This is a genomic window from Lysinibacillus sp. AR18-8 (genome assembly GCF_001705465.1).
Lineage (GTDB): Bacteria > Bacillota > Bacilli > Bacillales_A > Planococcaceae > Lysinibacillus > Lysinibacillus capsici.
In genome coordinates, this window is sequence record NZ_MDGU01000005.1 from 173,014 (window position 1) to 230,061 (window position 57,048).

Below are 57,048 nucleotides of genomic sequence, written 5' to 3' on the forward strand. Positions count from 1 at the left end.
TTATTTGCTCATTAAAGCAGGTGAGCATCTACCAGTTGGGACCGTTTATGCAATCTTTGTCGGATTAGGAACAGCTGGTACTGTATGTGCGGATAGCTTGCTATTTGGAGAGCCGTGGAAATTAGCAAAAATCATATGTATTGTTGTGTTACTTGCAGGAGTTGTAGGCTTAAAGCTAGTAACTGGAGAGCCTAAGGAACAAGAGGTGAGTGAATAATGGCATGGATGGCATTAGTTGTTGCAGGGTTATGTGAAATGTTGGGCGTATATATGATTAGTAAATATAATAAGACAAAGAGTATGAAAAATTTAGGACTGTTGATTGGTGCATTCACCTTAAGTTTTGCAGGCCTTGCCTATGCGATGGAAACATTACCAATGGGTACTGCCTATGCGATCTGGACAGGGATTGGTGCAGCTGGAGGAGCGCTGCTAGGTATGCTGTTTTTTAATGAATCTAAGGACTGGCGACGCATCATTTGTATTGTCCTTGTATTAGGAGCAGCAATCATGTTGAAATTGCTATCATAATTAATCAGGCACTCCTCTTATGCAGGAGTGCCTGTTTTTATATTATTTTTTTACGTCTTTTGTCCATTCAGCCACTTTATCTGGATTAGCATCAACCCATTCTTTCGCAGCATCTTTTGGATCTTTACCATCCATTACTTCTAACATAACACTTTCTAAATCTTCTGCTGTCCAGTGGAAGTTATCGAGTACTGAATATACATCTGGTAAATCTTCTTTTAAGCCTTTACGTACGAATGTATTAATCGTTTCTTCTCCACCATATACACCCTTTGGATCTTCTAAGTATTTAAGATCATATTTCGCAAATTTCCAGTGTGGTGACCAGCCTGTGACAATAATCTCTTCCTTATCTTTCAGCGCTTTTGATAATGCAGTTGTCATCGCACCAGAAGAAGAAGTAATAAAGTTCCAATCTGCTAAATTATCATATTCTTCTAATGCTTTTTCTGTAGCAGCAGTAATGCCCGCACCTGGCTCAATACCAGTGATTGTATGATCTGCTTCATTAGATAAATCTTCAATAGAATTGACATCCATATAGCTTGGTACAACTAAACCGATTTTTGCACCAGCAAGGTTTTCACCTAGCTCATCTAAATCAGCTTTATATTTTTCATATTGTGAAGCATGTGTATGTGGTAGCCAAGCAGCAACCATTCCATCAGCCTCTCCTTTCGAGACAGCCTCCCACATGATCGCATTATCCAAAGGAGTTAATGTTACATCATAACCTAAATCTTCGAGTACCTGCCCAACAACATTCGTTGAGGCAATTTCTGTATCCCACTCAACATAGGCTAGGTTTACCTCCTTAGAATCACTGTTTTTTCCAGAACTTGAGCCTGAGTCGCCTCCACTACATGCAGCAAGCATGAAGCCTAGACCTAGAGCCATTCCTAACTTTGATAGTGTTTTCAGTTTCATCGAATCTCCCTTTCTCTTCATCATTTTGTATCCAAACTGCCGACATCCACCGGAGGATGGATGGTAGCAAGAAAGATGACATTTTTATAATGCTTTCTTTTTATTGAGGCTTTGTGTTAAACGGTCAATAATGATCGCGAAAATAACTAAGCCTAATCCTGCAACGAAGCCATTCCCAACTTGAGTACGTTGAAGGGCTGTTAATACTTCACGTCCTAGACCAGGAGCCCCAATCATAGAGGCAATAACTACCATAGAAAGTGACAGCATAACGGTTTGGTTAATCCCTGCCATAATGGTTGATTTAGCAAGGGGGATTTCTACTTTAAATAATTTTTGGCTAGCTGTACTACCATAGGAGTCTGCAGCTTCCACTAATTCTTTTGGTACTTGACGAATACCGAGGTTTGTCATACGTACAGTTGGGGGTAAAGCAAAGATAACGGATGCAAAGACACCAGGTACAATACCAATACCAAAAAAGGCAACGGCTGGAATTAAATAGACAAAGCCAGGCATTGTTTGCATGAAATCTAGTATTGGTTTAATAATGTTTTCAGCTACCGTTGATTTTGACATTAAGATACCTAGTGGAATACCGATGATGATGGATATAATACTGGAAAAGATCACAAGCGTGGTTGTTTCCATAAGATGAGTCCATAATCCTTGGTTATAGATAAACAACAAGCCAATTAATGAGAATGCAGCAAGCCCTAACTTTTTGCCTGAAACGAAGAAGGCAAATATCACGACAAGAAGTATAAGAATAATGGCTGGGATACTAATTAATAAATCAGTGACCTGATTCATGAGTAGTTTTCCGAATTGCTGAATAGAGTTAAAGAACGCTGAAAAATTACTCGTCAACCAGTCCATAGCTGATTCTACCCACGGAGCTAGTGGTAATGTTGGAATATTATCTAAAAAGTTATTCATGTGATTCGGCCTCCTCATCGCTAGTTGACAGTGCTTGGATGACAACGCCTCTAATTAGTACACCAAGCAAGCGACCATCTTTCACAACGGCAATAGGAGTAGGAGAATTATAAATCATCCCTAAAATATCCTGTAGTAGCATATCTGGTGGAACAGTTAATACTTCTGATTGCACAATAGAATGGACGGTTTGCTCTTGTTTCTTCGCTGCAGCTAGTGCATCGTCTGCAGTGATATAGCCTTTTAAATGTCTATTTTTATCAACAGCCATTAATAAACTTACAGCCTCTTGACGCATACGCTTTAGTGCCACTTTAGGGCCATCTAGGTCTGTATTGACATAAACTGGACGTACCATGACATTTTCAGCTGTCAATACTTTAGAACGATCCACATCTTCCACGAATGTTTTGACATAATCATTTGCTGGGTTGGTTAATATTTCTTCACCCGTACCAATCTGAATGATAGAGCCATCCTTCATAATGGCAATGCGATCCCCAATGCGTAATGCTTCATTTAAATCATGTGTGATAAATAAAATAGTTTTTTTCAATGTTTGTTGTAGATCGAGTAGCTCATCTTGCATTTCCTTGCGAATCAATGGATCAAGTGCTGAAAATGCTTCATCCATTAGTAATATTTCAGGATCATTAGCAAGGGCTCGTGCTAAACCAACACGCTGCTGCATACCACCTGATAACTGATTTGGATACTGGTCTTTATAAGCGAGTAATCCAGCATTTTCTAAAGCCTGTTCAGCTTTTGCTTGCCGTTCTTCTTTTGAAATACCTCGAATTTCAAGGCCATATTCGGTATTTTGAAGTAATGTACGATGGGGGAATAAACCGAAGTTTTGGAAAACCATGCTCATTTTGTTTCTTCGTACAGACCGTAGACTTTCTTTTCCCATGGTAGAAATATTTTCTCCATCGATATATATATTTCCGCTCGTTGGTTCAATTAGGCGGTTTAAAAGCCTTATAAGCGTAGATTTGCCACTTCCTGACAATCCCATAATAACAAAGATTTCTCCTTCGTTGACAGTAAAGCTTGCATCGTATACTCCAACAGTTGCACCTGTTTCTTTTAAGATATCAGTCTTACTTTTTTGTTGCTTAACGAGTTCTAGTGCTTGGGGAATATGTTTGCCAAACACTTTCGATACGTGTTCTATTTTAATTTTTTCCATAGAAGCACTCCTTTCGTAGATTATTACTATGTGAGGATAATGATACCCAAAAATAAACAAGTAACAACCTTACTGTAGCAAAGGGTTGTTACTTTTGTCAAATCGACAAATAAGAAAAAACCCGCTTAAACGCTGTTATATCAGCGCTTAAACGGATTTTAATTTGGGTATAAAAAGCTTTGAACTCTAGCGAAACTTTCATCATTTCCAACAAAATAAATAATGTCCCCTTCTTCAAATGAGACATAAGGACCAGGGGATAGTAATAATTTATTGCCACGTCGAATACCAACGATAGTACTAGAAGTATTTTGCCAAAAATTTAAAGCTTGTACAGTTTGATGAATGCATGGACTATCAGCTGTCATTTCTAATTGATAGGGGATGAACGGATTGACTGACCGGTAATGCTCTGTGCGGCTAATTAGTTGCTTTGCCTTGTCTTGTAAATTAATCAATTCATGATGTTGCTTTTGAATACTTGTCAAAAGCTCATTTTGTATTTCATGAATCGATTGTACATCATGAAACTGTCTGACGAATTGAGCCGCTTTTTCATACGATTTTATAATTACGCCACTACCTTTTGAAGCTTCAACAATTTCTAAGTCTTGCAAAACGGCAATAGCTCTTCTTGCCGTCTCAGCAGAAACATTATATTGACTGGCAAGAGAGGATCTTGCATATATTTTATCGCCAATGCTGTATTTTCTTTCAACAATCTTGGAGGCGAGATCAATGGCTATTTGTTGATATTTTGGTTGCTTTAGTTGAACATTTTTTTCTAAGTTCATGTTAAACTTCCTTTCGTCATTACAGTACCACAGCTTATTATAGACTAGCCTGCACAGAAAAAATAGCATCTCCATAAGCTAGTAGTATATGATGAAAAAGTAATAATAAAATTATCATCGCTAATAATTATAATTAAAGAGTAATAGCTGTCGATTGACACTTTTTAGTTATTATTATAAACTAAGTTACGTTATGTAAGTGATGTGAAAATACATGTGCTCAGTTGGTGAATTTAGCCAACTGTTTCTATAGAAGGTTGGAGATTAATATGACAATTACAACTAAAGTGATGGACTTAGTAAAAGATAAAATGACGTTAGTAAAGCATACAAATACAGAGAATATTTGCCTAGTTGGACCAGTGAAATTACCTGTAAAACAAGGCGATTTTTCTGCAACTTTTCAATGGTATAACTGGCTTAAAATTGATGCGAATTTAACTAAAGAAGAAATCATTGATGGATTAGCCGCTGCTAATTTAGCATTTTTACAACAATCCTCTGTGCTTGTATATGGTGATTTTACCCATTCAGAAGATGCTTTAATCCGAATGCATAGTATTTGTCACACAGGCGACATATTTGGCAGCCAGCGTTGTGATTGTGGATACCAGTTGCATGAGTCTATGAAAATGATAGTTGAGCATGGCTGTGGTGCGATATTTTATTTAGCTGATCATGAAGGTCGTGGTATTGGACTATTCTCTAAATCTCTTGCTTATTTATTGCAAGAGGAAGGGCTCGATACAGTTGAAGCAAACCATGCACTTGGCTTCCCAGATGATACACGTTCTTATGACGAAGCACTTGCGGTATTAGCTACACTGCGTACCAAACCAGTAACACTTATTACAAATAATCCGAAGAAATTGGCTGCATTACAGGCTCGTGGCATGGCTGCGGAAGGGCATGTTCCTTTATGGGGCGGTTTGACAGAGACGAATCGTTTTTATTTAGAAACGAAAGTTGAAAAATCTGGACATATACGTGAAAAGCAATAGGTGGAGGTTGCGATGATGATGAATGTAGATGAAAAGTATATGCAACTGGCTTTGGATTTAGCAGCTAGTGCTAAAGGAAATACGAACCCTAATCCACTTGTTGGGGCTGTAATCGTGAAGAACGGTGTGATTGTAGGTACAGGTTTACACAGAAAAGCAGGGGAACCACATGCTGAAGTGCATGCTTTTCGAATGGCTGGAGAGCATGCACTGGGTGCTACGTTATATGTAACGTTAGAGCCTTGTTCACATTATGGTAAGACACCTCCTTGTGCCAATTTAGTGAAGGAATCTGGTGTCAGTCGAGTGGTAATTGCTATGCAAGATCCAAATCCAGCAGTAGCAGGTCGTGGCATCCAATTGCTACAAGATGCTGGAATAATGGTGGAAGTGGGGGTTTTAGAGCAACAAGCGCGCCGTTTAAATGAGCGTTTTATTCACAATATGCTTACGCATCGTCCTTTTGTTATTTCAAAATTTGCTATGACTCTAGATGGGAAAATTGCTACGCATACAGGACATTCAAAATGGGTAACTGGAGAGGGTGCACGTGAGGATGTTCACCATATTCGTCATGAAGTAGATGGAATTTTAGTTGGCGTGGGTACAGTCATTGCTGATAATCCTTCTTTAACAACAAGACTAAAAGAAGGATATGGAAAAAATCCAACACGTATTATTATGGATAGTTCTCTACGTACACCTGACAATGCAAATGTCTTGAATACAGAGGATGCACCAACGATTCTTGTTTGTAGTGACGACGTAAGCCAAGAAAAAATTCATTTATTTACAGAAAAAGGTGTTACAGTTTTACCCGTACAAAAAAATGAATATGGATTACAGATTGATGAGATGCTTGAAAAGCTTTATATACACGGCATAACAGATATTTTGCTAGAAGGTGGAAGTAAAATGAATGCTTCCTTTTTACAGCAAGGTGCAATCGATAAATATGTAGTATATATAGCACCTAAAGTTTTGGGTGGAAATCTATCGTTAACGCCGTTTGCTGGCTATAATCCCTCTCTCATGCATGAGGCATGGAATGTTGAGTTTGCATCATTTGATAAAATAGGCGAGGATTTGCGTATTATTGCCTATCCAAAGCAGGGTGAAGAAAAGTGAACTATCAAGCAGATGTCTGTATAGTAGGGGCAGGTCCTGCTGGTGCATTGTTATCCTACCTACTTGCTAAAAAAGGGCTGTCAGTGATTTTATTAGAGCAAAATGTAGCACTTGGTCAGGCATTTCGTGGCGAGCATTTAAATGAGGAAGGGGAGGCTGTTTTAAAAAGCCACCATCTTTTCGAAGCAGTCGAGGCACTCGGTATATTACGAATGGAGAAACTTGAGTATTATGCTGGTGGCAGAGCATTTAAAACAATTCTTCCAGATGAAGCAATAGGACATTTAGGCATTCATGTACCACAGGCAAATTTATTAAAAGGAATTTTACAAAAAGCACAGCTGTTCCCTAACTTTACATGCTTGCTACATACAAAGGTAACAAAGCTGATCGCGGATGCTACTGGTCATTATAGAGGCGTTATGGCGATAAAAAACGGAGACCCTATACAAATCGATAGTCAGTTAATTATCGGTGCAGATGGTCGTTATTCTACTATTCGTAAGCAAGCACATATTGATGTTCAGAAACAGAAGCATGGCTTTGATTTACTGTGGGCTAAAATTCCTGCGCCAGCTGATTGGGAACCATCCATAAAAATGGCACTCATCGATAATAAGCAGCTGTCATTGTTTACACAAGTTGGTGGTTATCTTCAAATAGGCTGGAATATTGAGCAAGGTAGTTTCCCTCAGCTTCGAAAACTAGCATTTACACCCTTTATCCAGCAGCTTGTGGAGGCATTTCCAGAATTAACGAAGACAGTGCAGGCACAGATAACTTCCTGGCAGGATTTTGTTTTGCTTGATGTCTTTAGTAGCCATTGTAATAGTTGGGGGACAAAGGGCCTTGTCTTGCTAGGGGACGCTGTTCATACAATGACACCAACAGGCGCTTTTGGGCTGAATAGTGCACTAAAAGATGCAGATTGTCTTGCATCATTGCTAAATAAAGACACACTAGCACAATTTAACGTACAATATTTTCAACAAATGCGTAAGCAAGCCATTGAGGAAGTATTAGCAAAACAAATTGAAAAAGAACAGACATTTGCTTCTAACTTTATAAACAAGGCTTCGTGAAAGGACGAACAACTAGATGAAGTTTGGCTTTGATATAGATGACACATTAATTGATTTACGAGCACATGCCTTTTCACTTTATAATAAAAAGCTTGGCAAAAAGGTTTCCTTTGAAACCTTTCAAGCGATACAACGAGTAGAAATTCATGAACCATTTGGATTAACAGATGAGGAAGGAACTGCCTTGTGGAATAGCGCATTGGAAGAGATCTATTTTACGGACTGTCCATCTTTTGATGGTGCTTTAAAAGCCCTCCAAGCTTTAGCAGAGCAGGGACATGACATTTACTATATTACATCTCGTCCAAAGCAATATTGTGCGCAAACAAAAGCTTGGATGGAGGCACAGGGCTTTCCAATAACAGACGGTCATTTTTTTTGTGGCATGCAAGATGCAGAAAAGGTAGCCATTATAAAAGAGCTTGCTTTAGATATTTATGTAGATGATAAACCAGCAGTACTTGAGACACTTCATGATGTGACAACTAAGGTAATCTTAAAGAATCAATCTTATAACCAGCATGTAAATCTTCCACGTTTATATGATTGGCAAGAGTTTCAAACTATGTTAACAAAATAAAGGATTGGTGCAACGACTAACCGTTGTACCAATCCTTTTTTGCTAAAATCGACTAAGTTTAAAGGTAGATAAATCTTGTTTACTTTTGCCTTCTATAATTAAATCTGCAAGAGCTTCTCCAACGGCACTACTAAATTTAAAGCCATGACCAGAAAAACCTGCAGCAATCACAATATTCTGATGTTCAGGTAAAAAGTCGATGATGAAATCTTCATCTGGTGTCATCGAATACTTACATGTTTTTCCGTATTTAAGCGTTCCATGCTGAGGCATAAACTGATCAATGAAGTTTTGTAAGTCAACAGCATCAGACGCATCAAACGGACGTAGAGGGTCGTTTGGATTAACCACATCACCACCATCGTGTCGTCCAAGTTTTAACCCCGCTCCATCAATACTTGGAAAGCCGTAGTAGGTTGAATCGGCAAATTCAAAGCAATAGGCAGGAAAAACTTCATCACGATACAGCTGCTCATCTGCCTCAAACCATGCAAAGGTTTTCCGCGTTGGTGTGACGGGTATGCTCACATCTACTGTTTGTAATAATTCTGTTGCCCATGCACCCGCCGTTACTATTAATTGCTTTGCTTTATAGCTATTATGTACTGTTTGTACCTGTACAATATCACCAGCTTGGATAGCCAATACTTTTTCATTTGTTCGGAGGCTTGCACCCGCCTCCAAGGCTAATTTTTTATAGGCGTGAATACATGCTTCAACACGAAGGACACCAGCTGTAGGTTCAAAGCAAGCAACTAAATTTTTTGGCAAGAATAACCCTGGCCATTTGTTCATTGCTTCAGCAGGTGAATAGTGTTCAATTGCTAAATTATAGAGCGCAGCACTAGCTTTCACATTTTGAATGAAGGCACATGTTGGCTCTCCAATATTAACTACACCAGTTTGCAAAAATAAGCTTTCATTTGCTAAAGACTCTAGCTCTAGCCAAAGCTCGCCAGCTCTTTTTACAAAAGGTACATAGCTAGCTCCTTCACCATAGGCAAAGCGAATGATTCTTGTATCCCCATGATGACTACCTTCTTCATGGGGTGGAGTAAAGGCATCTAGCATAAGTACATTTTTTCCTTCCTTTGCTAAAAAGTAACCAGCCGCCATCCCCATGGAGCCAGCACCAACTATTATGACATCATAGTCCATTTTAATCCCTACTTTTTTACTCTAGTATAACAGATTTATAGGGAAGGAAACAGAAATTTTAGAAAATAAATAGACACAGCACCTGCAATCCGAATGGACTAGAGATGCTGTGCGTTGTAGATAGCTACTATTTTGAGCTTGGTAAAATTTTATTAAGGAAAATCGCTACGAGCGCAGCGGTTGCAATAGGCGAACCAAATAAATACTGCACGGTTGTAGGTAAGGAATACAGGAAATCATCAGGCAATAATGTCAATGCTAACGTTAAAATAACAGGAATCGCGATGACATACATTTCCTTTTCACCAATATGTTCATTTTTCATGACCTGTAAACCACTAATGGCTATTATGCCGCAGACGATCACAAATACACCACCAATAACAGCTGAAGGAATTGCTGAGATGAGTGCTGCTAATTTACCAGAGAAGCCGAAGACGATAAACCAAATACCTGCTGCTATAAAGACACGACGGCTCGCAATCCCAGTAATAGAGATAACACCTGCATTTGTTGAATAACCTGTCACAGGAGTGGAGCCAAGTAAAGAAGCAATAAAGCAGCCAATTCCTTCACCAATAACACCACGGTTAATTTGTTTATTTGTTAAAGGTTGGTCGATGACATTGCTAATGGCAAACCATGTTCCTGTTGTTTCAGCCATTAAGACAATATATATAATGACCATTGTGATAATAGCAGAAAAATTAAAGCTAAAACTAAAATCTGCAAATGGAATTTGTGGCATGCTAAACCATTTGGCTTGCGATACAGGAGATAAATCTAAAACACCCATGATATTTGCTGCAATACTACCAGCAATTAAGGCGATGATAACAGAAGCAATTCGGAATAGACGTCCTTTTTGATGGAAGACTGTGCCTAACATGACACAAATAATTAATACGAATGCTGAGATAAGTGCTAAATAAATGTTTTGATTTATGGATGCGCCTGCACCATTAAAAATATTATCACTTAAACCAACAGGCATTAAGGACAATCCAACCACAAAGATAATCGTTCCACCAACAATTGGTGGAATAAATGTTTGGACAATTTTATTGAAGATACCTGTATAGCCTAAAATAATAACCAAAATGGCTCCAATTAAACTAGCACCTAGCACAGTACTCCAACCTAAATCACCACTACCACTTGCTGCATAGATCCCAACAATAGCACCAAGTGGAACATAGGATGGACCTTGTGCCATCGGTAATTTCATACAAAAATGTGTTTGCACAATCGTCGCGACCCCAGCTGCAATAAAGGTTGATTGAATCAAGGCGCTTGCCTGACCAGTTTGTAGACCGATTAGCATGGCAATTAAAAAGGGCACCACATAAACATCCATAGCCATAACATGCTGTAAACCGAGTAGAGCAGACTGACCGAACGAAATTTTTTCATCTGGTAACACGGTTAATTGTGTTTGTTTTGTTTGATTAGTTAGTTTTCTATGTTGTGTTTCCACGAAGTTGTACACCTCAAAATGATAGATTTTTATTAGAGAATAAGAGAATGATTAGCCTCTCGTATGAACTTTATTTCCTTGCACCCATACCTCGCGGATATTTTCTGGGCGTACAAGATACATGATTTTTTGGAATATATCGTGTAAATCTTCATTTGGATCAAAAATCGGAAGCCTAGCAGTAGGAATTTTTGTATCGATAATTTGTACATCCCATGTATAGTTTTCCTGTAAACGGCCAATTGGAAGACTTAAGCTTTCTCCACCACCAGCTGTCGCTAGATAGAAGGCCTCATTTATTGTAATGCGTGAATTTGGGACACCACGCTTTTCGGCGGAAATGGTTGTATCTACACCATCCTCTAGCATTCTCGATGACATAACAGCTTGTCTTGCATTATCAAAAAGACTTGGAGAAAATCCGCCTGAAACATCTGAACCTAGTCCAATATCAACGCCCATTGCATGAAAGCGGGCGATTGGAATCACGCTGTTAGCAAAATAGGCATTAGAGATTGGACAATGACCTATGGCAGTGCCAGTTTCAGCAAATAATCTGGCATCCTCATCGCTTAAGAAATTACAATGAGCCATGACAGATTTTTCACCTAACAAACCAAAATTATGTAAGGCGACGGCATCATTTTTGTTGAATCGTTCTTTGACGTAGCTGTGCTCCCAGTCACTTTCACTACAGTGTGATTGGATATGTGTATCATATTTCGCAGCTAATTCACCTAAGCCCTTTAAGGCACCGTCTGTACAGCTTGGAATAAAGCGAGGAGTGACAACGGGGTAAACACCCTGTTTAGTCGTTTTGGCTAAATTTTTTACAGCTAAAATAAATTCCTCCGTATCCTCTAATGCGGTTTTTGTGTTTTCATCTCGATAAAAATCAGGATTCTGTTCAGGATCGTCCATGACCACTTTTCCGACTAATCCTCGTTGTCCCTTTTCAGCACAGATTTTCGCTAAAAGTACACTGGCCTCCTTATGGACCGTCGCAAAATATAATGATGTAGTTGTACCATTGGCAAGTAGTGTGCTTACTAAATCCTCATAAACTTCTTGAGCAAATACTAAATCGGAGAATTTTGATTCGATAGGGAAAGTATATGTGTTTAACCAATCGTAAAGAGGAATGTCTAAAGCTGTCCCAGATTGTGCCCATTGAGGTGCATGTACATGCAAATCGACAAATCCCGGTAGGAAATATTGGCCTTCAGCTAATGCATGGAAGTTATTTTGATCTTGATATGTAATTAATAGTTGTTGGTAATCAGGTTGTTCGGGAGCGATAGTTTTAACAATCATACCGTCAGCATTAATGAAAAATAAATAATCCTTTAAAATGTGAACGTCAGTAGCAGATTTACTAGTAAAAGCTGTTCCTTTGAAAATATACGTATATTCAGACATAAAAACCACCTTAATGTTCGTTTATTGATAATAACACGGATTATTATAGGCTATAAAAACTATTAAGTCTACAAAAAAACGAATATTAATATAATGACTAAAGAAATGCATGCACCTTTTTAACTACATTTTTACAGCTTTGACAAGCGTTGATAGATAATAAAAGAAGGCATCTATTTGAGAGTGCCTTCTTTCTATATGATCGATTCATTGATGATGTGAAGAAAATTATTAAAGGATGTGGAGTGATGCAATTCATTTTTTCTTGTACAAAGGTAAATCGGTCGTTGGATATCAATGTCCTTAATAAAAACGCGGGCAACTTGCTGCTGTAGAATAAAGCTAGAAGCTGCTATGGATGGTGCTAGCATTGTACCAAAACCTGCCGCAATGGCATGTATGGATTCATTAATCCCGTCTAGTTGTAAACCTACTTTCGGTGGAGGAATTTTATGCACTTTACATAGGGCATTTAAGTATTCTTTTGTGGAACTACCATCCTCCCTTGTGACGAAGGGCTGCTGCATAAGTTCTGCAAGCGATACTGTTTGACCTGCCAGATGATGATTGTACGGCACAATAAACCAATAATCCAAATTCATTAGAAATTGATAATTAATATCAGCATGATGTCCATCTTCTTTGACGATAAAAGCTAAATCAGCTTTATAATGGAGTAAATCCTCAATCACTTGCTGGGAATTGGCGGTCTTTAAATGAATATGTGTTGCTGGATAAACTTGTTTAAATTGAGCTAACCATTTAGGTAGTAAAAAATGGGAGGGAACATGCGTGGAGGCAATTTGCAGTTCTTCATTGCCCGTATTTTTAAGCTGTTCAACTTTATTTTCAATATCAGTTTCTAGATCAAATAAGCGCTGTGCCTGTTTGTATAAAAAAGTACCATTTTGTGTTAGCGAAATGCCCCTACCTTTGGCTTCTAGCAGTGTCAAGCCTAGTTCTTTCTCTAAATTTCGAATTTGAATGGTTACAGCAGGCTGACTTATCATAAGTGTCTGTGCCGCTTTGGAAACACTATTGAGTTCAGCCACCTTTGTAAATAAACGTAGAGCATGTAAATTCATGTCGTTACACCTTTCATAAATTTTTTTTATGCTTTTATATACATTATATATTAGATTTATTAATTTGCGCTCTGTATCCTTTTAATTACAGTAGAATATATGAGAGGGGGGTTCATCATGAATCGACAACATGTAGGAATTGTCTTTGGAGGAATTTTATTATTAGTTGTTGCTATGGGGATTAGTCGATTTGCCTTCACACCGATTCTACCCTTTATGCGTCATGATGTAGGGTTTTCATTGGAAGTGGCTGGTTTTTTAGCTTCAAGCAATTATATTGGTTATTTCATTGGCGCATTATGGGCAGGGTTCATTTATCGTCAACGTAAAAATGTTTTAATGGCAAGTGTTGTTACCAATGTCCTATCTGTTATATTAATGGGCTTAATAGAAGTGTATAGTGTTTGGCTAGTTCTGCGTTTAATTGCGGGCATTACAGGGGGCCTTATTTTTGTGTTAACATCGAGTATTATTATGGATTACTTGGCGAAGCATTCATTATCACGATGGTCTGGCTATGTATTTAGTGGTATAGGCTTAGGGATTGCTATTTCAGGTTTATGTGTACCTGCTATAGAAGCAAGATTTGCTTGGCAGGGTGCATGGTTAGGCTTAGGAATTTTTTCAGCGATTTTTTTATTTATTACCTCTTATTTATGGAGAAGTTTAGTGGTGCAGGACAGCACAAAAGTTACGAAATCTCTTGATACAAAAATGACAAAGGGTTTTATGCCATGGCTGATTTTATCCTATGGTTTAGAGGGGTTAGGCTATATTATTACAGGTACTTTTTTAGTCGATATTATTCATAATATTCCTTCTCTTCAAGCTTACTCTTCCTATAGCTGGGTCATTGTGGGGCTCGCGGCTATTCCATCAGCTCCTGTTTGGACGGTCTTATTAGAGAAGTTTTCAGCTATAAAAATTTTGTTTGTGGCATACATACTACAAGTGGTTGGTATCCTGTTACCTGTTTTTGCACAAACGGTATGGAGCGTTTTACTAGCATCTTTTTTATTCGGTCTAACCTTTGTAGGAATTGTCACGCTAACTACTTCCTATGCACGACAGCTATTCCCGACAAAGAGCGGATTCGTTGTTTCTTTATTAACAACCTTTTATGCTTTTGGACAAATTATCGGACCGATTATCGCAGGAAAACTGGTTGAAGTTTATAGTAGCTATAAAGCAGCACTTATATTTGCTGGTGTCATAGTGTTTCTTGCATTGCTCGTTATGGTAATTGGTAGATGGCTAACTGTAAAAAAAGAAGCTGTTGCTGAACATACAATTTCTATATAACGCATAAAAGCCAGAAATCCTATTTGAATTTCTGGCTTTATCATTTACTTAAAGAAGCCGTGCCTCTATCTACATGATATTAAAAAATAAAATAAAAGTCTATATATTTTTTTCTTTATATGGAAAAATAGACAAGTGCACACAGGACGTAACGTTACGATTTTACTTTGAAATGGGGACTGTAAATGAACACAGAACAAGCTATTCAACGCTGGAATCGATATGCGGAAAGGTATACAGCAAACTACGATGAGCAGGGGGATATTCATCGTGTCGTATTGTTAAATCCCACTATCTTTTCTTTGCTAGGTGAGGTAGATGGAAACCATCTATTAGATGCAGGATGTGGAGAAGGCTATTTAAGCAGATTATTGGTAAAGAAGGGTGCAAGAGTAACAGCTGTTGATTTTTCACAAAAAATGCTAGACATTGCTATGGAAAGAACACCACAGCAGGAAGCTATTCAATTTTTACACGGGAATTGTGAAAATTTATCCTTTTTAGCAGATGAACAATTTGATGGTATTGTTTCAAATATGGTTCTCCAAGATTTAGAGGATTATCAGGCTGCTTTATGTGAGATGTTTCGATTATTAAAACCTAATCGCACTTTTATTTTTTCGATTTTACACCCATGCTTTGTGACACCAAATAGTGGATGGATGAGACATGAGCAGCTAGATCAACAGTATTGGAAAGTCCAACGTTATTTTTATGAAGGGGAGTATCACCAGCTAGATGCTGACCCACCAATAGTTCTATACCACCGAACATTAACAAGCTATGTGCAAGCAATTAGGCAAGTTGGATTTACTATTGAGACTATTGTAGAGCCCAAGCCATCACAAGACATGCTAAGGAAGTACCCTCAATTTGCGGAAGATTTGCATTGTGCAGATTTTATTGTTTTTAAATTAAAGAAATAAAGGAGAAGTACCGATGCGTTTATTTCATGTCAGTGAAGACCCTACTATTATGATTTTTCATCCTCGACTGCCTGAGCGACCAGATTTAGATGCCAAAAAAGGGCTAGTATGGGCAATCAACGAAAGATGCCTGCCAAACTATTTAACGCCAAGAGATTGTCCGCGTGTCTGCTTTCATGCAGGGGATCAAACAACAGAGCAGGACAGACAGCAATATCTACATCAAGCTTCACATGTAGTAGTCATAGAAAACAAGTGGTGGGAAGTATTGAAAACTACAAGTCTTTACCTATATGAGTTTGATAGTAATGGATTCACTTTACAGGATGATATTGCGGGCTATTATACGAGTGAATTAACACAAATGCCCATCCATGTCTCAGAGATCAATGATATAGCTAAAGCATTATTGGAGCGCAATGTTGAATTGCGAATCGTGGATAGCTTATGGGAAATACATGATGACATCCAAAATACAAGCTTAAATTGGTCAATATGCAGAATGCGCTTTGCACAACCAAGATTCTAAAAACAAGCCTCGTTATGCACCTATTGCATGGACGAGGCTTATTTATTATTAGACAGTCGATGTTTGTTCAATTGGTGCTGAAGAGATATTGACTAATTTCTTGTCTTGATATGTAAAAATATAATCATAGTTAGTTGTTTCATTGAGCATCTTAGGTAAATAATATTTTAAGTCCGCAATACCTACATTTTCAGGGTGTAAAATCCAAGTAAGCTCCTTCCAATCAAGAATGCCCTCAGCAACCTTTATCGGTGTTACATATGGAAAAGATTCAGGTAGTTCCGCTATAAACGCATACATACAGCCATAGTTAACAACGCCATCTGTCCAGGTAATCTTACCCTTATAGGTAATATCCTCAACCGTAATGCCTGTTTCTTCTTTAATTTCTCGTAAGGCACCAGCTAATGGTGTTTCATCCTGTTCAATTTTGCCACCAACACCATTCCATGCGCCCATCCACTGAGGCTTATCTCTATTCAATAAAAGGATATAATCACCTTTCTTCAGAAAACAAATTGTAAATTCAGCCAAGTTTGTTCCTCCCTTTTCTTTAGTTATCTGAATTGGCAGGAGACCAGCCAGTCTGCTGACTCCAATGATTTGCTTGTTTTAAAATTTCCCATATGATCGATTCTTTAGATTTTGTATAAAGTTGACGATTATATTGGTATTTCTTAGCCAATTCATATTTTACCTGCTCATAGCGACGACAGTAATCTGGATGACGGCGCAAAAAATCTCGAAATAATAAGGCTAGCTGCTCTGCCCAACTACCAGCCTGTCGAACATGAATATGTACTCGTCTATCTCCAGGAGCCTCTCGAAAATAGCGTTTAGACTTGTCTGGATTTTCTGCTCGATAACTTAAACCTAGAGATTCTAATGGAGCTTTAAATGCTGCCAATGGTGTAAACGATGTGACGGATATTTGTATATCAATTACAGGCTTTGCTGCTAGCCCTGTTACAGCAGTTGAGCCAATATGATCAATTCTCAGCGCTATGTTTCCTAAGGCCTCCCTTAATTGACAGCCTATGCTATGAAATTCCTTAGCCCATTCATCTGTATAAGGTAAAATCAAAATAGGATCAGGCATTTTATCTCCTCCCTTGGTCTTCATAATTATTGTAGCATGCGTGTTATAGTGGAATAAAGATAGTAGAGGGAGTGAGAAAACGATGATTTTAATAAGTGCTTGCTTAGCAGGTTTAAATGTTCGTTATAATGGCACAAACAGTCTAGATGAAAAAATACAAAAGCTTGTGTTAGAAAATAAAGCTGTCACGGTTTGCCCAGAGCTGATGGGAGGCTTTTCAACGCCCCGCGAACCGGCTGAAATTGTAGGTGGCAATGGACAAGATGTACTTGATGGCAACGCAACAGTGGTTGAAAGTTCTGGACGAGATGTCACAGATTTATATCTGAAGGGAGCCTATGCAACTTTACAAAAAGCACTTGAGGTAGGGGCAACTCATGTCATTTTAAAGGAATATAGCCCATCCTGTGGCAGTGCAAAGATTTATAACGGTGCGTTTAATGGAACAAAATTAGCTGGCGAAGGAGTAACTACGGCATTGCTTCGAAGAAACAATATTGTCGTGCTATCTGAAGAGAATTTTTTTGAATGATTAAAGAGAGGCCCCTAAACTAGTAGGGGCCAAATTTATTTATTCAACAATTAATATGCGAGGCGACGTTTTAGCAATTATTTTGGTCGAAATCCAGCCGCCAAAAATGCAGCTATATGTGAATCGAACTGATTAACACTTAAGTAGTCCCTTATAATATTAGCTATATCATTTTCGTCTTCAACAATTAGTACTTTGATGTTCCCGTTGCTCATACATACTATCTCTCCTTAGTAAGATGTCTAAATCATTTTCTTCGGTTGACTAGGAAAAAAAACAAAACAATGATAAGGAATGCATAAATTATAATCCATGTGTATTGCCAATAAAAAACGTTGGGTATAACTTCAATTTGATCGCCCACACTCATCATTTCTAATGAAAAATGAAGAGGAGGAAGTAACCAAAGAAGTCCAGTTAGAATAGAATCTTTTAAAGTAGCGATCACGACAGAAATAATAAGGATGCCTATTACACCCCACCACGTATTTCGCCTATTTTTCACGAGTTCCCTAGTAAATAAAGCAGTGAGTGCAATGGCAAGTAACGATAAACTAAAATGAGACAAGAAACCTAGTAAAATATGTAATAGTTTGGGCTTCTCAAAAAATGCCTCTATTAGGATTGGATAGATGACAGAAACACAGCTTAGGCTAAAGGCAAGCAGCCCACAAATGATGAATATCCCTAAATTGTAGTCTATTGTTTTTCTCGTATGAAGGGTAGTAATCATTTTTTGTCCTTCATCTTCAGCATGAAATAATGTAACAGTAAACCAGCCCATTAAAAAAAAGAGCACAAGAGATGTAAATGAATAACTATCTAATATTGGATTAGGGACAAAAGTATAATTAACGATAAGACATAGAATGAAGATTGTAAAAGGTGGAACGTATTGATAGGTTCTTAAATAATTTATCAATTGATAACGTACTAAACTGCTCATCTTTTTCGATTCCTCCTTTCAAAAATGAGAAGAGAATTGTTCTTTTTTGTAGTGGACAGTAGCTAAATATTTAATTGAAGCATTGTGTTGTAATAATTTCAGTAAAATTTGATCTGAATCCTTTGCTGGAACAATCGTCACTATTTCATAATGTCCATTCACTAAAAGTTGTTGTTGTTGAATCTCTATCGAAGGTATGATTTCATCGAGTAATGATAGGCTAGCAATCTCAAAAATTAATCGATGCGTTGGATTGCGATCGAAACCCTCTATCTGAATGATCGTATTCTCTTGAATAAGTAAAACGGAGTCTACAAGGTTTTCGAGTAATTTGGTTTCATGACAGGTTAAGAGGATACTGAGTCCTTTGCTTCTTACTCTAGCTAAGATTTGTTCGAAATCATTTTGTGCCTTGGCATCAAGTCCTGACAATGGTTCATCCATTATCAGTAGATCAGTTTCTTCTAGCATCGCCTGCATAATCATCACCTTTTGCTTCATCCCTTTAGAGAAATGGACAATCCTTGTATCTTTTTCCTCTTTTAGTTGAAACATCTCAAGTAATTCTTCTATCTTCTGCAAAAGTTGCTTTTTAGCCATACCTCGTATACAGCCCATGTGATAAAGATATTCTTGAGGTGTAAATAAAATATGAGAAGGAGTTGTTTCTGGTACATAGCCAACTTTTAAAGACGTTTTATGCTTCACAATAGAACCACTGTCTGGTTTAATGAATGCTGCAATAATCTTGAGTAAAGTGCTTTTTCCAGAACCATTTTTCCCCACTAGAGCAATGATTTGATTGGACGCAATTGAAAACGATACATTCTCTAAAATTTTTTTCTCATTGTATTGTTTACAGATGTTTTGTACTTCCAAAATAGTAGTCATCTTCACACACCTTTATTTTTGGATAATTCTTCTCCATAAAATAATTATAATGAAAATCGACCATTCACTTCAATTAAATTGGTTATATTTCCTGTTTTTAGTTATTTCAGTTACATAAAAAAGCACTGCTTTTTAAATAGCAGAACTTTTAAGGATTGATTACAACGAACGATATTTTTTTAAACTGATAATATTTAACGTAATGAAAACAATGGCAAAACAAGCAAGAATGCTAAGATTCACTATAATATCAGAAAGTGAATAACCTTTATACATCACACCATTCAATGCGTCCGCAGCATAGTATAGAGGCATGATACGCCCAATGTTTTGAAGCCATTCCGCCATACTATCCAGCGGGAAAATACCCGAAAAGAACACTTGAGGAACAATAACAAGCGGAATAAATTGCATCATTTGAAATTCTGAAGCGGCAAAGCTAGATAGCAACGCACCTAAGGATAACGAGACAAGAGCAACCATCATATTGATGAGTAGGACAAGCCAGATGGAGCCTACATGGACAATATCGAGCACATAAATACCAAACAGGACGATAATAATTGTTTGTAGGAACGCAAATAAACCATAGCCAACCATATAGCCTGCTACAATTTCTGAACGTTTAATCGGTGTCGCTAGTAAACGCTCCAATGTTCCAGAAGTACGCTCCTTTAATAAGGCAATGCCCGTAATTAAAAAAACAAAGAAAAAAACAAAGAAGCCAATGAGCATAGGACTAAATATATCAAAAATAGCCGTATCCTGATCACCATAAACATAGTCCGTTTTCATACTGCCTATAGAGGCTTGTGTAGGCTGTAAGATTTGAGCAAGTTGCATCGTTAAAGCCTTTGCCAGAGAAGGATCATCATTTAATAAAGTTAACTTACTAACATTTTGCTCTACTGCTAGCCAACCATTATACTCTTTATCTTGTAGCTGTTTTTTTGAAAAATCATTGTCCACGATAATGGTAAAATCAGTCTCTTTTAATTTGTCGATCAATGGGGCGGGCGCATTAGAGACCACAAGTGTGACGGAAGCCTCATTACTATTGAAAATAAAATACATTAAGGACAAGACAAGAAGTGGGGCTAAAAATAATAAAGCAAGTGTCCGTCTATCTCTTTTCATTTGTTGGATGATTCTTGTGATGATAGCACTTATTCTCATTGAACGTCACCTCCAGCTTTTACAAACACCTCATCAAAGTCTTTTGCTTGATAATGTTCTTTTAACTCTTGTGGGGTACCCTGTGCAATAATATGTCCACTTCTCAGCATGGCCAATTGATCACATCTTTCCGCTTCATCCATCGCATGCGTCGTCACTAAAATGGTTTTTTGTTCTTGATCTTTTAAACGAATCAGTTCTTGCCAAATTTCCTTTTTTAAGACAGGATCTATCCCCACCGTTGGTTCATCCAAAATGAGTAGTTTAGGATTTTGAATAAGGGCAATAGCAAGAGATAATCGACGTTTCATTCCCCCCGAATAATTTTCTACTTTTAGTCGTAAGTCATCTGTTAAACGAACGAGGCTTGCCGCATAGGCTACTCTTTCTATTCGTTCCGCTTTAGATAGTGAATAAAGCTTTGCAAAAAAATGTAGATTTTCTTCTCCAGTTAAATCTGTATAAAGTGCATCTGATTGTGCCATATAGCCAATGTCATTTAATAATTGTTTATGAGGAACATTCAAATCTAATACTTGAATAGTACCACTATCAGGTTTCAGCATGCCCATAATCATTTTGATTAGTGTTGTTTTACCACAGCCTGACGGACCGAGTAAGCCCATTAACTGTCCCTTAGGAACATCCAAAGAAAGGGGGGCAATAACTTGCTTATGTTGAAATCGTTTTTCGAGAGACTTAATAGAGATTGCCTGGTTGCCCATATGGTCCTCACTCCTTCACTGAACACAATGTTGATTTGATAAAAATTTTACGGTAGCATGTGAGCAAATACAATCAACAGTTTATCAGCAAGTGTTAAGTAAAGGGAGGGAAATATGTGTCTGTACATGAAAAAATGAATTTTGAAACGAAGCAAGCCATTAAAAATGCTTTTATCCAACAAGTAGAGGAGGTAGGCTTTGAGCGTGTGACTGTAAAGAATTTAGCGTTAGTAGCTGAAATTAATCGTGGCACGTTTTATTTACATTATTCAGATAAATATGATGTGATGGAGGATTTGCAGCAAGAGCTATTAAAGGAGTTAGAGCGCTATGTCAAACATGTTCAGCCGTTGGATGCTTTTCAAACGTTAAAAATGGGGCAACTCTATCAGCCATTTATCAAGGTGATAACGTGTATAAAAGAGCATGCACCAGCTTTTCGTATGTTATTAGGAGAGCAGGGGAGCCCTAGCTTTACACAAAAGGTGAAAATGATCTTTGGGAGTCATATTTTAGACAGATTATCGCTTATACGCAAGGAAGCACAAGATCCAGAGTTTCAACAATACTTACAAGCCTTTATAGCATCTGCCATTTTAGGGGTCATTCAGGAGTGGTTGGACAAGGGGAACGAGAACTTAACAGTAGAAGAAATGGTCGCTCTACATTTTCGATTAATACGGTTTTTAGGAAATGTAGTAGGTACTATTTAATGAAAACCGCTACAGCACTGGATCTGTAGCGGCTAGAAATTTAGAGATGTAAATCTCGTTTTACAAAAAAACGAATTGCTAGACTATAGCAAAGCAAGCCAATGAGGAAAAGTGTACCTAGCATCCACCAGCAAGAGCTATTTTGTTGAATTAATTGAACGGAATCGAACAATGAATAGATTGTAATGTATTGTAATTTGTCTAGTGAACCACCCATATTGCTCAGTGCCTCAATCAGATAAAAGGCAATGGGAATGCCAGCACTATAGGCATAGGATGTTCTTAAATCTTTCGTGCTGCAAGACATAAGAAAACAGAATCCACTAATGGCAAAGTGCAATAAAAATAGCCCGAAATTTAACAGCAGTAGGGCCGTTATGTCCAGCTCATTAGGGAATAATATTTCTGCAAAGACAATCATGACCAACGTAGTAACAGCAAGGAGTGTAAAAAGGCTGATGATCAAAAATAGTGCTTGTGTAAAGACAATTTTAAAACGTGTATTGGGTGTAGCGATTAAGTATGCCATCGAGCCATTATCAATATAGCCCATGATGAGCTTATTGGCTAACATGATAGAAAATACCAAAGGAAGAATCATTAATAAAAATCCATATAAATAGGTGGAGAGAAATTCTATCAAGGTATCGCCAATGCTGGTCATACCAAAGGCTGCCATCATCTCAGGCATAGTTTCTGTTAATTTTTTTAGTGTATCCGTCATTTCTGGGTTATACATATAAATTACACTGACAATATATAGCATTAGTACACCGATAATAATGGTGAATAGTTTAAGAGAGGCAAATAACTCATGCTTGAATAAGGTAAAATTCATGATTAAGCACCTCCACTTTCGTAATAATGCATAAAAATATCTTCTAGTGACTGGGAAATAACGTCTAAGTCTATAATTTTATAGTTAGATAGCGTATGGAGAAATGCTTGAAGGTCTCCCATTATAGTAATCATAACTTTTGTAGAAGAGATACGTTCAAGTACATATTCCTCATCAAGGAAGCGAGTGAGCTCTTGCTCATCTTGAAACTCAAGCATGTATTTTTTAGATTTACGTTTCTTTAAATCTGTAATGGTTTCAGTCGCCACGATTTTACCTGCATTAATAATCGCTACACGATCACAAGTTTTCTCTACTTCTTCAATCATATGAGAGGACATGAAAATGGTCGTTCCTTTTTCCTTTTCAGCTAAAATGAATTCAATAAATTTGGTTTGCATGAGCGGGTCTAAACCACTAGTAGGTTCATCTAGAATGACAATTTCGGGATGATGCATGAAGGCACAAACTAAACCAACCTTCTGCTTCATACCTTTCGACATTTTTTTTATGAGCCCAGAAGCATCTAATTCAAAGAAATGCATTAATTCCTCGGCATGGGTGTAATCATTCATCCCTCTTAACTTAGCAATAAAGTGAATAAATTGCTTACCCGTCATTTTATCAATAAACGCAATTTCTCCAGGTAAATAGCCAACAACTTGTTGAATGGTTGCAGATGCCTCCCGACAATTTAAACCGTTAATGAAACAAGAGCCCTCAGTTGGCTGTAAAAAACCCATTAAATGGCGTATAGTTGTGGATTTTCCTGCCCCATTTGGTCCTAAAAAACCGAACACTTCACCCTTTGGAATTTGTAGATGAACATTTTGTATACTATAAAAATCGCCAAACTTTTTAGTTAAATGGTTTACTTCAATCATGGACACGTCACTCACCCCATTTTATTGATACAATAATGTTTTCAAAAATAGAAAATATTCACTAGCCTCTTCCATGCATTGCTCGATTAATTCATTAAAGAGCTCTAGATTATCTACATGCGCTTTTAATCTTTCCTCATAACGATGACTGATACCATCTGTTACCCATTGAATAGTATCAATTGCCTTTTTTATATCCAAATTTTCTCGGAATAAACTAGTATCAATTCCTTCGAATGCAGTTACATAAGCATTTTTTTGAAAAGCGGCATTGTAATGATTTAGTTCATCTCGTACCTCAGAGCTTGTTTCAGCATAGGCCTTTTTCAAAAAATCAAACAGCGCATGATATTGCTTCATGAGATCAATTTTAATTTTCATGATCTGTTCATAACGCTTAAAAATATCAGGCTCTGCTAAATCAATTTGGCGATTAAGTGCCTCGGAGAATTTAGTAGTTGTATAGTCATATAAGAAAAGATATAAATTTTTTTTACTACCAAAATAGTGATATAAAATGCCTTTTGATATATTGGCATTGCTCACAATTTTGTTTGTTGAAGCGGTAGCATAGTTATTGAGCGAAAATTCCCTTAAGGCAGCATTAATAATTGCTTGGCGCTTTTCTTCGGTTAAATTCATAAAAGCTTGATACAATTTTTTACTCCTTTCCGTCATATTTTATGCCATTATATAGAAATTGACTACTGTGGTCAATGTGATTTGGGAAAATAAAAAAGAACATGATTGTGACCATTTCCAATAGTCTCACTCATGCTCTCCATTGCTTCAGTTTACTTATCATAATAATTGTTCAATGCAATTTCTAAACGTTCTTCTAAATGCTTTGAAATATAGCTTAGAACGAATTGCTCTTTGTCCATTTCAATTTGTGCGGACTTGAAAAATTTGGTGAAAAAACCGACTTTATGATTTTGGGAATATTGCTGTAATGCTTCTGTACGTAATGTAGAAACGATTTCATTTTCTATATGACGCTCTCTAATCTTTTGGACAATGTCCTTCACGCTATTTTCTTGCAGCTCGGTAATTTGATTTTGTAGATGCTCATTTTCCTGCTTTAGCTCCAACGTTTCTTTTTGAATTTCTTCCACTTGAAGGATAGAATCGGTCGAAAGACGTTGAATGTTTTTGTCAAGAAAGTCCTGATTAATGTTAACTTGTAATGTCCCTTGCTCTTCATTCGGCAAAATCTGAAAAAGACCTGTTTGAATCATTTGCTGTAGGACGTTTCCAAGCAAATCGATTTTATGTGATAAATCCTCAGAATCCATGGTCGTTGCGGTAATTTGGTGTTTCAGCAACTGACCGTTATCATCAATACCTAGCAATAATTTAATCCCCCTTACACGATACTCATCCTTCAATAATAAAATCATGCGCAATCTCAATATAGCAGGTAGGTTTAAACGAATATTGCTATTTGTATTGGGCGAAGCATTGTCAAAAATATACTGTTCAAACGGTTTTAAATAGTAGCGAAGCATGGCGTCTGTAATATCAAACCAGCCCGCGACTTCTGCAATTGTATAGTGTTTCGATTCATCGATCTCTGCTAAATACCCATCATTATAGAGGTTTTCCTCTAAAGGTGTATGTTGCAGTGCCACAAACAATGGGTCATCTTGCACAATTTCAAGTACCATTTCTTTTGTATCATTTACTTTAAGCATCCTTACACACCCCACTTTATTTTTCCTATGACTAAATGTTCCCTATATAGGTTTCTATTCGATTGGCAGCAATTGTATGCCTATTTTATGTAGGAAATAGTCATTAGAACGAAGTACCTTTTAATCTTTTATGAATCTTAAGGGAAATTGTACTGATGTTCAGGAGGAAGTTAATACAGAAGAATTACCATCCTATACATTTTATTTTTTATAGATAAAAGATTACAATTAGTGTAAAATTACACTTAAATAATCATATTATATTTTTGTGGAGGTGTAGCTGAAATGAAAAGATGTATTCAAAGTATGTTGTCGCTATTTCCATTTCCGTTTTTATTTCATTTTTACGAGTATAATAGCCACCTCTCAAACCAAGAGGCTAGCTTCTTATTTCCGTTATTTCTTTTTTTCATCATTGGAGTAGGCATAGTATCTAGAAATGTTCATCTATCTTTATTCATTGCCCTAAATTTTTTAATGACAGCTTTGTCTTTAATGTTAGGCCATTTTTTTATAGATGATGATGGAAGTTGGTTTAAACCTTTTGGAAGAGATGTAGCCATTATCTTTGTTTCATTCTTTTATGTTTTAGGGCTATTAATTATAAGAGGAATTAGTAATGGAATCATGAGACATAGAGTAAAAGATTAAAATTACAATAAGTCGTATAAGAAAGGACCAAGCCTTTATACAGCTGTTAAGAAGAGAGGAAAATATGGTCATTACTATTGATAAAGCTAAAAATGAAGATTATATTGCGATCAATCATCTTGGGGAAACGGTTACTTGAACGTTGTAAAGAATGGGGAGGGGGCTACATCTATAAAATTAATGTGTGTGAGTTCAATATCAATGAAATTAAATTTTATGAGCATTTAGGTATGAAGAGTGTAAACAGAAAAATGAAGATGAATATAGAAATCAAGCAATTAAGTCACTCATGAATGAAAATGAGCGACTTTTTTTGTTTTCACCATATGAGATCGTGTTGAACTACTAACTAAATAATGTAAATTATTAAGAAAAAGTTAAGAATTCTCCTTGCAAATCTTTAAGAAAGTCTCTTTATAGTTAAAACCATTAATAAAGAAAGCAAAGCGAGGAGACAACTAAATGCAGCTCATCACCTTCCTTACTGAATTTATAAAGCATCCAAAAACAATAGGGGCTATATCACCTAGTTCTAAGAAATTAGCGCATAAAATGGTGCAACCTATTTGCTTTGAGACGGCTCAATGCATTATAGAGCTTGGCCCTGGGATGGGGGCCTTTACTAAGGAGCTTGTGAAAAGAAAAAAGCCAGCTACATTGCTTGTTCTCATTGAACATAATGCGATTTTTTGTGAGAAACTGCGTAGGCAATTTGCTCATGTAGCCAATGTTGTAGTGATCCATGGTTCAGCAGAAAATTTGAAGCAATATTTGACGAATTTGAATATCGAAAAAATAGATTATGTTATTTCTGGACTGCCATTTACATCGTTAAAGGCGGAAGTATCGTGTTGTATTTTAAGAAATGTGAAAGATTGTTTGTACAATGGAAAATTCATTACTTTCCAATATTCACTTGTGAAAAAATCATTTTTTCAAACCTATTTTCAGGATATTTCACATGAGAAAGTATGGATTAATATGCCACCAGCCTATGTATTGTGCTGTAGGCTAGGAAATACGAGGGTCAGCTAATGGAGCTACAGGATCTTTTATTATTTATTGAACAATATGGCTATTTTGCTTTGTTTTTTAGTTTATGGCTAGGGATTATAGGCATGCCGCTACCAGATGAAATGATTGTCATGAGTGGTGGTTTTCTATCGTCGCTTGGAAAATTGGTCATTTGGAAATCTTTCTTACTTACTTATTTAGGCGTTGTTTCAGGGCTTTCTCTAGGATTTATACTTGGAAAACTATTTGGTCATCGTGTACTCGATAAACTTGTGAAAAAGAAAAAGGCAAAGTACTTAACCAAATCACAAGAATTGTTAGATCAATATGGACACTTTGCATTAGTCCTGAGTTACTTTATTCCAATTGTTCGACATATCCTCCCTTACTTGGTGGGAATGAATAATATGCCTTTTAAAACATATGCTTTATTTTCCTATACAACAGGCTTTGTCTGGACATTGATTTATTTTACACTAGGTTTATTATTCGGTAGTCAAATTGAATATATTTCTTTGATTGCTACGAAGTATGGTATTTACTTTGGGTTATTCATCGTGACTGTTAGCTGTATTTATTATTTTTATATACGGAAAATAAAAAAATAGCTAAAATGGAGGAACATTATGAATGGAAAATATTTGATTAATGGTGGGATTAGATGAGTAATGAAACAATTTTAATTGTAGATGATGAAAAAGAGATAAGAAATCTGATAGGCATTTATTTGAAAAATGAGGGGTTTCATGTGTTAGAGGCATGTGATGGAGAAGAGGGCTTACAGTTAGTAAAAAAGCATAAAGTACATTTAATTGTATTGGATTTAATGATGCCTAAAGTAAATGGCATTGAAATGTGTATGAAGGTAAGAGAAATAGCAGAAATGCCTATTATTATGCTAACTGCCAAATCTCAAGATATGGATAAGATTAGTGGTTTAACGATAGGTGCTGATGATTATGTGACGAAGCCCTTTAATCCGTTAGAGCTAATTGCCCGCATTAAATCACAGCTCCGTCGCTATCTGAAAATGAGTGGCTTATGCAGCAATAGAGAGGAGCTGGAAGTTGGTGATTTACGTATCAATACAGCGACACATGAAGTTTTTGTTAATAATGAAAGAGTAAAGCTGACACCTAGGGAGTTTGCTATTTTGGAATTGCTTGTTAGTAACCCTGGCATTGTCATGAGTGCAGAGCAAATCTATGAAAAAGTTTGGAAAGAGGAAGCATTTCAATCAGAAAATACTGTAATGGTACATATTCGAAAAATTCGAGAGCGAATTGAGGCAAATCCAAGGAATCCACAATATATTAAAACCGTATGGGGAGTAGGGTATAAAGTTGAAAAAGTTCTTTAGGCTTTTAAAGATCCCAAGGTTTCTGAAGCATATTGGTGCGAAAATAAAAAATAATATTCAACGTAGCATTCGTATTCAACTATTTACAACATTTTTATTATGTGCACTTGGCAGTTTTTTAGTGGCACGTGCAGTAGTGCCATTTTTTGAGAATAACAATGAGACAGTGATTGTGGATTATAGTGGTAGTATGAAGATGATGTATCATCATGCACAGGATACAGCAGCATTGGCAACCCAAGAAAATAGTGTTGAAGCATTAAGAGAATTGATCGATCAAGAAAATGGAAAAATAGAAAATGAGGACAATGCATTCAAAATTGTCGTCACAGATGAGGCAGGTAAAATCTTATATAAAACAAAGCAGGTAAAAGAGCAACAAATCAATTTGCATGAAGAAATAGGGCATGTCATGGACTTTACAATGAATCAACCTTTTGAAAATGCCTATCATGTGAACGAAACTTCTCGTAAGGAGTTTACAACATTAGTGCCACTAACTTTACAAGATAAAAATTATTACTTCTTTGTTAGTGGGCTTCCACAAGGAGAAGCCATCACAAGTACGAATGAAGGTCCCATACCTTTTTTCATTGGTGTTATGTTGTTTATCGTATCATTTTTCTCGATAACAAAACGCAAAATGAATCAAATTGAGGCATTAGCGGAGGGGGTTATGGAAATCGCAAAAGGAAATTTAGCCTTTCGTATCGAGAAAAAAGGTCAGGATGAAATTGCTTCACTAACGGATAATGTTAATCAAATGGCAGAAGAAATTATGACAAGTATCGAGATGGAGAGGAAAATTGAGCAACAAAAAAACGAGCTTATTACAAATGTTTCACATGACCTTAGAACACCTCTTACCTCAATCATGGGTTATTTGCGTTTATTAAGAGAAGAGAAGTATGAGACAAAAGAGCAATATGACGAATATTTGAAAATAGCCTTTTCTAAATCCGAGCAATTAAAAAATTTAATAGACGATTTATTTGAATATACTAAGCTCACGAATGATAAAAATACTTTAATGCGACAACAAGTTTGTGTAAATGAACTGCTCGAACAACTAATGGAGGAATTAGTACCATTAGCAGAGGAGAAACAACGTATTTTTATAAAACACTTTCCAGAGAATCGAATTTTTGCTGCACTGGATTCGGAAAAGATTGTACGAGTTTTTGATAATCTACTCATCAATGCGATCAATTATGGTACTGCTGAAGGAAAAATTATGGTTTCCCTTGAAGGACAAGCAAACCATGTACGTATTTGTGTAGCGAACCAAAGTGATGCCTTTACATCGGTGGAGCTTGCTAGTTTATTTGAGAGATTTTATAAAAAAGATCAATCGAGAACAAATGTAACCGAGGGCTCAGGGCTTGGACTAGCGATTGCCAAAAGCATAGTGGAGCTTCACGGAGGAACGATTCACGCAAAATACAAAAATGAGACACTGTACTTTATTATCACATTGCCGTTAGCAGCTTCATAACTGACTACAATGGAAGAATAGTAATGGCATGTTGTGTTTGTGTATGATGTGACAGCATGTCTTGCAGGGTTGCTAGGGTAGCTGTGTTTTTGATTAATAATTGGATTTCTGTATGCTTGTATTGTCGTTGAAAGTCCATAATATAATCTGCAATGATATGTAAATTATATTGATTTTTAATCTCTACCTCAACGAAAAATGGCAGTGTTAAATCTGGCAGCTTAATACTGCCACCACGTCGAATCCAAATTGCTTCCTGCACATAGTAGCGGATCGGTAATTGGCGGTTACTAGCTATAAAAATATCCATAGAAAACTCCCTTCAGTGTCTAAGTACAGCCTAATGGAAATGCATTCAGTCGTCAAAAGAAAACATGTGAAAATCTAATTGAAGATTTTTTCATGTTTTTTTTGTTTGTTTTTTGTTGAATTTGATTTGAATATGTCCGTTTTTTGGACTAATTGTAAAGGGCGTGTAAACATTAATTTAATCCATTGTAAATGATATGTACAGCTAGCTTAAAACTATTAATAATAAAGTCTGACAACAAGGAAAGGGTTGAATGGATTGGCTATCAATGTACAGGAGATGATTTTCCAATTTCTTGGAGGGTTAGGCTTATTTCTTTTCGCTATTAAATTTATGGGAGATGGCTTGCAGAGGGCTGCAGGTGATCGACTAAGAGATATTTTAGATAAATTTACAACAAACCCATTGATGGGTGTACTAGTTGGTATTGTTGTTACAGTTCTCATACAATCAAGTTCAGGTACGACCGTTATAACTGTTGGACTAGTGAGCGCAGGACTTATGAAATTGCGTCAAGCAATAGGCGTTATTATGGGAGCTAATATTGGGACAACCATCACAGCATTTATTATAGGAATAGATGTAGGTGCTTACGCATATCCAATTATGGCAGTGGGCGCGATATGCTTATTTTTCTTTAAGAAAAGTTTCATTCAAAATATTGGACAAGTATTATTCGGGTTTGCAGGTTTATTTATTGGTTTAGAGCTTATGAGTGGTGGAATGAAGCCACTTAGAGATTGGCAACCATTTTTAGATTTGACTGTACAAATGTCTGATGTGCCGATTTTAGGGGTATTAGTAGGAACGATATTCACCCTGATTGTTCAATCTTCCTCAGCTACAGTAGGGATTTTACAAGGGCTTTATGCTGAAGATTTAATAACTTTACACGGGGCATTACCTGTCTTGTTTGGAGATAATATTGGTACAACGATTACAGCAATTCTAGCTGCTTTAGGTGCTTCTATTGCAGCAAAGCGAGCAGCTGCCACACATTTACTATTTAATGTAGTGGGTACAATTATCTTTATGCTCATATTGGGATTATTTACGAACTATGTGGAATGGATTGCAGGGGTGCTCAATTTAGAGCCGAAAATGCAAATAGCCTTTGCACATGGAACGTTTAATGTCATCAATACAATCATTCAGTTACCATTCATAGGTGTTTGGGCTTATGTCGTAACGAAACTAATTCCAGGCGAAGATTCAGTTATTGAATACAAACCAAAATTTTTGGATAAAAATTTGATTATCAAATCACCATCAGTGGCATTAGGTCAAGCAAAGATGGAAGTAGTGCGCATGGGCGAGTATAGTATTCAAGGTCTAGAAGAAACGTTAACGATTTTGAAAACGGATGATGCTAAGTTAATCGGCAAGGTCGGCCAATTGGAGGAAGCCATTAATAATTTAGACCGCAAATCAACGGAATATTTAGTGGAGCTATCAAAACAATCTCTATCAACCCATGATTCCCAAGTGCATCATGCTTTATTTGAAAATATTCGGGATATCGAACGAATTGGTGATCATGTAGAAAATATAATTGAGCTTCTGCAATACAAGGATAGTAATCGCGTTCGTTTAAGTCAACAAGCGATGCAGGAGTTAGAAGATATGTTTGTTTTTACATTAGAAACTGTGAAAATGTCTATTGAATCCCTTGATAAGCGTGATCTTTCCTTAGCACAGCAAGTGATAGAAAAAGAAAATGAAATTGATAATATGGAGAGACGTTTACGTAAGTTGCATATTAAGCGATTAAATGAAGGAGTTTGCTCAGGTTCAGCAGGTATTGTATTTGCGGATATTGTGAGTAATTTAGAAAGAATTGGTGATCATGCTTCTAACATAGCGGAAACCGTTATTGCCTAATATTAAGCTGTTCAGTGGAGATAATCTGCTGAACAGCTTTTTTATTAGGGGAAGGATAGAATTTCAAAACTGACGGATAGAACCCTCAAACTGTCGGATAGTCATAAGCTTCTATGGCTTCTAAAAAATAAGTTAGGATGGGGGATTGTACTTCGTCCTTACGATAAATAAACCATGTAGGAATATGTGCTTGCTTGTTCTTTATCTTGTGCAATGTTAATGCTTGTGTTGCCATATATTTTTCCGCAATGGCAAGTGGTAGTAAGGTAATACCTAACCCAGCAGCAACACAGCCAATAATACCGTCAAGCGTACCAAGCTCCATTCGATTTTGTGGTCGAACCCCTTCTTCATGTAACCAATGTTCCAAGATGGCTCGATAGGAACAGCCGTGGCGGAATGTAATCACAGTGCTTCCCTCTAAATCCTGTAGATGCTTAATAGGTTTATGCTTGCTAGAAGTAAGAATAACAAGCTCTTCACAGACAAACTCTTTCATCATTATATTTTCTTTATAAACAGGTCCGGTAACAAATGCGCCATCTAGTTCATAGTTTTCTACCCGTTCGATATTGTACTGAGAAGGGCTTGTTAATATGGTGATATCCACTTGTTCATGTGCTTGATGAAATGTGCTTAACAGAGTTGGTAAATGTAATGCAGCAGTTGTTTCCATCGAACCAATTCGTAAAACGCCTCGTTGTTCCTCCGTTTCATGTATGATCTCAAAGGTTTTTTCATAGAGATGAAGCATTTTTAGGACTAACTCGTAGAATTGTTCTCCTTTTGATGTTAACCGTATCCCTCGATGTCCACGATAAAAAAAGGTTGTTTCGTAGAGTGCCTCAAGACTTTGTATTTTCATAGAGATGTTGGATTGTGTGTAATTAAGTGCTGTGGCAGCTTTAGAAAAGCTACCTGTTTGGACGACTGTTCGAAAAATCGTTAAATCATTAATATTCATATGCCCTCCAGCTATCAATTTTATTGATACTTATTATAAAGAATTAGATCTATTTTTGATACCTAGATATTCGATATAGTGAAATAGAAGGAGTGATGATATGCACAAGGAAACCGTACGCTATTTAATCGGGGGCATTTTTGCTTTAGTTATTGCTATGGGCATCGGCCGTTTTTCGTATACGGTTATTTTACCTTATATGCAAGAAACTTTTGAATTTAGCCGAGCAACAGCAGGTTACTTAGCAACAAGTAATTACTTAGGTTATTTGGTTGGAGCCTGGGTGGCAGGTCGTTTACCAATAGGGAATAAACGTATTCTCTTTTTGCAAATTACCCTTGTTATCAGCATTTTAACAACAGCCTTCATGGGCTTTACAAATGTAATCATCATTTGGTATTTATTACGATTTATCTCGGGTGTTGTGAGTGCTTTTATTTTTGTTGTTATAACAAGCCTTATACTAGACCAGTTAGCCAGCAGTAGTCATATGCATCTATCGGGGCTGTTCTATAGTGGGGTGGGAATAGGGATTGCATTAAGTGCGGTAATTGTTTCACCAATCCAAGCTGTTTTCCATTGGAATGGAACTTGGATCGTATTAGCTTTATTTAGTATTGTATTGTTTGTCTTGATTGTACTATTCATTAAGCCTATTACACCAAGTAAACAACTAGTGGAAAGCCAGATAATTTCACAGAAAACGCCTCCTCAGTCTTGGATGAAATGGTTAATCATCGCTTATAGCTTAGAGGGGCTTGGCTATATTGTCACAGGCACATTTATTGTATCAATTGCACAGGAGTCGACAAGCTTTCATGGAGATGCAGCCTTTGTATGGTTTGTTGTGGGTGTTGCAGCAATTCCCTCATGTATCGTTTGGTCTAAGCTAGCACAGCGTTATGGCTATGTGAAAATTTTACTCATCTCTATGCTACTGCAAGCGATAGGTATTGTTTTACCTGCGCTAGCTACAAATTCGATGACCCTTTATGCTAGTGCCTTCATTTTTGGGGCAACCTTTATGGGAATTACAACTGTTTGTACAACATTAGCGAGGAAACTTGCACCAGTTAATAGTCATCAAATGATAGGTTATTTAACGGCTGGCTATGCGCTCGGACAAATGATTGGTCCATCCATTGCAGGCACACTTGCAAGTTACACAAATAGCTATCAGTATGCCTTAGTTGGGGCTTCCTTAGTAGTAATGCTGGGAGGATTATGTTTAATAGGAGGCGTAAAATATGATAGAAGCAACTAAAAAAAGTAAGTAAGGTATAGTGCGCCTTACTTACTTTGAAATTAATGGATATCTCGTTTCTTAAAGTTACCACCACGAACTTCTGACACATCAGAAATGACTACAAAAGCGCCTTCGTCGATGTCTTTAATAATCGAAACTAATTTATTTTCTTCCATACGGTTAATGACACAGTTTAAGATTTCTGTTGGTTCATTGGAGAAACCACCACGTCCATGTGTATAGGTAACACCACGTCCTAAGCGGGCTTGGATAGCGTCTCCAATCTCCTCGGATTTTCCACTAACAACACGAACTTCTTTTGATTTTTCTAAACCAACTTGGATAATATCGATAACATTTTTGGCAATATAGTAAGTTAACGCTGAGTAGAGAGCACTCTCTAAGCCAAAGATAAAGCTTGCCCCTAAGAAAATAAAGGCATTGATAAATAATATAATATCGCCGACTGAAAATGGAATTTTACGAGATAATAGTACAGCTAAAACCTCTGAGCCATCTAAAGCGCCACCATTTCGTAGGACAATTCCAATACCCACACCAAGGAGCATACCACCAGATAAGACAATTAGGAGGGGATCATTTGGGCCTAAAATGGTTTTGACGTCATGTAAAAGCACTGTAGAAATCGATAATGCTGCAATACCAGCGCTACTCATTAAGGCAAAGGTTTTTCCAACTTGCTTGTAGCCGATATAAATGAACGGAATATTTAATACAAAGAGCAGTACGCCTAACGGGATACCAAAGAGGTGCGCACCCATAATACTAAGACCTGTTACACCGCCATCAATGACAGCATTCGGAATTAACACGGCCTCTAGTCCGTATGCGGCTATAACTGCCCCAATAATGATCATAATTAATTTTCGTATATTTTCTAGTGACTTTCCTTTTTTCATAAATCTTCTCCATTTCTTTACGTCAATAGTACCTAAGGCTTTGGAATAATATTTAAAGCAATTGTTTTAGTCTCCAAACCTTTATTTGAATCGGTCATATTATAGTATTTAGTTAATAAATCGTTTAATTCATTTTCAAAGTTTTTGAATTGATCGTCCGTTAACGTTAAGTCGATTAAAGAAAAAGTTGCTAAATCTGTTGTGCTTTCTTTTTCATCAAGTGAATGCAAATAATTTTGATATTGAGATAGTAAAGCCAATTGATAGTAGGAAATATAATTTAATTTTTGCTTGGTTGTGAGTTGAGTCCAATCCTCCTTACTAAGTTTTGCTGCTCCTTCATTTAATGCATAAAACTTCTCTGTAACAGAACGAACTTTTCGCTCTTTCACAATTTTTATGATATTTTCATCGACTAAAATTTGGATATGACGATATAGAGTGGCTTGTGGTACATCTTTAATGACAGAAATCATCTCCAATGTGCTTAAACCCTCTTCTTTATTGTGCATCAGAGCTTGTAAAATTTTCATTCTCACAGGGTGCATTAATACCTCTGCTTTATTACGCATAAACCGATCCTCCTACCAGAAAATGAGATAGTATCAAGGGAAGCAATCAAATGTTATCAATTTGAGAACATTATCAAAAAATATACTATAGCGTTTTTTTAAAGATGTACAGTAAAAAGGTAATGAAATTTTTTCATTCTTTTGTTATCATTATTGATAATGATAATGAAGGGGGTTATAAAAATGAAATTACACTATGGTTTTGAAGACTTAAATCAAATTGATTGGGCAAGCATACTACCAATTCTTTTACCATTTGTACTCGTAGGTTTTTTACTTATCACTGTTGCACTAATAGATTTATATAAACACAGAGATAGCAGAGAAAACATACTAATGTGGGCCATTATTATTTTGTTCTTTAATACAATTGGTTCTGTTCTATATTTCGTGATGGGAAGAAAGGATGTCAATAAACGTGCGCTTAGAAATTAATAATATTACGAAAAAATTTAAACAGAAAACGGCAGTAAGTAGCTTTTCATTGGTTATAGATTCGAATGAATGTGTAGGACTTATTGGACCAAACGGGGCAGGGAAATCTACATTAATTCAGATCATTGCTGATATTCTTTATGCAGATGAAGGGGACATTGTACTTGATGGGCAAAAAATTTCAAAGATGAAAAATCATATTGGTTATTTACCACAGTACCCTAATTTCTTCTCGTGGATGACAGCCTCTGAAACTTTAGCCTTTATGGGGACACTTTCGGGTATTTCGAAAAATCAATTACAAAAAGACATCCCAATTCTTCTGGAAAAGGTGGGCTTAGGAAAAGAGGCACATGCTCATGTTGGAACATTTTCAGGAGGTATGAAACAGCGTCTTGGAATCGCACAAGCTTTATTACACAAGCCAGCTTTCATCATTATGGATGAACCAGTTTCAGCCCTAGATCCAATTGGTAGACGTGAAGTGCTGAATCTATTAAAAGACATAAAAAAAGAAACGACCATACTACTTTCTACACATATTTTAGGCGATGCGGAGGAAGTTTGTGAGCGCTTTGTGGTCATTAAAAATGGTTACAAAATAGAAGATGCAACAAAATTAGAGTTACTTAATCGCTATCAAGATTCAGCTATCTTTTTAGCGGTTCAAAAGAAAGATGTTAAGTGGCTAACAACGATTGAACATTTACCTTATGTAAAGAGAATCGAAAATTGTGGGGATGGTTTTAAAGTATATGTCAATCATTTGGAAGAGGACGCCCATCGATTGCTACAGTACGGATTGGATTCAAATGTACTATTTACAAAGTTTGATCTTGGCCTTCAAGAAAGCTTAGAAGAAATATTTTTAGAATTGGTGGTGTAATTTGAAGTGAATACGTTTATAGCACTAAGTAAAAAAGAAATGAATCAAATGACAAAGGAATATAAAGTCGTTTGGCTACCAATCGTCTATATCCTCTTAGGTTTAACTCAGCCGATTATGATGTATTTCTTGCCTGCTATTTTACAATCAATGGGTGGTATAGAAGGGATTATAATTGATCCAACAATGGCAAAGCCAGGGGGAGAAGAAGTGCTTGCTTCAACCCTTAATTCGCAATTTGATCAATTAGGTATAATCATCCTTGCTATTGCAACGATGGGTATTATTCAAGGAGAAAAAGCGAATGGAATGATGGCCTTCATTTTAACAAGGCCAGTATCAATCACATCCTACTTAAACAGTAAACTCCTTACTCATTATATTTTAGCCGTCCTATGTATTTCGCTTGGCTATGCAATGTCCCTTGGCTATACATCTTATTTATTTACCTCTGTACCGATAACGCGTGCATTGATAGCTTTAGCATTTTATTGTATTTGGCTGTTGTTCATCATTACATTTGTTGCCATGATGAGTACATTTTTTAATAGTACACCATTTATTGCTTTAATTAGTATTGGTGTCTTATTTATTTGTCGTTTTTGTGCTGGCTTACATCCATTCTTAGATGTCATAAATCCAGCTAGTAATAGTTTGTATGCTACAACGATAATAATGACAGGTGACATAGAAAAATGGTATAGCTTTAATATTATTGTCACACTGTTACTTGTACTATTCATGATGGCTATCATGCATCATTTTATTGCCAAAAAGAAATTTTAATATGGAGGAAATCCTCGACAAATGAATGTAAAAGTAAATCGAAGAAGCAAAATTCCATATTATCAACAACTCACACAGCAGTTGCTTTTATCCATAGCGACTGGAAGCTTAAAAAAAGGGGACAATTTGCCTTCAATTCGCCAGCTAGCAGCACAAACAAACCTCAATCTGCATACAGTTCATAAAAGCTACAAAGAGCTTCAAAAAAAGGGGATCATCACCATTAAGCCTCAGTCTAGAGCATTTATTATCGTAGATCCTAATAAAGCAACGACTATTTCATGTCACCAAATAGCTATGAAAGTGGAGCAATTATTGATAGAGGCTTATATTTTAGGTATGAAAAAATCTCAACTAAAAGAAATGTTTTATGACATTTTACAAAAGTATTATACGGAGAGTGAAAGAGATGGCTACTGATAACCTAGTGTCCATCTCTTACTATTTTTATTAAATTAAATTAAATTAAAAATACAGCAACTATCGTTGTCACAATCAGTCCAATGACTACAGGAATTAAATTTCGTCTTGCCAGCTCAAATGGGCTGACATTACAAATAGCAGCTGCTGGGATTAATGCCCAAGGAATTAGTGTACCGCCACCAACCCAAATCGCTGTGATTTGCCCTAAAGCTGTTAAAGTTGCTGTTCCATCACCAATAGCATTACCAAACAAACTGCCAACAGAGCCAGCAAGAGAAATTCCTGAAAAGCCAGAACCATCTAATCCTGTAATAGCGCCAACAACTGCTAGCGTGACAACAGCAATTTCCTTTGTTAACGGAACTATTGCTGCAAGACCGACACCCAGATCATTGACAATACCGTGTGAAGTAGCGGGGAGGTGATCTCCAAGAATTTGTGTAAAGCCAGCATCTCCAAGATAGAAGAAAGCAGCAATTGGAATTACGGGTCCGAAGACTTTAAAGCCGAATTGAAATCCTTGAATCAAATAACTTGTTGTCTTTTCTAATCCCGCTGATTTATGAGCAACCATACTAAGCAACAATAAAATAAAAACAGAGGTTCCACCGATTAAAGCCGTTGCATCACCGCCCGTTAAATTGAATACTGACATAGCGATAACGTCTAAGATAAAGGCAATAGGAATAAGTACGGCGAAGAATCGTTTTTGCCCAATTGACAGTAAGTTTTCCGCAGTTTCTTGTTCACCATCCTCCTCCTCATTGTTGCCAGTATTTAAAAGTAGCGTTCCTCGTTTCATATCACGTCTTAAAAAAATATAAGCAACAATTGTCGTTACAACGCCCATTGTGATAACAAGCGGAATACTGGCTGAAACAACATCTCCAACAGGGATACCAGCAGCATCAGCCGTTAATTTTGGAGCCCCTTGAATGACAAAATCACTCGATAATGCAATACCATGCCCAAATAAGTTCATCGCCATGGCAACCCCCAGTGCTGGGAGGCCCGCCCGAATCGCAACAGGCAAGAGCACGGCTCCTAATAGCGCTACTGCAGGTGATGGCCAGAAAAACCAAGAAATAAACATCATTAAAAGTCCAATCGTCCAATAAGCGAGTGCGGGTGTTTTAATGATCTTTGTGAAAGGGGCCACCATAACCTCATTAATACCTGAAGACATCATGACCCGACTCATCGCCACGATAATCGAAATAATAAGAATCGTTGATAGCAGCTCAGTTATGGCATAAATAAAGCTGTTAAACACACCACTTATGGACGAGGTAAAATCACCAGTTGCAACAATCGCTAGCATAAAGATGCCTACTACACAAATGAGGGTGGTATCGCGACGTTTAACCATAAATCCGATGATGAGCACAATAAAAACCACGTAAATCCAATGGAGAGCTGTGAATTCAATCCCCATACGTTTCCCCCTCAATATTCTGATTCTATAGAATATGAAGAGAAAAAAAGATGGTGCTGATTTTAAAAAATTTTGATCCTGTGAAAAGCAGTCTGAATTAATGGGTAATTAAAATAAATTATCTGATGTAGATCAAGTAATCATAAAAGGTGAGGAATTAGAGCTTGCCATTAAAAATGAAAGTTGAATTAACTATTAAACGAGTAAAGGTGAAGCAATAATCAGTTCTATTGACTTTATCGTCTTAACAATTTATTATATAGACCAGTCGTTATAATTTCGGAGGGGAAAATGTCTAGAAATCAAGAAAGTAAAATGAAAATTTTATCAACCGCGTCAACACTGTTTCAAAAACAAGGGTACCATGCTACTGGATTAAATCAAATTATTAAAGAGTCGGGTTGTCCAAAAGGTTCGCTTTATTATTATTTTCCTGAAGGCAAGGAGCAATTAGCGACAGAGGCAATTAATCGAACAAAAGATTTTGCTGCTCAAGAGTTGAGAAATTTATTTTCACAGCATGATGATGTAATAAAAGCTTTAGAGTGTTTTTTTGGTCAATGTTTAAGTTTCAATCCAAAAATTGCACATGATGGAATTCCACTAGCACTTATTTCTTTGGAAACTTGGCATATGAGTGAGCAACTTCGTTTAGCATGCAAGAATGCCTATGAAGAACTTATCATGATATTAAGAGAAAAGTTTATCCAATCAAATTGGCCCCCTGAGGAAGCTACAGAAATGGCGTATTTAGTCTTTAGCATGATAGAAGGTGGCAGTATTTTCGTACTCACTTACAAATCAAATGAGTCACTTAAAAGAATCTGTAAAAGTATCATAGAATTAATAAAGTTAAAGCAAAAGGAAATTCGCAGAAATCTTAGAAATGAGCTTTAAGATCTCGTAAAGTTCGAAAGGAGGAAGTTGGTAAATGCCATTGGATAACATTTCAAGTAACTTATAGTACAAAATAAGGAGTGCTTGATATTTGCTAAAATCATATATTCATTCATTTTTAAACTCAAAAGAAGAGGGGTTTAGTGGAAATATCTTAGTGGTTGATCAAGGAGAAACAATATATAAAGAATCATTTGGAAAAGCTAATTATGAATGGGATATACCAAATACAGCTATTACAAAGTTCCGTATTGGATCTGTAACTAAAATCTTTACTACCATTGCAATTTTAATGCTAGTTGAAGAGCAAAAGTTACAGTTACATAATACTGTAGATAATTTTATTCCTAATTTTCCAAAAGGTAACCAAATTATGATCGAACATCTATTAACGCATACATCTGGCATTGGTAATATTACTGATCAACCTGATTTTTTATTAAAATCTTATCAACTACAATCACCAGATGATTTAATAAATTGGATTATTTCTTGTTCATTCAAATCTATACCAGGGAAAGAGTTTAATTATTCTAATTCAGGATACATTGTATTAGGTAAGATTATAGAAATGACAAGTGGTTTAAGTTATGAAGAGTTTCTTAAACAAAAGATTCTTCAGCCTCTATCTATGTTAAATACTGGTCTTGATTATAACGTGGCTATTCAAAAGTATAAAGCAAGCGGTTATGAGTTAGAAAAAAATAATATTTATCATGCTAGTTTCATCAATATGTCTAACACCTATTCTGCTGGTGGGTTATTTTCTACAGTAGAAGATTTACAATTACTTGATGATGCAATAAAAAATAATTGTTTACTATCGAAAAATATAACAACTCAGATGCTTTCATCAGGTCGTTTTGGCCATGGATATGGATGGAACATTACTAAGACAAAAAAGAATAATACGCTCATTTTTCATCATGGCGGGATTAATGGTTTTACTTCCTCCTATTTAAGGTTGATAGAAAGTGACGCAACAATTATTGTTTTAAGTAATATATCTACGTTGTTAACATCAACTGTTGCCAATCAAATTGTAAGTTATATAGAGAATAGAGACTAGAGGTACAGACTCTTTTTCATATGAGAAGAAACATGATTACGGCTTAGGAGTTATTCCTAAGTCTTTTTGAAATAGTATAATTAAAAGGTTGCATTCGGTACGCAAAGTGCTGGTAAGCCCATATAAATTGCAACAGAGAAGATTAGTGGTTCATATAGCGCAACAGTTGTTAATGGAGGAAACAGGGATATACATCGTCAACTCATAACAGATCACTTTAAGATGAATGGCATACAAATTGTTAGACAATAACTAGCAGTTTGTGTGCATTTTTTATAGGTTATTATTGAGTAACTCATATCGCAAATTATCTCCATATACCGGTCTGATCAACTTAACACCATCTTTTTTGCATTTATAAATTTTCTCTTAAAAGGTACTTCATATTATTTAGTTACCTACCCAAAACAAGATATTTGAAAGAAATGAATTTATAGATTAAAATACTTTTATAGATTATCGATAATCTATAATCCATAATATATAACGCTTTTAGCTAATCACCCTATACACTGAACTATGTTAAAATAAAAGGATATAAATTTATTGGAGTGGTTTAATGGGGTTTGATGAAAATTCAATTTCAAAAAAAACAATTTCTGAGCAAATAGCTGAACGATTATTATTCCGCATATTTTCTGGTTACTATGAACAAGGTCAGCGCTTAATAGAGGCAGAAATTGCAAAGGAGTTACAAGTAAGTCATGCACCTGTCCGTGAGGCTCTATATCTTTTACAAAAAGATGGTGTAGTTGAAAAAGTACAACATAAAGGTGTAAGAGTGAAGATTATAACGGATCAGGAATTAAAGGATTATTTGGAAGCGCTTTATCATCTATTGGATATTGCACTAACCAAGTGTGAATCTAAATGGACTGCCGATTTGCAAAATGAACTATTATTTCGATTTGAAGCTATGAAACAAAGAAAGTCTGCTGAAAATATTTATGAATATGTTGTTTCGTTTGCCCACTTGTTACAATTGTTTTTTGATGTTACAGGAAATATTGCTATGCTACGATTCTTTAAAGAAACAATATTTGTTACAAATGTAGCTGCACAAACCAAATGGAAGATGAATCTAGTTGAATCCTATCATATGTCCATCAATACTTTTATCAAGTGTATAGAAGTGTCGGATTTTGATCATGCACGAGTAGCTATTAAGGATGTTATTTTATGGTACCAATTTAAATAATTTTATGGGGGTAACATAAATGAAAGCTGCAGTTTGGCATGGTGTGAAAGATATTAGAGTTGAAGAGGTTGAATTACGCGCTTTAAGAGAAGAAGAAGTGAAAGTAAAAGTAGCGTGGGCTGGTATTTGTGGAAGTGATTTGCATGAATACGAAGAAGGTCCGGTTTTCGTACCAGTTAATGAAAAAGCTGAATTAACAGGTGAAGTTGCCCCACTTACAATGGGACATGAATTTGCTGGTATCATCGAAGAAGTTGGCTCTAAGGTTACTGACTTTAAGGCTGGGGACCGAGTTGTCATCAATCCTACATTAACATATAGAAATAAACATGAAGAAGTCGATCGTTATGATGGATTTAACTTTATTGGTTTACATGGAAACGGTGGATTTGCGGAATATGTTAATGTCCCTGTAACGAATATACATCGTTTAGCAGATAACTTAACATTACAAGATGGTGCACTGGTAGAACCAATGGCTGTTGCTGTACAAGCTGTTAAAGATGCTGGGGTTACATTAGGTGATTCTGTTGCTGTATTTGGAGCTGGACCAATTGGATTATTAACAGTAATCGCTGCAAAAGCATCAGGTGCTAGTAAAGTTATCGTATTAGATTTATCCGATGATCGATTAGAAAAGGCAAAAGAATTAGGTGCAACCCATGCTATTAATTCAGGTAAAGAAAATCCTGTACAAGCAGTTCGTGCGATTGTTGCAGATGGGGTTGATGTATCCTTTGAGGTGGCAGGAGTTGCTCCTACCTTTAAACAAGCAATTGATGTAACAAAACCTCGTGGTAACATGATGATTGTTTCGATTTTTGCAAGACCAATCGAATGGAATCCAATGCAACTTACAAACACAGGTGTTAATGTATTATCATCCATTGTTTATACACCGTCAATTTTCCAAAGAACAATTGATGCAATGAGCGCTGGTCAACTAAATCCACAAGGGATCATCACAAGTCAAATTGACCTAGATGAGATTGTTGAAAAAGGATTCAAAACGTTAACAAATGACAAAACACAATCTAAAATTTTAGTCGAAATAAGCGGAGAAAAATAAAATTGAGAGGAGTATGGCTGATGACAGCCATGCTCTTTTTTTATAGTCTGGAGGAGTATGGAGCTTAAGAAAAAATGACAAAAGGAATCGAGAATGAACTTCTCGACTCTTTCAGTAACTTAATCTCTTTCTCTAGCTCTCTGTGTGTCTCTAATATTCTTTTGAACCGTGATGGATGCAAATAAACTTAGAACAAATGACATACCATAGAACCCTTTTTCGCTTAAAACAATACTTCCAGCATTATATAACCCAATGCCCATTAATGAAATAGATACAATAAGTGCAACCCAGCTAATACCATAATAAATACTAGTAACTGGTATTCCCTCTTCTTTATCTCTTACTGCTTTTTGTAAGGATATTGCTGAATAGAGTCCAAATATTAAAACAGCTAGGTAATATCCTTTTTCGTTTAGTTGCATCGTTGCATTAAACAAGCCTATAAAATATGCCGTAACACCTACTAACAATGCGCCCCAGGAAGCCCCCTTGAAAGCAGCAGTTGGTTCCCCCTCTTTTCTTTCTACTTTAACTTTCGGATTAGGCTGCTTTTCCTTATCTAATGAAGACTCATTTTGATTAGACAATATCTTTCTCCTCCTTCTATCACTGTATAAAAACATTCTATCATTCTACAGGGAGGTTATGAGAATAGAAATTTTTCTAAATCTCGCTCTTCAATAATAAAGTTAATTTGGCTGTTATTTTTACTGGAATATAGAGTTAATATGGCTTTCTCAAATCTGAAAGCACTCTTATCATTCCTTGGTAAAATTGTGTTCTACACAGAGAACAATTTTTTGCTGTGATTTGCTGTAATTATTTTGAACAGATAAGAGCTAGGTGTATAACTTTTTTTCATATTATTCAAATAGACAGCTGAATATGTTAGGTGTATATGTCTGCCTGTTGTTGCTATGTCTACCGCTTATTACGATTCGTGCCACCGATGAAAAAATAATTGAAATGGTTGATAAAGCTGTGAATACCACCGTTTATAGATTTAATTAAATCGCTAGTCCGATCACTTAGAAAGTGATTGCGCCACTGTAACCAACTTTTTTACTCCTTCTCTTAGCTGTTTTTCGTTTGCATAGGAATAGCTTAAACGTATCCAAGAGGATAGTTGTTTTAATGGATCACAAACTTGACCTGGCACAAAGGAGATCGATTGTTCGATGCTTCTAGATAATAATAATTCAGTTGGAAGATCGTCTGGGAGCTGTACCCATAAATTTAGACCGCCTTTTGGACTGTTCCATCGCCAGCCTGTTACAGCTAGCTCTTCCTCCATAATTTCCTTTCGAATCTGTAGGGCAATCCGGATTTTCTCCAAATGTTGTTGCAATCTTAGTGAGGAGAAGTAATGGAGAAAAATTTTTTGATTGAGAAGTGGTGAGCCATTATCAGCTAGCGATTTTTCTGTTAATAGTGATTTGATTAATGATGATGGACAAATAACAGTTGCAATTCTCAAACCAGGAGAGATGTATTTGCAAAAGCTTCGGATATAAATGACTGTCCCAACACTATCAAATGTGTAAATTGGAGGTGGTGGGGCTTGGTCAAAATAAATGTCGTGATAGGCATCGTCTTCTATTATTAGAAACCGATAGTACTCAGCTAATTCCACTAATCTTTTGCGTTGCTCGACAGAAATCGTATAACCAGTTGGATTATGGAAGGTAGGGTTGAGATAAAAAAGGCGTGGCTTGTATTTTTTAATATAGTATTCGACCTGTTCTAAATCGTAGCCCTCAGGGTGGATATCAACCGTAACTATCTGTGCTCCTTGTGCTTTAAAAATATCAATTGCAGCACTATAGCTTGGACGTTCAAATAAAACGACGTCTCTTGGCTTAATAAAAGCTTGAGCAATTAAGTGAATGGCTTGCTGTGAGCCAGACGTTATTAACAGTTCATCTGCACTCAAATGTGTTTTATAGTGGTTGATAAAATATTGGGTCAGTGTCTCACGTAGCTCTAAATCACCTTGCACCGTTGAGTAGGTTGCCAGTACTTTCGGATATAGGTCAAACACTTCCTTCACGTAATTTGAAAAATAGTGATTAGGCAAAAGATTGGGATCAATCAATGCCTGAGAAAAATGATAGGAAACAGATGGCTGATGGATTTCGGATAAATGATTTTTTTTTACGTATGCTGAAACAATGGGATTGTCCTGATCTAAACATTCAATATATTTTGTTACAATTGATTGGACAAAATAGCCTGATTTATCTTTTACATAAACTTTGTCATGCTGTTTTAATAGTTGATAAGCTTTTAATACCGTTAGCCGATGGACATTCATTTCAGATGCTAATTGCCGGACGGAGGGAAGCTTTTCATGTTCTTTCCATTCTTTACGCTCTATTCGGTCCAGTACATCATCATAGACTTTCTTAAAAAGATAATCTTCATTTTGATTTGCTTTGCCCACATCGATTCCTCCTATTCAAACCGATTGTACCACGAACCAAATTGATCTGTTCTATCCTTTTTAATCTGTTCTATCCTACTTCTTTTATGATAGAAAAAGAGGAGGAGTTTGATATGGTAATGATTAATTATTTCTTTATGTGTTTGATTTTTGGGACAACATTTTTAGCAATTAAAGTTGGTGTTGATGCAGGAGTTCCTCCGTTTTTATCAGCTGGTCTTCGTTTTTTCATTGCCGGTTTACTACTATTTAGTTTTATGGTTTGGCGCGAAAAAACGACAATCCGGTTATTATTTCGAAAAGAAATGTTTTTTACAGGAGTGGCCTTAACCTTTGGAACGTTTGCCACATTATATTGGGCAGAACAGTATGTGACATCTGGAATCGCAGCTGTCTTATCTGCTACAGGTCCAATGATGATTATTGTTATTCAGACATTTATATTGAAGCAAAAAGGAGACCGAAAATCATTTATTGGTTGTGTTGTCGGAGTCATTGGTGTTACGTTCTTAATCTTACCTAGTTTTGCAATTGAGATTAGTCCCTTCTGGATGGTTGGTTGTTTCGCTATTATTTTAGGTGAAGTTTTCTATGCATCTGGAACAATTTATACGAAGCATGTCATCCAAAAATTTGGAACAACATCTCCAATTGCTTTAAATGCAGCACAAATGATGCATGGAGGGATTTTATTAATCATTTTGTCACTTTTTACTGAGAACATTCAGCTTCATTATCTTTTAAGTCCAGCTTCAATTGGTTCTCTTTTTTATTTGATTATTTTTGGTTCAATGATTGGTCACAGCATTTATTATTGGCTTGTGTCACGAACAAATCCTGTTTTTCCGTCCACATGGCTGTATATCTCACCAGTAATTGCCGTTATATTAGGTGTTACCTTCTATCATGAATATATTTCGTGGTTAACAGGAATAGGTACGCTGACGATTATTGTTGGAACGATTCTAGTCAATTTTGAAACATTGAGAGAGTTGCTTTGGCGGAAGAGGACTGTTCTTCAGGATGTAAAAGAATAATAAAATCTAATCATAAAGGGGAAGAAATGATGAAAATTTCTAGGGGAGTAGAGATTCTGGAGCTTAAATTTAACGGAGCCTTCATTCATCCAACGCTTTTATGGGATCAGGAGATGGCTGTTTTAATTGATACTGGATGTTCAGGTCAAATGGAAGATTTACGTAAGGCAATGGAAGATGTAGGCGTGTCGTTCAACCAATTAAAAGTTGTGATTTTGACACATCAGGATATCGATCATATAGGCAGTCTTCCTGAAATATTGCAAAATTGCGGTAGTCATATAAAAATTTATGCGCATAAACTAGATAAGCCTTATATTCAAGGGGATTTACCGCTTTTGAAAGACGGGCACATAGAGAATCCACCCAAGGGGAAAGTGGATGAGACCTTGAAAGACGGTCAAGAACTACCATATTGTGGGGGAATACGAGTTATCCATACGCCAGGACATACGCCTGGCCATATTAGTTTATATTTGAAGCAAAGTAAAACGCTTGTTGCCGGCGATTCGATGTATAGTGTAAATGGTATATTGGGAGGGATACATGTTCCAACCACTTTAGATATAGAGGTTGCTCAACAATCTTTAAAAAAATATGTAGACCTAGACATTGAATCGGTGATTTGTTATCACGGAGGATTATGCACGGTGGATATTAAAGAGCAGATTCAAAAGCTTTGAATCTTAAAAATAATGATTAAAGATGAAATTTCCTTAGAAAACCAAATGTTTAGAGGCTCGCTCGAACCGTAACAGGCAAGAGTACAGCCCTCCAACGCTTGTAAAACTTCTGTTTTATTGTGAGCCAGCTCATGTTATAATGAGGCACTTAAGATACTTAAGCTCTTTTTTATAACGGATGCCAAGAAAAGCCTCCGCGGAACGATTAAATATGGAGGTGTAAGGAAATGAATAAACGTTGGACGATTGGTGAAATTCAGAAATTTGTTGAGAACAATTCAGAAAGTAAGTTGCTAACGACTGAATACCATGGTTTTTCTCAAAAGCTACTATTTAAATGTGCATGTGGTACTAACTTTGAAAAAACATTTACGAAATTTAAAAATAAAAACCAACGAAAATGTGATGTATGCCAACCGCCAAAAGAGTCACGCTAAACGTTTGCGGCCATTCTAATACTATTAGTGAACATTAAAAACATCTCACTTCTATGTTCTTTATAGAGGGGGGTGTTTTTTTGATTGGATTATTACAGTATAAAATTTATGCTGAAGGAAATTGAGAAAAAACATTCAATTTAACATTCTTTATTAATGAAATACAAAGATAAAAGCCAAACCCTTGATACATGTGGGTTTTGGCTTTTTTATCATTTTTAAAAATTAGGTTTTCCTCTACGAGAGGATACATTATTAACGAAAAAAAGATTGTAAAATAACAATCTGTGATATATATTGGAGATTATGATTTTTTTCGACATCTCAAAATCATAAACAAAATTTCATCAATAGACAAGTTTTGAGAGGGAAGTGAATAATCAAGATGTATCTTTATCCCCTATTAGTAGTGATTGCAGCTAGTAGTTTTGGTATCGTTTCAACTATTATAAAACTGGCAATGCGTAGTGGCTTTTCTGTATCTGAGGCAGTTACAAGTCAGTTTTTTATCGGCTTTTGTATAGCAGTATGTATTTCCTTAGTTACAAATAGATCAAATTTTAGCTTTAAAGGCGTTAAAATCCTTCTGTTTGCAGGCATGTTAACAGGGTTAACAAATATTTTATATGGTCATTCTTTAAACTTTTTGCCTGCTTCCTTGGCAGTAGTATTACTGTTCCAATTTACATGGATTGGTATGCTGATTTCTTGTATCACAAAACGGCAATTTCCAAGTAGAATTGAATTCATCTCTTTAATTATATTAGTAGCTGGAACCATACCAGCTGCAGGCATAATTGATGTTGATTTGTCTCAAATACCTTTTCAAGGGTGGTTATGGGGTTTAGCAGCTGCTCTTTGTTACTCCTTATTTTTATATGTAAACGGAAAGACAACCGCAAGTATGACAACCTCTAATCGCTTAGTATTGGTTTCTTTCTTCGCTTTCATGACGACTGCGGCTTTTCAGTCTCCAGAAATTATTTGGAATGGCACTTTGTTTAACGAAGGACTGTGGATTTATGGTTTAGCATTGGGGTTATTTGGCATGATTATACCAGTTTTCTTATTCACAATTGCAGTGCCTAAAGTGGGATTAGGTATGTCATCCATATTGAGTGCTGTTGAATTGCCAATCGCGGTGATGGTATCAGTTATCCTCTTAAGCGAAACGGTTACAACTTTGCAAATAGCAGGTATTGTCATAATCGTTATCGGTATCAGTTTACCAACTTTGCTTGATAAAGATGGATTATTAAAAAATGTAAAAGCTAAATACAGAAAATCTGACAAAGTAGCAAAAGGATCTTCGATTTGAAGATCCTTTTTTTCATGTCAATTAAGCAATGTCATAGCAAAAGAATCATTAGGTCCTTTCTGTATTTATTTAATGACGTACTATTTTTTTGTTCATACGCTGTTCATATTGTTGTCATAGGCAGTACACCTTCATTGTATAAGCTATCCTTAGCGGTTTATGAAAGTAGCCGAGATAGATTGATAGGGAGAAGAAAGTATGAAAGGGAGGTGTGGCACGAGAAGAAAGGAAAACACAGTTATCGCTTGCTGTTCTATACCCTCGTGCCAAAATAATGAAAAAAACGATAACCTTTATAAGTAAAATAGTAGTAGGTTTAATTATAGCCATATTACTTTTATTAGCGGTTGTTTTCCTTGTTGATATTGTTTGTAGCAAAATGGAGCAAGGAAAACTAGAAACTTATGGTCAGTCTGTCACCGTAGATGGGAAAAAAATGAATGTCTTTATCCAGGGAGAAGGAGAAGAAACCGTCGTACTCTTACCTGGTTATGGAACAGCAGCACCAGCACTTGATTTTCAACTACTAGTAGATGAATTATCTCCATTTTACAAGGTTGTGGTCATTGAGCCTTTTGGTTATGGATTAAGTACTCTTACCGAAAAAGAAAGAAGCACTGAGAATATTGTTAGTGAAATCCATGAAGCATTACAGCGTCTTCAAATTGAGCGTTATATTCTAATGGGTCACTCCATTTCAGGCCTTTACGGATTGGATTATGTGAACAAATATCCAAACGAAGTAAGTGCATTTGTCGGGCTGGATAGTAGTGTTCCGACAATAAGTGAAAGAAAGATTGAACCTTCAGTAATAACTACTTTAAAACTACTAAAAAAATCAGGTTTAGCTAGATTGCAGGTGAAGCTTAGTGATGACCCATATGTCGAACTACCCTATGATGAGAAAACAAAAGAACAACTGAAAATTCTTAAGCACAAAAATATGTATAATCTCAGCCAGTTAAATGAAGCTGAAATGATGTATGCTAACTTTAAAGCGGCTGAAAGTTTAATATTCCCTAAAAATCTTCCAGTTATTTTGTTTATACAAGAGAAGCATCCAGTAACGGACAGATGGATACCAGAGCATAAAAAACAAATAGCTAATTCTGTCCATGGGAAAGTAATGACATTTGAAGGGGATCATTTCTTATATCGTACAAAAGCAAAAGAAATCGTTGAAGACTTTAGAGAATTTATGAAAGAGATAAAGTGAATGTTCTAAGAAAGATTTTTCATCTCTAAATGGAAAAAAACAGATTTAATTATTGTATTGCTTAATAGTGAAGTATTTAGTGCGTATGAGCAGCAAGCATATTATTATAGACCTAATTATAGACCTAATTATTAACAAATAACCAGGCGCTCAAATGAGAACCTGGTCTTTTTTTGTGAACCATATGTTTTAATCCCAATGTTTAGATCTCAGAGCGGAAGTTATTCCCAAGGTTGCTACCCAAACCAAAATAATGACGAAAATTATAAATTAGTGGACTCCATTTATTTGGATCAATATGATTTTCGTCAATAATTATTTCTTCGTGGGCATGTACTTGTGTCGTTTGGGTCTCAACGATAGCAAAATTAGGAGAATAATCTGGAATACGTATATGTTTTACCTTTGCTTCGATTTGAATAGGACACTCCATAATTCGAGTAGGAATAACCGTTGTAGACCCAATAGGTGTTAAGCAACTAATATCACATTTCTCTTTTCTAAATGTAAAACCGATCTGTTTCTTAAAATCTGGAACTGGATTTTTTCCTGTGTAAGGAGCTAACTGTTCCACGTTTTCCCAGAGAGAGGGGTCTGGGATATTTATGACACATTCAGGATGATGTTCTAAGTTTTCAATTGCCTTTCCTCCAAGACCAATCCCTAAGATAATGCAATCTCCTAATACCCAAGAAGAAGATAAAGGGCTAATATTTACTGTTCCATCCTCATTTAACGTACTTAGTAAAATTACAGGAAATCCATAATATAAAATTTTAGGATTTATTTTTTTTGTATTTGGCATTTGTTTCATTATTTTCATTTTTAGTTCCTCCCATAAATGTTTTCACTGTCAGACTCATTGTAAAATATAAACATTTCGACGTTCATCGAAGTGTTGATTACAAAATTGATACTTCAATCTATAATGTTGAGCAAAGGTATAGTTTCAAGTCTCCATATTGCGAAAGTAACCAGTCCGACGCTTGATCATTTTGTACAAACTTATGAAGAAAAATTGTTACAAGTAGTAGCTTTATCTGAGAATCAAAGGCTTTCAGAAGCCTTCCAAATAAAATCTTTTTCACAAGAAATAGAGATGATTTGCAAGAAATTGCTTTTAGGAAGAGGACAAAAGATAGAGAAATGAAATGAGTGAGGTTGATGGATCTTTGGTATAAGAGGGAGGATCCAACTTAATTGACAATGATAATCATTATCGATAAGGTAGGGATAGGCGAGAGCCGTCATCCCTACCTTTTTATATTTTGGTAATGAATAAGATGAAAACTATAATTCAACCTAACTACGAAGACTAAACGAATTATTATTGAAATGAGGTATATAAGTATGAAAATCGACGTAAATCAGCTTGCAGAGCATTTAGCAAACACTCCTTTCCAAGTAAAAGGAATCTATCGATATTCTAGAAATACAGGTGTACCTTTCGCTGATTATACAGATTCTTTTCCAGGATTTGTTTTTCCCCTTTCTGGAAAAATAGAATTTCAATTTAATGGCACCCCTTACATCTTTTCACCAGGAAAAGTTGTACACGGGGGAGCGAAAATGAAACTAAATCAAAAAAATTTTGATGATGCAAATTGGGAATATATTCTGGTTTTGTACAGGATATGTACGGAGAATTTAGCAGAGACAAGCTTTTCACATCAGCATTTTGAATTACCGATAGGACAATCTCCTCGTCTAATCGAGTTAATTATGCGTCTATGGCATGTATATAATCAGCGTGGAGGTATATCAATGTTTCAGACAGAAATGCTATTTCGTGATGTACTGAATGAAGCATTATTATGTGTGGCTAATCGACAAAATAGCTGTGCGTCACACACTCTATTCGAACGAATAACTACTTATATTCATGAAAACTATTATCAAAGCCTTTCCATTACCTCTCTTGCCGAACAATATAACGTTAATCGAAATCGACTATCTTATATATTTAGAAAGCATGCAGGGATGGGTCCAGCAGAATATTTATTAAACTATCGTATAAACATGGCTCAAAAAATGCTATTTACAAGTGATGTGCCTGTACAACAAATTGCAGAAACGGTGGGAATTACTGACCCCTTTTATTTTAGTAGAGTATTCAAGAAGCAATATGGTATCTCTCCTACTGAATATCGAGATAAGTTCATCAATAATCCATGCTAAGTTCACCAAGCATCCATTCTCCGCCAAACATGACTTTACTATACTAAGTGTATATCAGAGATTTTATGTTGGAGGAATTTCAATGCAAAAGATTAATGGACTGCTATTTTTAATGCTACTACTAGCAGGTATATTGGGAGGTTGTCATAAATCGCCTGCTGAAAGTAAGGGGTTAACTACAGAAGACATATCTTCATCAGCAGCTAATGTAGAAGAAACTGCTTGGCCTAGAACAATTAAAGATGCCCTAGGTAAAGAATTTGTCATCGAGAAAGAACCAGAAAAAATTGTTTCATTATGGTATTTTTACCCTGAAATTTTAGTTGCATTAGGTGAGCCACCTGCAGCTTCTACTGATAAAGAATATTTATCCACTTTGTCTTATTTAAACGGTAAGCTAGATTCAACAGAGGAATTAGGCGATAAATTGTCTCCTAGTATTGAAAAAACGCTATCGATTGGTCCTGATTATATTTTAGCAACAGAACATCATGAAAAATTGTATGAATCCCTAGAAAAAATCGCCCCAGTCATTACGTTGCAATCACAGGACATCTACGAAGACTGGCAATATGGACTTCGTACAGTAGCCGAGATTATCGGAAAAGACGATGAGGCGGAAAAAGTAATTGATAAAATGATGAAAGATATCTCAACAGGACGTGAAGCATTAAAGTCAATTCAAGGAGAGTCTGTAGCGCTTATTTTGTCTTGGGACGGAAAAACGTTTAATGTTCTTGGTGAAGATAACCCTGTTTATACACTTGCTTTCGATAAAGAAAAGGGTTTGGGTCTAACACCAGATCATACATTTAAGGGGAATAATAATCAATTCGCTGCATTTGAAGGCATCTCAACTATTCAAGCAGACCATATTTTCCTTATCGGTGATATTACAAAAAAGGAAGCATTAATGAGTGAGTTAAATCAAAGCAATGTCTGGAATAATATGAATGCCGTAAAAAAAGGTAATATTCATTTAATGGATACTTCCGCTATTACAGGAGGTCCATTAGCTATCGAGTACGCTTTGCAAAATATAACAGAAGCCTTACAAAAGGACGAATAATAGGAAAAACCTTTTCCAAAAGTAAATAAGGAGAGATGAATATGCAAGATCAAGTTATCAATATAAATGAGAAATTATCCGAATTAAAGGAGCTTTGGTCACCGAAAATTATTGGTGAAATACACGATTTTCAATTCAAAGTGGTGAAGATTGCTGGGGATTTTATATGGCATGAACATCAAGGGGCTGATAAGGTATTTATTGTGCTCGAAGGGGAGATGTTTATTGCTTTTCGGGATGGTCAGGTGAAAATATCCAAAGGTGAGATGTTTATTGTTCCGGGAGAAGCAGACCACAAGCCCTTTGCTGAAAAGGAATGCCATATTATGCTTGTGGAGCCTAAGGTCATGTAGGCATTACCAGAATAACAAAAAGAGATAGATGATTTTTTATCTTACCCCTTTAGATTAATCTAAAGGGGTATTTACCTTGGTAACAGTTCGTTATTAAGCTAAACCACCATTTACAAAGATTACTTGTCCATTTACCCAACGTGCTGGTCCTGCTAAAAAAGAAACAACTTCTGAAATATCCCTAGGTTCTCCTAGTCTTTCTAATGGTACAGCATTTGCTAAATTATGAATCTGTTTTTCATCTTTTCCATTGAAGAACAAAGGTGTTGCCGTTGGTCCAGGAGCTATTGCATTAACAGTTATATCTTTTCCTCTTAATTCACGAGCTAGAATCATTGAAATAGATTCAACAGCTGCTTTACTTGCTACATAAGCACCATAGTTTGGAAATTGGCTACGAGTAACAGAGGTAGAGAAATTAATTATGGAGCCACCTCTCCTTACTCGTTGTGCAGCTAATTGTGAGATAACAAATGTACCTCTGATGTTTGTGCGATGCATTTTATCTAAATCATTTAAATTCAAATCTGCAATTGGACTAAGTAACATGATTCCTGCTGTATTTATCACGACATCTATACCACCAAAAGCGTTTTCTACTTGATCAAAAGCCATACTCATTTCTATTTCATTTGCTACATCACCTCCCACACCTATAGCATGTCCTTTATCAGCTAATATTTCTTCAACTAATTCGTTAGCCTTTGATTCACTTGAAGAAAAGTGAACGCCAACTGCATAACCTTCTTGTGCTAATTTTGCTACAACAGTACGTCCTATCCCTCCAGATCCGCCTAATACCAAAGCAACACGTTTATACATTTCTTTCACCATAAAATTCATCCTCCACAACCTGTTATTAAAAGTTACAATTTTTTAATTTTGTAACTTTGTTATTGTATATTACACATGTTATAGTTACATTGTCAACAAAATGTAACTATGAGAAGCGAAAGGAGTATATTTAATGGCTATTCTTTCAGAAGAGAAGATTTTTTCTACGGCTGAAGCAATAATTTTAAACAAAGGTATAAATAAAACGACATTATCAGATATTGCAAAGATGCTAGGCGTTACACATGCTGCGCTTTATAAACACTATAAGAATAAAGAAGATTTGCTCCAAAAGCTTGCCCTTAAGTGGTTGGATAATACTTCTAAAGATTTGTTTGAATGGAGTCCTAAAAAAGGCGTTGATGCGGAAATCGCTTTACATGATTGGCTATGGCTTCTTCACGTAACCAAAAGAAATCTGTATGAAAATCATCAAAAAATGTTTCTGCTGTATACAAATTATATAGAAACAAATAAAGATTTAATTAAAGATCATCTCCAGCATCTTGCTAAAAAAGTTGAAGAAATTAGTGGTTGGGAAAATAAGGGGATGGCAGTTATTGTCGCTTTTACTTACTTCCATAATCCGTATTTTGCTGAGCGGTGGAATCAGGGGGACCATCTACATTTGTTTGAACAAGTTTGGTCTGTTGTTAGTAGATCTCATTAAGTCTTGATCTTTCAAAGTAAGTACTGCTTGTTGTGCTTTTATGATCAAAATTATAAAACGGATTGGGAAATAAGCATTTTCCCAATCCGTTTCTTTTTATTAATAGATTCAGCTAAGGCAATCTATTTCTTTTTGGAAGATAGGATAATGTGGTAAATGAAGAATTTGCAATCAAAGCATTCAGATACTCAATTGAATATTTCTAACGAGGCATAAATGGATAATAGAATCGTAGATGTAATTTCAGGAGGATAAAAATTTATGATTCTGTATATCATTATATCGAAAAAATAATGAAATCGGATTAGATTGAAAAAGGAATTATTTGTAAAAATAATTAAAACAGCTACTTTTGCCGTTAAAGGTTATAGTATTTCTAAATTATAGAAATTTTTTATGAAAAGATTCCCTATATAACCAATGCAGTATTAAAATTACCTTATTTTTAGCGTTTATTTATTGGTAATGAAGTTATATTATTGTCTTGTAAAGCAAATTACAGTTTGATTGGGATATTTAATCATGAAAAATTTAGAAGATTGCTTTACATATAATTGGTTGAATTATTATTTGTGGGAACGATTTATACATATTTTTATAATTTTATAATTAAATAGCGCGATAATAT

65 protein-coding genes (1 of these 65 only partly in view) are annotated in these 57,048 nt (G+C 36.1%); 37 read left to right on the top strand and 28 right to left on the bottom strand.

Annotation, left to right across the window (positions count from 1 at the left end):
• Both BFM98_RS04385 and BFM98_RS04390 read left to right on the top strand, forming a co-directional pair.
• Window positions 1-217: the 3' portion of a DMT family transporter gene (locus tag BFM98_RS04385; protein ID WP_004232293.1), read on the top strand. Its footprint begins 125 nt before the window's first position; only the last 217 of its 342 coding nucleotides appear in the window; the start codon falls outside the window, past its left edge; its stop codon occupies window positions 215-217.
• Window positions 217-531 carry a DMT family transporter gene (locus BFM98_RS04390; RefSeq protein ID WP_066036618.1) on the top strand — a complete coding sequence of 105 codons (315 nt, stop codon included), beginning with the start codon at window positions 217-219 and terminating at the stop codon, window positions 529-531. Before BFM98_RS04385 ends, BFM98_RS04390 begins: the two co-directional genes overlap by 1 nt.
• A gap of 42 nt (window positions 532-573) precedes the next feature.
• Here BFM98_RS04390 and BFM98_RS24135 read toward each other — a convergent pair whose 3' ends face one another.
• The 4 genes from BFM98_RS24135 to BFM98_RS04410 form a co-directional block, all read right to left on the bottom strand.
• The gene (locus BFM98_RS24135) at window positions 574-1,458 is read right to left on the bottom strand and encodes a glycine betaine ABC transporter substrate-binding protein (protein WP_048391254.1); all 885 of its coding nucleotides are present in this window, start codon (window positions 1,456-1,458) and stop codon (window positions 574-576) included.
• Between the two features lie 84 nt (window positions 1,459-1,542).
• Window positions 1,543-2,397, bottom strand: coding sequence for an ABC transporter permease (locus BFM98_RS24140; RefSeq protein WP_048391252.1), 855 nt, complete (start codon window positions 2,395-2,397; stop codon window positions 1,543-1,545).
• Window positions 2,390-3,589, bottom strand: coding sequence for a quaternary amine ABC transporter ATP-binding protein (locus tag BFM98_RS04405; protein ID WP_048391251.1), 1,200 nt, complete (start codon window positions 3,587-3,589; stop codon window positions 2,390-2,392). The genes BFM98_RS24140 and BFM98_RS04405 overlap by 8 nt, the downstream gene beginning before the upstream one ends.
• Before the next feature lie 158 nt (window positions 3,590-3,747).
• Window positions 3,748-4,383, bottom strand: coding sequence for a GntR family transcriptional regulator (locus BFM98_RS04410; RefSeq protein WP_066036619.1), 636 nt, complete (start codon window positions 4,381-4,383; stop codon window positions 3,748-3,750).
• A 269-nt stretch (window positions 4,384-4,652) separates the two neighbouring features.
• Between BFM98_RS04410 and BFM98_RS04415 the strand changes: the two genes are divergently transcribed.
• Genes BFM98_RS04415 through BFM98_RS04430 form a run of 4 tightly spaced genes read left to right on the top strand, consistent with a single transcriptional unit; the run spans window position 4,653 to window position 8,174 of the window.
• Complete coding sequence (locus BFM98_RS04415; RefSeq protein ID WP_048391249.1) at window positions 4,653-5,384, top strand: GTP cyclohydrolase II; 732 nt, start codon at window positions 4,653-4,655, stop codon at window positions 5,382-5,384.
• Window positions 5,385-5,399: 15 nt separating this feature from the next.
• The gene (gene ribD, locus BFM98_RS04420) at window positions 5,400-6,512 is read left to right on the top strand and encodes a bifunctional diaminohydroxyphosphoribosylaminopyrimidine deaminase/5-amino-6-(5-phosphoribosylamino)uracil reductase RibD (protein ID WP_081011052.1); all 1,113 of its coding nucleotides are present in this window, start codon (window positions 5,400-5,402) and stop codon (window positions 6,510-6,512) included.
• Window positions 6,509-7,594 (top strand): FAD-dependent monooxygenase, encoded by a 1,086-nt coding sequence (locus BFM98_RS04425; protein ID WP_066036620.1) that lies wholly within the window; start codon window positions 6,509-6,511, stop codon window positions 7,592-7,594. Before ribD ends, BFM98_RS04425 begins: the two co-directional genes overlap by 4 nt.
• A gap of 16 nt (window positions 7,595-7,610) precedes the next feature.
• A complete protein-coding gene (locus BFM98_RS04430) occupies window positions 7,611-8,174 on the top strand; it encodes a 5' nucleotidase, NT5C type (RefSeq protein WP_066036621.1) in 564 nt (187 codons plus the stop codon).
• 42 nt (window positions 8,175-8,216) lie between these two features.
• On the opposite strand, the gene solA is transcribed toward BFM98_RS04430, so the two are convergent.
• The 4 genes from solA to BFM98_RS04450 form a co-directional block, all read right to left on the bottom strand.
• A complete protein-coding gene (solA, locus tag BFM98_RS04435; protein ID WP_066036622.1) occupies window positions 8,217-9,332 on the bottom strand; it encodes an N-methyl-L-tryptophan oxidase in 1,116 nt (371 codons plus the stop codon).
• Between the two features lie 127 nt (window positions 9,333-9,459).
• Window positions 9,460-10,809: a uracil-xanthine permease family protein gene (locus BFM98_RS04440; RefSeq protein ID WP_048391244.1), complete on the bottom strand. Its 1,350-nt coding sequence runs from the start codon at window positions 10,807-10,809 to the stop codon at window positions 9,460-9,462.
• Between the two features lie 51 nt (window positions 10,810-10,860).
• Window positions 10,861-12,228, bottom strand: coding sequence for a guanine deaminase (gene guaD / locus BFM98_RS04445; RefSeq protein ID WP_066036623.1), 1,368 nt, complete (start codon window positions 12,226-12,228; stop codon window positions 10,861-10,863).
• A gap of 194 nt (window positions 12,229-12,422) precedes the next feature.
• Window positions 12,423-13,313, bottom strand: coding sequence for a LysR family transcriptional regulator (locus tag BFM98_RS04450; protein ID WP_054550626.1), 891 nt, complete (start codon window positions 13,311-13,313; stop codon window positions 12,423-12,425).
• A gap of 117 nt (window positions 13,314-13,430) precedes the next feature.
• Here BFM98_RS04450 and BFM98_RS04455 point away from each other — a divergent pair, with 117 nt between their 5' ends.
• From BFM98_RS04455 to BFM98_RS04465, 3 genes are all read left to right on the top strand, one after another.
• A complete protein-coding gene (locus BFM98_RS04455) occupies window positions 13,431-14,615 on the top strand; it encodes a YbfB/YjiJ family MFS transporter (protein ID WP_066036624.1) in 1,185 nt (394 codons plus the stop codon).
• 185 nt (window positions 14,616-14,800) lie between these two features.
• A complete protein-coding gene (locus BFM98_RS04460; RefSeq protein ID WP_066036625.1) occupies window positions 14,801-15,541 on the top strand; it encodes a class I SAM-dependent methyltransferase in 741 nt (246 codons plus the stop codon).
• 13 nt (window positions 15,542-15,554) lie between these two features.
• Window positions 15,555-16,070 (top strand): DUF6886 family protein, encoded by a 516-nt coding sequence (locus tag BFM98_RS04465; RefSeq protein ID WP_066036626.1) that lies wholly within the window; start codon window positions 15,555-15,557, stop codon window positions 16,068-16,070.
• Window positions 16,071-16,118: 48 nt separating this feature from the next.
• Here the strand turns inward: BFM98_RS04465 and BFM98_RS04470 are convergent, their stop codons facing one another.
• On the bottom strand, window positions 16,119-16,604 hold the full coding sequence (locus tag BFM98_RS04470) for an NUDIX hydrolase (RefSeq protein ID WP_066036627.1): 486 nt from the start codon (window positions 16,602-16,604) through the stop codon (window positions 16,119-16,121).
• 19 nt (window positions 16,605-16,623) lie between these two features.
• Window positions 16,624-17,169: a GrpB family protein gene (locus tag BFM98_RS04475; protein WP_066036628.1), complete on the bottom strand. Its 546-nt coding sequence runs from the start codon at window positions 17,167-17,169 to the stop codon at window positions 16,624-16,626.
• Between the two features lie 82 nt (window positions 17,170-17,251).
• Here BFM98_RS04475 and BFM98_RS04480 point away from each other — a divergent pair, with 82 nt between their 5' ends.
• Complete coding sequence (locus BFM98_RS04480; protein WP_066036629.1) at window positions 17,252-17,701, top strand: 2-thiouracil desulfurase family protein; 450 nt, start codon at window positions 17,252-17,254, stop codon at window positions 17,699-17,701.
• Between the two features lie 77 nt (window positions 17,702-17,778).
• Here BFM98_RS04480 and BFM98_RS23605 read toward each other — a convergent pair whose 3' ends face one another.
• The 5 genes from BFM98_RS23605 to BFM98_RS04500 all read right to left on the bottom strand — a co-directional run bounded on the left by BFM98_RS23605 (window position 17,779) and on the right by BFM98_RS04500 (window position 21,439).
• Window positions 17,779-17,916, bottom strand: a complete 138-nt coding sequence (locus BFM98_RS23605; RefSeq protein WP_241490021.1) for a response regulator — start codon at window positions 17,914-17,916, stop codon at window positions 17,779-17,781.
• Window positions 17,917-17,948: 32 nt separating this feature from the next.
• The gene (locus BFM98_RS04485; RefSeq protein WP_048391214.1) at window positions 17,949-18,647 is read right to left on the bottom strand and encodes a hypothetical protein; all 699 of its coding nucleotides are present in this window, start codon (window positions 18,645-18,647) and stop codon (window positions 17,949-17,951) included.
• A gap of 18 nt (window positions 18,648-18,665) precedes the next feature.
• A complete protein-coding gene (locus BFM98_RS04490; protein ID WP_066036630.1) occupies window positions 18,666-19,538 on the bottom strand; it encodes an ABC transporter ATP-binding protein in 873 nt (290 codons plus the stop codon).
• A gap of 159 nt (window positions 19,539-19,697) precedes the next feature.
• Window positions 19,698-20,714 (bottom strand): ABC transporter permease, encoded by a 1,017-nt coding sequence (locus tag BFM98_RS04495; RefSeq protein ID WP_048391207.1) that lies wholly within the window; start codon window positions 20,712-20,714, stop codon window positions 19,698-19,700.
• Entirely contained in the window at window positions 20,711-21,439 is a 729-nt protein-coding gene (locus BFM98_RS04500; RefSeq protein ID WP_048391206.1) for an ABC transporter ATP-binding protein, read from the bottom strand. The genes BFM98_RS04495 and BFM98_RS04500 overlap by 4 nt, the downstream gene beginning before the upstream one ends.
• Before the next feature lie 116 nt (window positions 21,440-21,555).
• Between BFM98_RS04500 and BFM98_RS04505 the strand changes: the two genes are divergently transcribed.
• Window positions 21,556-22,152, top strand: coding sequence for a TetR/AcrR family transcriptional regulator (locus BFM98_RS04505; protein WP_016993228.1), 597 nt, complete (start codon window positions 21,556-21,558; stop codon window positions 22,150-22,152).
• 40 nt (window positions 22,153-22,192) lie between these two features.
• Here the strand turns inward: BFM98_RS04505 and BFM98_RS04510 are convergent, their stop codons facing one another.
• The 4 genes from BFM98_RS04510 to BFM98_RS04525 form a co-directional block, all read right to left on the bottom strand.
• Entirely contained in the window at window positions 22,193-22,990 is a 798-nt protein-coding gene (locus BFM98_RS04510; protein WP_175400711.1) for an ABC transporter permease subunit, read from the bottom strand.
• 2 nt (window positions 22,991-22,992) lie between these two features.
• Window positions 22,993-23,874 (bottom strand): ABC transporter ATP-binding protein, encoded by an 882-nt coding sequence (locus tag BFM98_RS04515; RefSeq protein ID WP_254659984.1) that lies wholly within the window; start codon window positions 23,872-23,874, stop codon window positions 22,993-22,995.
• A gap of 21 nt (window positions 23,875-23,895) precedes the next feature.
• Complete coding sequence (locus tag BFM98_RS04520) at window positions 23,896-24,531, bottom strand: TetR/AcrR family transcriptional regulator (protein ID WP_066036632.1); 636 nt, start codon at window positions 24,529-24,531, stop codon at window positions 23,896-23,898.
• Between the two features lie 137 nt (window positions 24,532-24,668).
• Entirely contained in the window at window positions 24,669-25,568 is a 900-nt protein-coding gene (locus tag BFM98_RS04525) for a hypothetical protein (RefSeq protein WP_066036633.1), read from the bottom strand.
• 285 nt (window positions 25,569-25,853) lie between these two features.
• Between BFM98_RS04525 and BFM98_RS24220 the strand changes: the two genes are divergently transcribed.
• From BFM98_RS24220 to BFM98_RS04550, 6 genes are all read left to right on the top strand, one after another.
• Window positions 25,854-26,219, top strand: a complete 366-nt coding sequence (locus BFM98_RS24220) for a hypothetical protein (RefSeq protein WP_254659982.1) — start codon at window positions 25,854-25,856, stop codon at window positions 26,217-26,219.
• 92 nt (window positions 26,220-26,311) lie between these two features.
• Window positions 26,312-26,512: an N-acetyltransferase gene (locus BFM98_RS23800; RefSeq protein WP_175400712.1), complete on the top strand. Its 201-nt coding sequence runs from the start codon at window positions 26,312-26,314 to the stop codon at window positions 26,510-26,512.
• Window positions 26,513-26,681: 169 nt separating this feature from the next.
• Window positions 26,682-27,254, top strand: coding sequence for a class I SAM-dependent methyltransferase (locus BFM98_RS04535; RefSeq protein ID WP_066036634.1), 573 nt, complete (start codon window positions 26,682-26,684; stop codon window positions 27,252-27,254).
• On the top strand, window positions 27,254-27,841 hold the full coding sequence (locus tag BFM98_RS04540; RefSeq protein WP_066036635.1) for a DedA family protein: 588 nt from the start codon (window positions 27,254-27,256) through the stop codon (window positions 27,839-27,841). The genes BFM98_RS04535 and BFM98_RS04540 overlap by 1 nt, the downstream gene beginning before the upstream one ends.
• 53 nt (window positions 27,842-27,894) lie before the next feature.
• Window positions 27,895-28,593 carry a response regulator transcription factor gene (locus BFM98_RS04545; protein WP_066036636.1) on the top strand — a complete coding sequence of 233 codons (699 nt, stop codon included), beginning with the start codon at window positions 27,895-27,897 and terminating at the stop codon, window positions 28,591-28,593.
• A complete protein-coding gene (locus tag BFM98_RS04550) occupies window positions 28,577-30,088 on the top strand; it encodes a HAMP domain-containing sensor histidine kinase (RefSeq protein ID WP_066036637.1) in 1,512 nt (503 codons plus the stop codon). Before BFM98_RS04545 ends, BFM98_RS04550 begins: the two co-directional genes overlap by 17 nt.
• A gap of 4 nt (window positions 30,089-30,092) precedes the next feature.
• Here the strand turns inward: BFM98_RS04550 and BFM98_RS04555 are convergent, their stop codons facing one another.
• Entirely contained in the window at window positions 30,093-30,398 is a 306-nt protein-coding gene (locus BFM98_RS04555) for a hypothetical protein (RefSeq protein WP_066036638.1), read from the bottom strand.
• Between the two features lie 279 nt (window positions 30,399-30,677).
• Between BFM98_RS04555 and BFM98_RS04560 the strand changes: the two genes are divergently transcribed.
• A complete protein-coding gene (locus tag BFM98_RS04560; protein WP_175400713.1) occupies window positions 30,678-32,279 on the top strand; it encodes a Na/Pi cotransporter family protein in 1,602 nt (533 codons plus the stop codon).
• Between the two features lie 85 nt (window positions 32,280-32,364).
• Here the strand turns inward: BFM98_RS04560 and BFM98_RS04565 are convergent, their stop codons facing one another.
• On the bottom strand, window positions 32,365-33,243 hold the full coding sequence (locus BFM98_RS04565) for a LysR family transcriptional regulator (protein WP_054550643.1): 879 nt from the start codon (window positions 33,241-33,243) through the stop codon (window positions 32,365-32,367).
• A 100-nt stretch (window positions 33,244-33,343) separates the two neighbouring features.
• Between BFM98_RS04565 and BFM98_RS04570 the strand changes: the two genes are divergently transcribed.
• Complete coding sequence (locus BFM98_RS04570) at window positions 33,344-34,507, top strand: YbfB/YjiJ family MFS transporter (protein WP_066036640.1); 1,164 nt, start codon at window positions 33,344-33,346, stop codon at window positions 34,505-34,507.
• Between the two features lie 41 nt (window positions 34,508-34,548).
• Here BFM98_RS04570 and BFM98_RS04575 read toward each other — a convergent pair whose 3' ends face one another.
• Window positions 34,549-35,409, bottom strand: a complete 861-nt coding sequence (locus tag BFM98_RS04575) for a YitT family protein (protein ID WP_048391185.1) — start codon at window positions 35,407-35,409, stop codon at window positions 34,549-34,551.
• A gap of 32 nt (window positions 35,410-35,441) precedes the next feature.
• Entirely contained in the window at window positions 35,442-35,981 is a 540-nt protein-coding gene (locus tag BFM98_RS04580) for a transcriptional regulator (RefSeq protein ID WP_048391183.1), read from the bottom strand.
• 183 nt (window positions 35,982-36,164) lie between these two features.
• On the opposite strand from BFM98_RS04580, the gene BFM98_RS04585 reads away from it, so the two are divergent.
• The 4 genes from BFM98_RS04585 to BFM98_RS04600 are packed head-to-tail and all read left to right on the top strand — an operon-like array spanning window position 36,165 to window position 38,508.
• Complete coding sequence (locus BFM98_RS04585; RefSeq protein ID WP_016994843.1) at window positions 36,165-36,416, top strand: PLD nuclease N-terminal domain-containing protein; 252 nt, start codon at window positions 36,165-36,167, stop codon at window positions 36,414-36,416.
• Window positions 36,400-37,302, top strand: coding sequence for an ABC transporter ATP-binding protein (locus BFM98_RS04590; RefSeq protein WP_066036641.1), 903 nt, complete (start codon window positions 36,400-36,402; stop codon window positions 37,300-37,302). The genes BFM98_RS04585 and BFM98_RS04590 overlap by 17 nt, the downstream gene beginning before the upstream one ends.
• Window positions 37,303-37,308: 6 nt before the next feature.
• Window positions 37,309-38,088 (top strand): ABC transporter permease, encoded by a 780-nt coding sequence (locus BFM98_RS04595; RefSeq protein ID WP_066036642.1) that lies wholly within the window; start codon window positions 37,309-37,311, stop codon window positions 38,086-38,088.
• 21 nt (window positions 38,089-38,109) lie between these two features.
• Window positions 38,110-38,508 carry a GntR family transcriptional regulator gene (locus tag BFM98_RS04600; protein WP_066036643.1) on the top strand — a complete coding sequence of 133 codons (399 nt, stop codon included), beginning with the start codon at window positions 38,110-38,112 and terminating at the stop codon, window positions 38,506-38,508.
• A gap of 40 nt (window positions 38,509-38,548) precedes the next feature.
• Here BFM98_RS04600 and BFM98_RS04605 read toward each other — a convergent pair whose 3' ends face one another.
• Window positions 38,549-39,946 (bottom strand): hypothetical protein, encoded by a 1,398-nt coding sequence (locus tag BFM98_RS04605; RefSeq protein ID WP_066036644.1) that lies wholly within the window; start codon window positions 39,944-39,946, stop codon window positions 38,549-38,551.
• A 291-nt stretch (window positions 39,947-40,237) separates the two neighbouring features.
• Between BFM98_RS04605 and BFM98_RS04610 the strand changes: the two genes are divergently transcribed.
• The 4 genes from BFM98_RS04610 to BFM98_RS04625 all read left to right on the top strand — a co-directional run bounded on the left by BFM98_RS04610 (window position 40,238) and on the right by BFM98_RS04625 (window position 44,179).
• Window positions 40,238-40,843: a TetR/AcrR family transcriptional regulator gene (locus BFM98_RS04610; protein ID WP_048391175.1), complete on the top strand. Its 606-nt coding sequence runs from the start codon at window positions 40,238-40,240 to the stop codon at window positions 40,841-40,843.
• A gap of 91 nt (window positions 40,844-40,934) precedes the next feature.
• A complete protein-coding gene (locus tag BFM98_RS04615; protein ID WP_066036645.1) occupies window positions 40,935-41,912 on the top strand; it encodes a serine hydrolase domain-containing protein in 978 nt (325 codons plus the stop codon).
• Between the two features lie 559 nt (window positions 41,913-42,471).
• Window positions 42,472-43,110, top strand: coding sequence for a GntR family transcriptional regulator (locus BFM98_RS04620; RefSeq protein WP_048391171.1), 639 nt, complete (start codon window positions 42,472-42,474; stop codon window positions 43,108-43,110).
• Between the two features lie 19 nt (window positions 43,111-43,129).
• A complete protein-coding gene (locus tag BFM98_RS04625; protein WP_048391169.1) occupies window positions 43,130-44,179 on the top strand; it encodes a 2,3-butanediol dehydrogenase in 1,050 nt (349 codons plus the stop codon).
• A gap of 119 nt (window positions 44,180-44,298) precedes the next feature.
• Here the strand turns inward: BFM98_RS04625 and yiaA are convergent, their stop codons facing one another.
• Both yiaA and BFM98_RS04635 read right to left on the bottom strand, forming a co-directional pair.
• A complete protein-coding gene (gene yiaA / locus BFM98_RS04630; RefSeq protein WP_048391167.1) occupies window positions 44,299-44,769 on the bottom strand; it encodes an inner membrane protein YiaA in 471 nt (156 codons plus the stop codon).
• A 437-nt stretch (window positions 44,770-45,206) separates the two neighbouring features.
• Window positions 45,207-46,625 (bottom strand): aminotransferase-like domain-containing protein, encoded by a 1,419-nt coding sequence (locus BFM98_RS04635; protein ID WP_066036646.1) that lies wholly within the window; start codon window positions 46,623-46,625, stop codon window positions 45,207-45,209.
• Window positions 46,626-46,738: 113 nt separating this feature from the next.
• Here BFM98_RS04635 and BFM98_RS04640 point away from each other — a divergent pair, with 113 nt between their 5' ends.
• The 5 genes from BFM98_RS04640 to BFM98_RS04660 all read left to right on the top strand — a co-directional run bounded on the left by BFM98_RS04640 (window position 46,739) and on the right by BFM98_RS04660 (window position 51,316).
• The gene (locus tag BFM98_RS04640; protein ID WP_066036647.1) at window positions 46,739-47,662 is read left to right on the top strand and encodes a DMT family transporter; all 924 of its coding nucleotides are present in this window, start codon (window positions 46,739-46,741) and stop codon (window positions 47,660-47,662) included.
• 29 nt (window positions 47,663-47,691) lie between these two features.
• Window positions 47,692-48,345: an MBL fold metallo-hydrolase gene (locus BFM98_RS04645; RefSeq protein WP_066036648.1), complete on the top strand. Its 654-nt coding sequence runs from the start codon at window positions 47,692-47,694 to the stop codon at window positions 48,343-48,345.
• 227 nt (window positions 48,346-48,572) lie between these two features.
• Window positions 48,573-48,782 (top strand): hypothetical protein, encoded by a 210-nt coding sequence (locus tag BFM98_RS04650; protein ID WP_048391161.1) that lies wholly within the window; start codon window positions 48,573-48,575, stop codon window positions 48,780-48,782.
• 385 nt (window positions 48,783-49,167) lie between these two features.
• Window positions 49,168-50,100: an EamA family transporter gene (locus BFM98_RS04655; protein ID WP_054550654.1), complete on the top strand. Its 933-nt coding sequence runs from the start codon at window positions 49,168-49,170 to the stop codon at window positions 50,098-50,100.
• A 274-nt stretch (window positions 50,101-50,374) separates the two neighbouring features.
• A complete protein-coding gene (locus BFM98_RS04660; protein WP_254659986.1) occupies window positions 50,375-51,316 on the top strand; it encodes an alpha/beta fold hydrolase in 942 nt (313 codons plus the stop codon).
• 202 nt (window positions 51,317-51,518) lie between these two features.
• Here the strand turns inward: BFM98_RS04660 and BFM98_RS04665 are convergent, their stop codons facing one another.
• On the bottom strand, window positions 51,519-52,139 hold the full coding sequence (locus BFM98_RS04665) for a flavin reductase family protein (RefSeq protein ID WP_066036650.1): 621 nt from the start codon (window positions 52,137-52,139) through the stop codon (window positions 51,519-51,521).
• A gap of 105 nt (window positions 52,140-52,244) precedes the next feature.
• Here BFM98_RS04665 and BFM98_RS04670 point away from each other — a divergent pair, with 105 nt between their 5' ends.
• The 4 genes from BFM98_RS04670 (at window position 52,245) to BFM98_RS04685 (ending at window position 54,916) form a co-directional block, all read left to right on the top strand.
• Window positions 52,245-52,466, top strand: a complete 222-nt coding sequence (locus BFM98_RS04670; protein WP_139111215.1) for an opine metallophore biosynthesis dehydrogenase — start codon at window positions 52,245-52,247, stop codon at window positions 52,464-52,466.
• Window positions 52,467-52,666: 200 nt separating this feature from the next.
• Window positions 52,667-53,494, top strand: coding sequence for a helix-turn-helix transcriptional regulator (locus BFM98_RS04675; RefSeq protein ID WP_066036652.1), 828 nt, complete (start codon window positions 52,667-52,669; stop codon window positions 53,492-53,494).
• A gap of 82 nt (window positions 53,495-53,576) precedes the next feature.
• Complete coding sequence (locus BFM98_RS04680) at window positions 53,577-54,563, top strand: ABC transporter substrate-binding protein (protein ID WP_066036653.1); 987 nt, start codon at window positions 53,577-53,579, stop codon at window positions 54,561-54,563.
• 41 nt (window positions 54,564-54,604) lie between these two features.
• Entirely contained in the window at window positions 54,605-54,916 is a 312-nt protein-coding gene (locus BFM98_RS04685; protein ID WP_066036654.1) for a cupin domain-containing protein, read from the top strand.
• A 93-nt stretch (window positions 54,917-55,009) separates the two neighbouring features.
• Here BFM98_RS04685 and BFM98_RS04690 read toward each other — a convergent pair whose 3' ends face one another.
• A complete protein-coding gene (locus tag BFM98_RS04690) occupies window positions 55,010-55,750 on the bottom strand; it encodes an SDR family oxidoreductase (RefSeq protein WP_254659983.1) in 741 nt (246 codons plus the stop codon).
• A 133-nt stretch (window positions 55,751-55,883) separates the two neighbouring features.
• Between BFM98_RS04690 and BFM98_RS04695 the strand changes: the two genes are divergently transcribed.
• A complete protein-coding gene (locus BFM98_RS04695; protein WP_066036655.1) occupies window positions 55,884-56,420 on the top strand; it encodes a TetR/AcrR family transcriptional regulator in 537 nt (178 codons plus the stop codon).
• Window positions 56,421-57,048 lie beyond the last annotated feature (628 nt).

Excerpts from the sequence above, each read along its gene's own strand:
- BFM98_RS04390 (WP_066036618.1), top strand. The coding sequence starts at position 217 with ATGGCATGGATGGCATTAGTTGTTGCAGGGTTATGTGAAATGTTGGGC.
- BFM98_RS24135 (WP_048391254.1), bottom strand. The coding sequence starts at position 1,458 with ATGAAACTGAAAACACTATCAAAGTTAGGAATGGCTCTAGGTCTAGGC.
- BFM98_RS24140 (WP_048391252.1), bottom strand. The coding sequence starts at position 2,397 with ATGAATAACTTTTTAGATAATATTCCAACATTACCACTAGCTCCGTGG.
- BFM98_RS04405 (WP_048391251.1), bottom strand. The coding sequence starts at position 3,589 with ATGGAAAAAATTAAAATAGAACACGTATCGAAAGTGTTTGGCAAACAT.
- BFM98_RS04410 (WP_066036619.1), bottom strand. The coding sequence starts at position 4,383 with ATGAACTTAGAAAAAAATGTTCAACTAAAGCAACCAAAATATCAACAA.
- BFM98_RS04415 (WP_048391249.1), top strand. The coding sequence starts at position 4,653 with ATGACAATTACAACTAAAGTGATGGACTTAGTAAAAGATAAAATGACG.
- ribD (WP_081011052.1), top strand. The coding sequence starts at position 5,400 with ATGATGAATGTAGATGAAAAGTATATGCAACTGGCTTTGGATTTAGCA.
- BFM98_RS04430 (WP_066036621.1), top strand. The coding sequence starts at position 7,611 with ATGAAGTTTGGCTTTGATATAGATGACACATTAATTGATTTACGAGCA.
- solA (WP_066036622.1), bottom strand. The coding sequence starts at position 9,332 with ATGGACTATGATGTCATAATAGTTGGTGCTGGCTCCATGGGGATGGCG.
- guaD (WP_066036623.1), bottom strand. The coding sequence starts at position 12,228 with ATGTCTGAATATACGTATATTTTCAAAGGAACAGCTTTTACTAGTAAA.
- BFM98_RS04450 (WP_054550626.1), bottom strand. The coding sequence starts at position 13,313 with ATGAATTTACATGCTCTACGTTTATTTACAAAGGTGGCTGAACTCAAT.
- BFM98_RS04455 (WP_066036624.1), top strand. The coding sequence starts at position 13,431 with ATGAATCGACAACATGTAGGAATTGTCTTTGGAGGAATTTTATTATTA.
- BFM98_RS04460 (WP_066036625.1), top strand. The coding sequence starts at position 14,801 with ATGAACACAGAACAAGCTATTCAACGCTGGAATCGATATGCGGAAAGG.
- BFM98_RS04465 (WP_066036626.1), top strand. The coding sequence starts at position 15,555 with ATGCGTTTATTTCATGTCAGTGAAGACCCTACTATTATGATTTTTCAT.
- BFM98_RS04475 (WP_066036628.1), bottom strand. The coding sequence starts at position 17,169 with ATGCCTGATCCTATTTTGATTTTACCTTATACAGATGAATGGGCTAAG.
- BFM98_RS04480 (WP_066036629.1), top strand. The coding sequence starts at position 17,252 with ATGATTTTAATAAGTGCTTGCTTAGCAGGTTTAAATGTTCGTTATAAT.
- BFM98_RS23605 (WP_241490021.1), bottom strand. The coding sequence starts at position 17,916 with ATGAGCAACGGGAACATCAAAGTACTAATTGTTGAAGACGAAAATGAT.
- BFM98_RS04485 (WP_048391214.1), bottom strand. The coding sequence starts at position 18,647 with ATGAGCAGTTTAGTACGTTATCAATTGATAAATTATTTAAGAACCTAT.
- BFM98_RS04490 (WP_066036630.1), bottom strand. The coding sequence starts at position 19,538 with ATGACTACTATTTTGGAAGTACAAAACATCTGTAAACAATACAATGAG.
- BFM98_RS04495 (WP_048391207.1), bottom strand. The coding sequence starts at position 20,714 with ATGAGAATAAGTGCTATCATCACAAGAATCATCCAACAAATGAAAAGA.
- BFM98_RS04500 (WP_048391206.1), bottom strand. The coding sequence starts at position 21,439 with ATGGGCAACCAGGCAATCTCTATTAAGTCTCTCGAAAAACGATTTCAA.
- BFM98_RS04510 (WP_175400711.1), bottom strand. The coding sequence starts at position 22,990 with ATGAATTTTACCTTATTCAAGCATGAGTTATTTGCCTCTCTTAAACTA.
- BFM98_RS04515 (WP_254659984.1), bottom strand. The coding sequence starts at position 23,874 with ATGATTGAAGTAAACCATTTAACTAAAAAGTTTGGCGATTTTTATAGT.
- BFM98_RS04525 (WP_066036633.1), bottom strand. The coding sequence starts at position 25,568 with ATGCTTAAAGTAAATGATACAAAAGAAATGGTACTTGAAATTGTGCAA.
- BFM98_RS24220 (WP_254659982.1), top strand. The coding sequence starts at position 25,854 with ATGAAAAGATGTATTCAAAGTATGTTGTCGCTATTTCCATTTCCGTTT.
- BFM98_RS23800 (WP_175400712.1), top strand. The coding sequence starts at position 26,312 with ATGAAGATTATATTGCGATCAATCATCTTGGGGAAACGGTTACTTGAA.
- BFM98_RS04535 (WP_066036634.1), top strand. The coding sequence starts at position 26,682 with ATGCAGCTCATCACCTTCCTTACTGAATTTATAAAGCATCCAAAAACA.
- BFM98_RS04540 (WP_066036635.1), top strand. The coding sequence starts at position 27,254 with ATGGAGCTACAGGATCTTTTATTATTTATTGAACAATATGGCTATTTT.
- BFM98_RS04545 (WP_066036636.1), top strand. The coding sequence starts at position 27,895 with ATGAGTAATGAAACAATTTTAATTGTAGATGATGAAAAAGAGATAAGA.
- BFM98_RS04555 (WP_066036638.1), bottom strand. The coding sequence starts at position 30,398 with ATGGATATTTTTATAGCTAGTAACCGCCAATTACCGATCCGCTACTAT.
- BFM98_RS04560 (WP_175400713.1), top strand. The coding sequence starts at position 30,678 with ATGATTTTCCAATTTCTTGGAGGGTTAGGCTTATTTCTTTTCGCTATT.
- BFM98_RS04565 (WP_054550643.1), bottom strand. The coding sequence starts at position 33,243 with ATGAATATTAATGATTTAACGATTTTTCGAACAGTCGTCCAAACAGGT.
- BFM98_RS04570 (WP_066036640.1), top strand. The coding sequence starts at position 33,344 with ATGCACAAGGAAACCGTACGCTATTTAATCGGGGGCATTTTTGCTTTA.
- BFM98_RS04575 (WP_048391185.1), bottom strand. The coding sequence starts at position 35,409 with ATGAAAAAAGGAAAGTCACTAGAAAATATACGAAAATTAATTATGATC.
- BFM98_RS04580 (WP_048391183.1), bottom strand. The coding sequence starts at position 35,981 with ATGCGTAATAAAGCAGAGGTATTAATGCACCCTGTGAGAATGAAAATT.
- BFM98_RS04585 (WP_016994843.1), top strand. The coding sequence starts at position 36,165 with ATGAAATTACACTATGGTTTTGAAGACTTAAATCAAATTGATTGGGCA.
- BFM98_RS04600 (WP_066036643.1), top strand. The coding sequence starts at position 38,110 with ATGAATGTAAAAGTAAATCGAAGAAGCAAAATTCCATATTATCAACAA.
- BFM98_RS04605 (WP_066036644.1), bottom strand. The coding sequence starts at position 39,946 with ATGGGGATTGAATTCACAGCTCTCCATTGGATTTACGTGGTTTTTATT.
- BFM98_RS04610 (WP_048391175.1), top strand. The coding sequence starts at position 40,238 with ATGTCTAGAAATCAAGAAAGTAAAATGAAAATTTTATCAACCGCGTCA.
- BFM98_RS04620 (WP_048391171.1), top strand. The coding sequence starts at position 42,472 with ATGGGGTTTGATGAAAATTCAATTTCAAAAAAAACAATTTCTGAGCAA.
- BFM98_RS04625 (WP_048391169.1), top strand. The coding sequence starts at position 43,130 with ATGAAAGCTGCAGTTTGGCATGGTGTGAAAGATATTAGAGTTGAAGAG.
- BFM98_RS04640 (WP_066036647.1), top strand. The coding sequence starts at position 46,739 with ATGGTAATGATTAATTATTTCTTTATGTGTTTGATTTTTGGGACAACA.
- BFM98_RS04645 (WP_066036648.1), top strand. The coding sequence starts at position 47,692 with ATGAAAATTTCTAGGGGAGTAGAGATTCTGGAGCTTAAATTTAACGGA.
- BFM98_RS04650 (WP_048391161.1), top strand. The coding sequence starts at position 48,573 with ATGAATAAACGTTGGACGATTGGTGAAATTCAGAAATTTGTTGAGAAC.
- BFM98_RS04655 (WP_054550654.1), top strand. The coding sequence starts at position 49,168 with ATGTATCTTTATCCCCTATTAGTAGTGATTGCAGCTAGTAGTTTTGGT.
- BFM98_RS04660 (WP_254659986.1), top strand. The coding sequence starts at position 50,375 with ATGAAAAAAACGATAACCTTTATAAGTAAAATAGTAGTAGGTTTAATT.
- BFM98_RS04665 (WP_066036650.1), bottom strand. The coding sequence starts at position 52,139 with ATGAAAATAATGAAACAAATGCCAAATACAAAAAAAATAAATCCTAAA.
- BFM98_RS04670 (WP_139111215.1), top strand. The coding sequence starts at position 52,245 with ATGTTGAGCAAAGGTATAGTTTCAAGTCTCCATATTGCGAAAGTAACC.
- BFM98_RS04675 (WP_066036652.1), top strand. The coding sequence starts at position 52,667 with ATGAAAATCGACGTAAATCAGCTTGCAGAGCATTTAGCAAACACTCCT.
- BFM98_RS04680 (WP_066036653.1), top strand. The coding sequence starts at position 53,577 with ATGCAAAAGATTAATGGACTGCTATTTTTAATGCTACTACTAGCAGGT.
- BFM98_RS04685 (WP_066036654.1), top strand. The coding sequence starts at position 54,605 with ATGCAAGATCAAGTTATCAATATAAATGAGAAATTATCCGAATTAAAG.
- BFM98_RS04690 (WP_254659983.1), bottom strand. The coding sequence starts at position 55,750 with ATGGTGAAAGAAATGTATAAACGTGTTGCTTTGGTATTAGGCGGATCT.
- BFM98_RS04695 (WP_066036655.1), top strand. The coding sequence starts at position 55,884 with ATGGCTATTCTTTCAGAAGAGAAGATTTTTTCTACGGCTGAAGCAATA.